General features: G+C 70.0%; 39 protein-coding genes and 1 tRNA gene (1 of these 40 cut by a window edge). 16 read left to right on the top strand and 24 right to left on the bottom strand.

The features are described 5' to 3' along the window. On the bottom strand, window positions 1–633 hold the 5' portion of the coding sequence (locus tag LQ757_RS18550) for a DEAD/DEAH box helicase (protein ID WP_231048772.1). It extends 2,754 nt beyond the left edge of the window; the window shows 633 of its 3,387 coding nt (coding positions 1–633); it begins with the start codon at window positions 631–633; its stop codon lies off the left edge, out of view. 90 nt (window positions 634–723) lie between these two features. Between LQ757_RS18550 and LQ757_RS18555 the strand changes: the two genes are divergently transcribed. Continuing rightward, window positions 724–1,797 carry an ATP-dependent DNA ligase gene (locus LQ757_RS18555; RefSeq protein ID WP_231048773.1) on the top strand — a complete coding sequence of 358 codons (1,074 nt, stop codon included), beginning with the start codon at window positions 724–726 and terminating at the stop codon, window positions 1,795–1,797. Window positions 1,798–1,841: 44 nt separating this feature from the next. On the opposite strand, the gene LQ757_RS18560 is transcribed toward LQ757_RS18555, so the two are convergent. Beyond that, window positions 1,842–2,357, bottom strand: coding sequence for an Lrp/AsnC family transcriptional regulator (locus tag LQ757_RS18560; RefSeq protein ID WP_231048774.1), 516 nt, complete (start codon window positions 2,355–2,357; stop codon window positions 1,842–1,844). A 130-nt stretch (window positions 2,358–2,487) separates the two neighbouring features. On the opposite strand from LQ757_RS18560, the gene ald reads away from it, so the two are divergent. Further along, entirely contained in the window at window positions 2,488–3,588 is a 1,101-nt protein-coding gene (ald, locus tag LQ757_RS18565; protein ID WP_231048775.1) for an alanine dehydrogenase, read from the top strand. 48 nt (window positions 3,589–3,636) lie between these two features. Here the strand turns inward: ald and LQ757_RS18570 are convergent, their stop codons facing one another. The 4 genes from LQ757_RS18570 to LQ757_RS18585 all read right to left on the bottom strand — a co-directional run bounded on the left by LQ757_RS18570 (window position 3,637) and on the right by LQ757_RS18585 (window position 6,782). Continuing rightward, window positions 3,637–4,080 carry a YdeI/OmpD-associated family protein gene (locus tag LQ757_RS18570; RefSeq protein ID WP_231048776.1) on the bottom strand — a complete coding sequence of 148 codons (444 nt, stop codon included), beginning with the start codon at window positions 4,078–4,080 and terminating at the stop codon, window positions 3,637–3,639. A 49-nt stretch (window positions 4,081–4,129) separates the two neighbouring features. Beyond that, complete coding sequence (locus LQ757_RS18575; protein WP_231048777.1) at window positions 4,130–4,819, bottom strand: DUF998 domain-containing protein; 690 nt, start codon at window positions 4,817–4,819, stop codon at window positions 4,130–4,132. An 83-nt stretch (window positions 4,820–4,902) separates the two neighbouring features. Then, window positions 4,903–5,454, bottom strand: coding sequence for a dihydrofolate reductase family protein (locus LQ757_RS18580; protein ID WP_231048778.1), 552 nt, complete (start codon window positions 5,452–5,454; stop codon window positions 4,903–4,905). 11 nt (window positions 5,455–5,465) lie between these two features. Next, window positions 5,466–6,782: an FAD-binding oxidoreductase gene (locus LQ757_RS18585; protein ID WP_231048779.1), complete on the bottom strand. Its 1,317-nt coding sequence runs from the start codon at window positions 6,780–6,782 to the stop codon at window positions 5,466–5,468. A 56-nt stretch (window positions 6,783–6,838) separates the two neighbouring features. Here LQ757_RS18585 and LQ757_RS18590 point away from each other — a divergent pair, with 56 nt between their 5' ends. Then, window positions 6,839–7,057 carry a hypothetical protein gene (locus tag LQ757_RS18590; protein WP_231048780.1) on the top strand — a complete coding sequence of 73 codons (219 nt, stop codon included), beginning with the start codon at window positions 6,839–6,841 and terminating at the stop codon, window positions 7,055–7,057. Beyond that, window positions 7,057–8,472 carry a MocR-like pyridoxine biosynthesis transcription factor PdxR gene (pdxR, locus tag LQ757_RS18595; protein ID WP_231048781.1) on the top strand — a complete coding sequence of 472 codons (1,416 nt, stop codon included), beginning with the start codon at window positions 7,057–7,059 and terminating at the stop codon, window positions 8,470–8,472. The genes LQ757_RS18590 and pdxR overlap by 1 nt, the downstream gene beginning before the upstream one ends. Window positions 8,473–8,489: 17 nt before the next feature. Here pdxR and LQ757_RS18600 read toward each other — a convergent pair whose 3' ends face one another. Then, window positions 8,490–8,801 (bottom strand): rhodanese-like domain-containing protein, encoded by a 312-nt coding sequence (locus tag LQ757_RS18600; RefSeq protein WP_231048782.1) that lies wholly within the window; start codon window positions 8,799–8,801, stop codon window positions 8,490–8,492. Window positions 8,802–9,036: 235 nt separating this feature from the next. Here LQ757_RS18600 and LQ757_RS18605 point away from each other — a divergent pair, with 235 nt between their 5' ends. Continuing rightward, entirely contained in the window at window positions 9,037–12,729 is a 3,693-nt protein-coding gene (locus LQ757_RS18605) for an AAA family ATPase (RefSeq protein WP_231048783.1), read from the top strand. Between the two features lie 347 nt (window positions 12,730–13,076). Here LQ757_RS18605 and LQ757_RS18610 read toward each other — a convergent pair whose 3' ends face one another. From LQ757_RS18610 to LQ757_RS18635, 6 genes are all read right to left on the bottom strand, one after another. Further along, window positions 13,077–13,910 carry an ABC transporter permease gene (locus LQ757_RS18610; RefSeq protein WP_231048784.1) on the bottom strand — a complete coding sequence of 278 codons (834 nt, stop codon included), beginning with the start codon at window positions 13,908–13,910 and terminating at the stop codon, window positions 13,077–13,079. After that, on the bottom strand, window positions 13,907–14,890 hold the full coding sequence (locus LQ757_RS18615) for an ATP-binding cassette domain-containing protein (protein WP_231048785.1): 984 nt from the start codon (window positions 14,888–14,890) through the stop codon (window positions 13,907–13,909). The genes LQ757_RS18610 and LQ757_RS18615 overlap by 4 nt, the downstream gene beginning before the upstream one ends. Before the next feature lie 219 nt (window positions 14,891–15,109). Beyond that, on the bottom strand, window positions 15,110–15,613 hold the full coding sequence (locus LQ757_RS18620; protein WP_231048786.1) for a GbsR/MarR family transcriptional regulator: 504 nt from the start codon (window positions 15,611–15,613) through the stop codon (window positions 15,110–15,112). 58 nt (window positions 15,614–15,671) lie between these two features. Then, entirely contained in the window at window positions 15,672–16,091 is a 420-nt protein-coding gene (gene mscL / locus LQ757_RS18625; protein ID WP_231048787.1) for a large conductance mechanosensitive channel protein MscL, read from the bottom strand. A 42-nt stretch (window positions 16,092–16,133) separates the two neighbouring features. Further along, a complete protein-coding gene (locus tag LQ757_RS18630; RefSeq protein WP_231048788.1) occupies window positions 16,134–16,478 on the bottom strand; it encodes an FmdB family zinc ribbon protein in 345 nt (114 codons plus the stop codon). A 35-nt stretch (window positions 16,479–16,513) separates the two neighbouring features. Then, window positions 16,514–17,092, bottom strand: coding sequence for a 5-formyltetrahydrofolate cyclo-ligase (locus LQ757_RS18635; RefSeq protein ID WP_231048789.1), 579 nt, complete (start codon window positions 17,090–17,092; stop codon window positions 16,514–16,516). A gap of 65 nt (window positions 17,093–17,157) precedes the next feature. Here LQ757_RS18635 and galU point away from each other — a divergent pair, with 65 nt between their 5' ends. The 5 genes from galU to LQ757_RS18660 all read left to right on the top strand — a co-directional run bounded on the left by galU (window position 17,158) and on the right by LQ757_RS18660 (window position 21,677). Beyond that, a complete protein-coding gene (gene galU / locus LQ757_RS18640) occupies window positions 17,158–18,057 on the top strand; it encodes a UTP--glucose-1-phosphate uridylyltransferase GalU (RefSeq protein WP_231048790.1) in 900 nt (299 codons plus the stop codon). Window positions 18,058–18,059: 2 nt separating this feature from the next. Next, the gene (locus tag LQ757_RS18645) at window positions 18,060–18,722 is read left to right on the top strand and encodes a GNAT family N-acetyltransferase (protein WP_231048791.1); all 663 of its coding nucleotides are present in this window, start codon (window positions 18,060–18,062) and stop codon (window positions 18,720–18,722) included. Between the two features lie 52 nt (window positions 18,723–18,774). After that, window positions 18,775–19,830, top strand: a complete 1,056-nt coding sequence (locus LQ757_RS18650) for a hypothetical protein (protein ID WP_231048792.1) — start codon at window positions 18,775–18,777, stop codon at window positions 19,828–19,830. Between the two features lie 155 nt (window positions 19,831–19,985). After that, window positions 19,986–20,058: transfer RNA gene (locus LQ757_RS18655), tRNA-Ala, on the top strand. Window positions 20,059–20,186: 128 nt separating this feature from the next. Next, entirely contained in the window at window positions 20,187–21,677 is a 1,491-nt protein-coding gene (locus tag LQ757_RS18660) for an MFS transporter (protein ID WP_231048793.1), read from the top strand. Between the two features lie 7 nt (window positions 21,678–21,684). Here LQ757_RS18660 and LQ757_RS18665 read toward each other — a convergent pair whose 3' ends face one another. Next, window positions 21,685–22,611, bottom strand: a complete 927-nt coding sequence (locus tag LQ757_RS18665; RefSeq protein ID WP_308195669.1) for an NADPH-dependent F420 reductase — start codon at window positions 22,609–22,611, stop codon at window positions 21,685–21,687. Between LQ757_RS18665 and LQ757_RS18670 the strand changes: the two genes are divergently transcribed. Then, window positions 22,534–23,625: an LLM class flavin-dependent oxidoreductase gene (locus LQ757_RS18670; protein ID WP_231048795.1), complete on the top strand. Its 1,092-nt coding sequence runs from the start codon at window positions 22,534–22,536 to the stop codon at window positions 23,623–23,625. The two genes, LQ757_RS18665 and LQ757_RS18670, sit on opposite strands and share 78 nt — an antisense overlap. Here the strand turns inward: LQ757_RS18670 and LQ757_RS18675 are convergent. From LQ757_RS18675 to LQ757_RS18710, 8 genes are all read right to left on the bottom strand, one after another. Further along, window positions 23,622–24,806, bottom strand: a complete 1,185-nt coding sequence (locus LQ757_RS18675; RefSeq protein ID WP_231048796.1) for a cation:proton antiporter — start codon at window positions 24,804–24,806, stop codon at window positions 23,622–23,624. The two genes, LQ757_RS18670 and LQ757_RS18675, sit on opposite strands and share 4 nt — an antisense overlap. Window positions 24,807–24,818: 12 nt before the next feature. Beyond that, window positions 24,819–25,313, bottom strand: coding sequence for a cation:proton antiporter regulatory subunit (locus tag LQ757_RS18680; protein ID WP_231048797.1), 495 nt, complete (start codon window positions 25,311–25,313; stop codon window positions 24,819–24,821). A 44-nt stretch (window positions 25,314–25,357) separates the two neighbouring features. Next, on the bottom strand, window positions 25,358–26,236 hold the full coding sequence (locus LQ757_RS18685) for an alanyl-tRNA editing protein (protein ID WP_231048798.1): 879 nt from the start codon (window positions 26,234–26,236) through the stop codon (window positions 25,358–25,360). Window positions 26,237–26,243: 7 nt separating this feature from the next. Then, window positions 26,244–26,417: a hypothetical protein gene (locus LQ757_RS18690; RefSeq protein ID WP_231048799.1), complete on the bottom strand. Its 174-nt coding sequence runs from the start codon at window positions 26,415–26,417 to the stop codon at window positions 26,244–26,246. Window positions 26,418–26,505: 88 nt separating this feature from the next. Further along, the gene (locus LQ757_RS18695; RefSeq protein ID WP_231048800.1) at window positions 26,506–27,669 is read right to left on the bottom strand and encodes an acyl-CoA dehydrogenase family protein; all 1,164 of its coding nucleotides are present in this window, start codon (window positions 27,667–27,669) and stop codon (window positions 26,506–26,508) included. A 9-nt stretch (window positions 27,670–27,678) separates the two neighbouring features. Next, complete coding sequence (locus LQ757_RS18700) at window positions 27,679–28,593, bottom strand: DUF4349 domain-containing protein (RefSeq protein ID WP_231048801.1); 915 nt, start codon at window positions 28,591–28,593, stop codon at window positions 27,679–27,681. Between the two features lie 138 nt (window positions 28,594–28,731). Continuing rightward, on the bottom strand, window positions 28,732–29,565 hold the full coding sequence (locus LQ757_RS18705; RefSeq protein WP_231048802.1) for an aldo/keto reductase: 834 nt from the start codon (window positions 29,563–29,565) through the stop codon (window positions 28,732–28,734). 13 nt (window positions 29,566–29,578) lie between these two features. After that, window positions 29,579–30,787 (bottom strand): MFS transporter, encoded by a 1,209-nt coding sequence (locus LQ757_RS18710; protein WP_231048803.1) that lies wholly within the window; start codon window positions 30,785–30,787, stop codon window positions 29,579–29,581. 173 nt (window positions 30,788–30,960) lie between these two features. Here LQ757_RS18710 and LQ757_RS18715 point away from each other — a divergent pair, with 173 nt between their 5' ends. The 3 genes from LQ757_RS18715 to LQ757_RS18725 are packed head-to-tail and all read left to right on the top strand — an operon-like array spanning window position 30,961 to window position 33,668. Further along, complete coding sequence (locus tag LQ757_RS18715) at window positions 30,961–31,857, top strand: ABC transporter substrate-binding protein (RefSeq protein ID WP_231048804.1); 897 nt, start codon at window positions 30,961–30,963, stop codon at window positions 31,855–31,857. A 6-nt stretch (window positions 31,858–31,863) separates the two neighbouring features. Further along, a complete protein-coding gene (locus tag LQ757_RS18720; protein ID WP_231048805.1) occupies window positions 31,864–32,862 on the top strand; it encodes an amino acid ABC transporter permease in 999 nt (332 codons plus the stop codon). Further along, window positions 32,859–33,668 carry an amino acid ABC transporter ATP-binding protein gene (locus tag LQ757_RS18725; protein ID WP_443591852.1) on the top strand — a complete coding sequence of 270 codons (810 nt, stop codon included), beginning with the start codon at window positions 32,859–32,861 and terminating at the stop codon, window positions 33,666–33,668. The genes LQ757_RS18720 and LQ757_RS18725 overlap by 4 nt, the downstream gene beginning before the upstream one ends. 70 nt (window positions 33,669–33,738) lie before the next feature. Here LQ757_RS18725 and hrpA read toward each other — a convergent pair whose 3' ends face one another. Then, window positions 33,739–37,761 carry an ATP-dependent RNA helicase HrpA gene (gene hrpA, locus LQ757_RS18730; RefSeq protein ID WP_231048806.1) on the bottom strand — a complete coding sequence of 1,341 codons (4,023 nt, stop codon included), beginning with the start codon at window positions 37,759–37,761 and terminating at the stop codon, window positions 33,739–33,741. Between the two features lie 54 nt (window positions 37,762–37,815). After that, a complete protein-coding gene (locus tag LQ757_RS18735) occupies window positions 37,816–39,189 on the bottom strand; it encodes an FAD-binding oxidoreductase (RefSeq protein ID WP_231048807.1) in 1,374 nt (457 codons plus the stop codon). A 98-nt stretch (window positions 39,190–39,287) separates the two neighbouring features. Here LQ757_RS18735 and LQ757_RS18740 point away from each other — a divergent pair, with 98 nt between their 5' ends. Continuing rightward, entirely contained in the window at window positions 39,288–39,902 is a 615-nt protein-coding gene (locus LQ757_RS18740; RefSeq protein WP_231048808.1) for a TetR/AcrR family transcriptional regulator, read from the top strand. 180 nt (window positions 39,903–40,082) lie between these two features. Further along, a complete protein-coding gene (locus LQ757_RS18745; RefSeq protein ID WP_231048809.1) occupies window positions 40,083–40,913 on the top strand; it encodes an aldo/keto reductase in 831 nt (276 codons plus the stop codon). Window positions 40,914–41,421: the final 508 nt, after the last annotated feature.

A 41,421-nucleotide genomic window follows, 5' to 3' on the forward strand; every position in this document is an offset into this window, starting at 1 on the left:
GTTCGCGACGCCCTGGAAGCCGACGTTCTGCCAGGTGAGCGAGCCCTTGATCCACCCGCCGCGACTGCCGCGGGTGACGGGTCGCACCGCGAGCCGGTCGACCGATGCTTCGCTCACAGCCGGCGCGTCACGCGGACCCTGCCAGCGGTTCGGCCCGCGCGAGACCCGCTCGCGCAACTCGAACTGCAGTGCGAGCGGTGACGTGGGCGCAGGGGGAGCGGCGTGCCCGCCACCAGCGAGGCGAGCGAGCTCGGCCCGCCAGTCGGCGGGCTCGGGAACCTCGGGCGCGGAGCGCGCGGCATCGGCTTGCTGACGCTGCTCGAGGTGACGCTCGCCGCTCGCCAGCAGTACCGCGGCGACGTGCTTGCAGTTCAGGCTCACCGGGCAGCTGCAGCCGGCGCCGAGGATCGACACCCGGTCGGGTCGGCCGAGGTCGAGGCTGACCTGTACGCGGTAAGGCGAGGGAGCCGTGCCCTGCACGTGGGCGGTGAGCCGGAACCGCGCGGGATCCCAGGTGAGCGAACCGACATCGCCCGCCTTGAGGATCGTTCGCCCGCGGCTGAGCGCGAGCGGCCCGACGAGTCGCGCGACCTGCAATTCCTCGACGAGGGGGAACGCGGAGTCGACAGGCATCCTTCAATGCTCGCACCAACCGGTGACCTCGCGCACATCGGTGATCGCCCGACGGCTGCGCGATCGCCCGCACCGGAGCATGATGGTCGGATGGACCTCCCCGTGATGCCGCCGGTCGCGCCGATGCTCTCGAAAGCCGTGAAGGCGATCCCCGATGTCGGACACGTCGAACCCAAGTGGGACGGCTTCCGCACGATCGTGTTCAAGGACGGCGACGAGGTCGAACTCGGCAGCCGGAACGAGCGCCCGATGACGCGGTACTTCCCCGAGCTCGTCGAGGCGCTGCGACAGAACCTGCCGGCACGGTGCGTCGTCGACGGCGAGATCATCCTCGTCCGCGACGGCCAGCTCGACTTCGATGCCCTGCAGCAACGCATCCATCCGGCTGCGAGCCGCGTCAACATGCTCTCCGAGGCGACGCCTGCGTCATTCGTCGCGTTCGACCTGCTCGCCCTCGACGACGACGACCTCATGCAGCGGCCGTTCGGCGAGCGACGGCGGCGACTCGTGGATGCGCTCACCGAGTCGGGTGCGGCCGACCCCGTGTTCGTCACCCCGGCGACGGCCGATCTCACCGAGGCGAACGACTGGTTCACGAGGTTCGAGGGTGCCGGCCTCGACGGCGTCGTCGCGAAGCCGCTCGACGGCACCTACCAGCCCGACAAGCGCACGATGTTCAAGATCAAGCACGACCGCACCGCCGACTGCGTGGTCGCCGGATTCCGCTGGCACAAGTCGGGCGGCATCGTCGGCTCGCTGCTGCTCGGCCTCTACGGCGACGATGGCCGACTGCATCACGTCGGCGTCGCCGCATCGTTCCCCATGGCACGCCGCGCGAGCCTCGTCGGCGAACTCGAGCCGCTCGTCGAGACCGACTTGTCGCGGCATCCCTGGGGCGAATGGGCCGACCAGGAGGCGCACGCGAACACGCGCATGCCCGGCGTGGTGAGCCGCTGGTCGGCGGGCAAGAACCTCTCGTTCGTGCCGCTGCGCCCCGAGCTCGTCGTCGAGGTCGCCTACGACCAGATGGAGGGCGACCGGTTCCGGCACACGGCGCAGTTCCGTCGCTGGCGCACCGATCGCACTCCCGAGAGCTGCACCTACGACCAGCTCGAGTCGCCGGCCGGCATCGACCTGGCCGAGATCCTGCCGGTACGCCGCTGAGCACTCCGACGCGAGGGCGAGCGGATGCCGCTGCCCGCGCCGGCTCACAGCACGGTGCGCAGCCCTGCCGACAGTGCGGTGTGGTGCTCGAAGACGAGATTGGTCTCGGTGAGCGCGACGGCGGGATTCGCCGAGAGGTTCTTCAGCACGAACTCGCGCACGTGGGCGCTGTCGCGCACGCGCACGTGGATGAGGAAATCTTCACTGCCACCGAGGAAGAAGAGCTGGGCGACCTCGGGCTGGGTGCGCAGCTCGTCGGAGATCTGCTCCATGAGGTGCCGCGCGCCGGGGCGGATGCGCACGCTCACGAGCGCCTGCAGGTGGTAGCCGAGCGCCTCGGGATCGATCTCGGCGGTGTACCGCACGATGACGCCGCGCTCGCGCAGTGAGCGCACCCGGGCGAGGCACGTCGACGGCGAGACTCCCACCTCGCGGGCCAGGTCGACGTTCGGGATGCGGGCGTTCTCATGCAGGCGGGCGATGATCTGCCGGTCGATCGCGTCGAGCGCGTATGCGGTGGGATCGGCGCCGGGTGCGCTGATCTGCGGTGAATCGGTCAACTGAACACCCTCGATTCGCATGACTGCAACGGATTTCGCAATTCTACCGAATTATCAACGGTGACACTTTCGTATCGGCGAACAAGCGGCGAAAATTGTCTACAACCCCCACACAGCATTCGGAGTAATCATGCACATCGGTGTGCCCACTGAGATCAAGAACAACGAATTCCGCGTCGCCATGACGCCCGCGGGCGTGCACGCGCTCGCGACGCGCGGCCACCGCGTCGCCATCCAGGCCGGGGCCGGCGCGGGTGCCGGGTACTCCGACGACGAGTACGCCGTCGCCGGTGCCACCATCGTCGCCACGGCCGAAGAGGCGTGGTCGGCCGAGCTCGTGCTCAAGGTGAAAGAGCCGATCGCTTCCGAGTACGGGTTCCTGCGCGAAGACCTCACGCTCTTCACCTACCTGCACCTCGCCGCAGACCTGCCGCTGACCCGGGCGATCCTCGACTCCGGCGTCACCGCGATCGCCTACGAGACGGTGCAGCTGGCCGACCGGTCGCTGCCGCTGCTCACTCCGATGAGCGAGGTCGCGGGTCGCCTCGCACCGCAGGTCGGCGCTGCCGAGCTGCTCGCCTCACGCGGCGGTCGCGGGGTGCTGATGGCCGGCGTGCCCGGCACCAGCCCGGCGAAGGTCGTCGTCATCGGCGGCGGCGTCGCGGGAGAGCAGGCCGCCGCGACGGCGCTCGGCCTCGGCGCCGACGTCACGGTGTTCGACATCTCACTGCCCAAGCTGCGCGAAATCGACGCCCGGTACGACCACCGCATCCACACCCTCGCCTCGTCGCCGTACGAGATCGCCCGTCAGCTGAAGGATGCCGACCTCGTGATCGGCGCCGTGCTCGTGCCGGGTGCCGCCGCGCCGAAGGTGGTCACCGACGAGATGGTCGCCGGCATGAAGCGAGGCTCGGTGCTCGTCGACATCGCGATCGACCAGGGCGGCTGCTTCGAGGGCTCGCACGCGACGACCCACGCCGACCCGACGTTCCGCGTGCACGACGCGATCTTCTACTGCGTCGCGAACATGCCCGGCGCAGTGCCGGCGACCTCGACCCCGGCGCTCACCAACTCGACGCTTCCGTACACCCTGAAGATCGCCGACCTCGGCTGGCAGGCCGCGCTGGCCGCCGACCCCGCGCTCGCGAAGGGCCTGAACGCGACCGGCGGGCACCTCACCAACGAGGGCGTCGCCGCCGCGCACGGCCTCGAGTACTCCGCCGCCGGCTGAGGGACGCCACCGCCCGGTGCGCCGACCGCGGCGATCTCGTTGGGAGTCTTAGGGTCGCAGTGCCTCGATGACCTTCTGCACTCGCCGCGTTCGGGTGTCGTCAGTCTTGGCGGTCTCAACCGACTGAGCGTGTGCGCGCTGTTTGCTGTACGAAAGCGTCGACCAGGCCTTCGCTGCCGACGGGTCCGTGTCGAGGGCCGCCGCAAGTTCTGTGGGAATGTCGACGGTGCGCGGTGCGTCGTCGACTTCGAGGGTGACCTCGATCTCGTCGCCCGCGCCGCGGCCGGTGGCGGCCCGGGTTTCGGCGTTGAACGAGATCAGAAATCGGCCGCCCATCGATGCGATCGAGTTTCGGTACGTGTAGCCGCCGTCGATGGTGACGACGACGGGCACGCGCTTGCCGCGGCCGAAGCCGAGCACGATGTCATCGGGGACGACGATGCCGACGTTGTTCCCGCCGGTGGCCCACAGCGTTGTTCGGTAGCTGACCATGGTTGCTCCTTCGTGAATATCGATAGTGCTCTCGCGCCGTGTCATCCGTTCAGCGACGGTGCGCGTCAGGATGCGGGACGGTGCGGTAGGCGTAGAGGGATGCGCCGAGCAGCCACGCGAACCCGGCCACGACCGAGATCCACAGGAAGAGCACGCCAAGGGGTGAGGCAGACAATGCCGCGCCGCCGACGAATCCGGCGACGATCGCGACTCCGCTGACGATGGAGAGCAGGAATACGGTGCGGGAGCCGCGGGAGCGCGCCCATGCGGCGACGATGAATGCTGCGATGCCGAGGGTGAGGAATCCGATGGCGCCGAACGCCAAGTGCAGCAATGCGCTGAGCGATCCGTCGCCGCTCGAGCTGCCAGGAGGGAAGCCCGCCATCGGGTCGGGTGGGAAGATGCCGCTGCCGACCAGGCACAGTCCGTAGACTCCGAGCAGTGCGCCCACCCATCCGGCTCGTCGGTTGGGTGTGACCGTTCGAGCGAAACCGACCGCGGCGGCGATGATCATCAGGCCGGTCAGGATCAGGTTGGCCGTCTGGATCCAGCCGGTGTCGGTGAGCATCAACAGGCTGAGCGCATGCTGGCTGAAGTCGAAGCCTGGCTTGAGCGCGGCGTGTACCACGGCGACGATCAGGTAGAACGGTCCGGCGACCACGCCCCAGCCGAGCAGGGAGCGGGTGACGGCTGCGCGGAGGTCGAATCCCTCGGCATTTCGGCCCGTCGTCGTGGTCATGGGGTCCCTTTCCTGGATGTGGGGTGGCTGTTCGATCTCGGTTCTCTCATGATCATTCTTGCGATCTCGTGCTTCTTGTTTCATCACGCGGGCTGGTAGCGCAGGATGACCACGCCCGAGTCGTAGCGGCGCACGTCTGCGAGTTGGAATGGCATCTGGGGTGCGTGGTGCGAGATGAGGTCCGCAGGTTCGGTAGCGCCGACGAAGAGTGGGTGCACCCAGATCTGCAACTCGTCGAGGAGCTGCTCGCGAATGAGGGTGCCAGTGAGCGGACCGAATCCGTACTGCACGATGTCCTGCCCTGGCTGTTCCTTCAGGTCGCAGACCAGACCGGGGAAGTCCTCGACCCGGGTGGCCGTGGTGTTGTTCCAGGCCGGGTCGGTCAGGCTGTCGGAGGCCACGAACTTCGGCAGTGCGTTCATCCGGTCGGCCATGCCGGTCTCGTCCGCGAGATTCGGCCACACCTCGGAGAAGCTCTCGTAGGTTCGGCGTCCCATGATCACGGCGTCGACGCTGAACAGCAGGTCGTGTGCGTACTGTGCGGCGTCGTCGCTGCGGTAGCCGAAGGTCCAGTGTTGAGGGTCCTGGACCACACCGTCGATCGACATGTAGGTCGAGTTGATCATGCGTCGCATTGGTTCTCCTTCTAGGGGGTGGGCGGGATGTTCTGGTTGAGGTGGAAGACGTTGCCGGGATCCCAGCGGTCCTTCAGAGCGGTCAGGCGGGCGAGCTTGGCCGGCGGGTACGCCGCGCGGATGCCGGCCGCACCCTCGTCCGTGAGCACGTTGACGTACGCGCCGCTGGCGAAGGGGGCCAGGCGTGCTGCCGAGGTCCGTGCTCGCTCGATCCGTTCGGCATCCTCGGCGGGATCGGTCCAGCGAGTCGCGGCGACGTACTCGAAGGCCGTGTCGCGATGGCTGAACGCCGTGTCTTCGTCGGGCACATCAGCGATCGCGCCGCCATAGGCCTGCAGACTCGCCGCCACGGACGGGTCGTGCTCGAGCAGCGAATCGAACGCCGCGTCCGGCAGCTCTCGAAAGTAGTGCCCCTTCCAATAGCGGCGCACCGCGTGGCCTTCGACGGTGTCGTCGCGTCGCTGCAGCTCGACGTACGAGAGCTCGGCGATCCGCTCCTCGACCGGACGGCCGAGACTCCGCAGCTCGCGGGCGAGACGCCGGCCGGCCTCCGGGTCACCGACCCACACGAAGCCGACCGTCACGATTCCGTCGATCAGGGTCGCGGCGAAGGTGGCCTGTCGAGGCGCTGCGGCGTTGAGGTCCCGCCATGCGGTCAGGACGCCGGCGGCACCCTCGGCTGGGAAGTCGGCCTCGACGCTGAGGGCACGGGTGCCGACGGGGTGGAGTGTGAACTCGAACTCGGTGACGATCCCGAAGTTCCCGCCGCCGCCGCGCAGCCCCCAGTAGAGCTCGGGATTCTGGTCAGCGGAAGCGTGCACCAGATCGCCATCGGCGGTGACCATCTCGAACGAGACGACATTGTCGCAGGCCAAGCCGTGTTGCCGCGCCAGCCAGCCCATGCCGCCGCCGAGCGTGAGCCCGCCGACGCCGGTGTGCGACACATTGCCGGCCGTGGTGGCGAGGCCGTGCTCCTGTGCCGCAAGGTCTAGGGCGCCGAGAAGCGCGCCGCCTTGCACCCATGCCCGCCGTCGTTCGGGATCCACTCGAACGGCCGCGAGGGGGGTCAGGTCGATCATCATGCCGCGGTCGGGCGCGGACAGGCCGAGAACGCTGTGCCCACCGCATCGGACGCCGACCTCGAGGCCGAGCTCGCGGGCTGCACGCACGGCGACCCGCACGTCGCCGACGCTCGCGCACCGCACGATCAGTTCGGGCCGACGGTCGACCATGGCGTTCCAGACCCGGCGCGCGTGGTCGTAGCCGGGGTCGTCGGGCAGCAGCAGGTGCCCGTCGAGGTCGGCAGAGGACAAGATCGTGGTTGTCATGTTGTGGCTCTCCTCCGCACGCACGGGTTCACGCGAGACGAGCCGGATTCCTTGTCGTGATCGACGAAGTCGAAGTGCCAGCGTTCCATGTGGTTGACAACGCCGTCGACTGTGACGATCGTGGAGTCGATGATTGCTCGCATGGTGGTGTTCCTTCTCGTGATTCGCGTGCCTCCATACTCGGTCGAGCGGTGATCCCGGTGAAGGTCCACCCGGGCGGCTGGATAGTGGACCACTTCGACCTCCCCGAGGCCGTCTCGGGCGTGGTCCGCTGATGGCGGTGCGCTGGTCGGGACCGACACCGGAGTTGCTCATCCCCCTCGAGCGTGGCGGCGGCCCTCTGACTGCCCAACTGCAGCGCGAGCTTCGACGCACCATCCGCGACGGCCGCCTCACCGCAGGAGAGCGGCTCCCGTCGTCTCGCTCGCTCGCTGCTCACCTGGGCGTCTCGCGCGGGCTGGTCGTCGAGTGCTACGAGCAGCTCGTCGCCGAGGGATACCTCGTGACGGCCGCAGGCTCGGGCACCCGGGTTGCTCGGGAAGTCGCGGAAGCGACTCGCGAGCCACCGACGGCCGAGACGGAGGAGCTGCATCCGAGGGTGGATGTCGATTTCGAGTACGGCATCCCCGACCTCGCGTCGTTCCCGACGCACGATTGGCTGTGGGCGATGGCCGAGGCGGCCCGAACCGCGCCGAACGCAGTCATGGGCGACGAGCACGGCGCCGGGTCGGCACGGCTCCGAAGCGTCGTCACCGCCTACCATCGCCGAGTCAGGGCCGGAACCGCGGACACCGGCGACGCGGTCATCGTCGGCGGCTTCCGGCACGGCCTCAACCTCGTGTTCGGCGCCCTCGCGCGGCGCGGTGTCGACCTGGTCGGTCTTGAGAATCCGGGCCCTCGGGAGCACGACGTCATCGCCCGGCGGGCCGGACTCAACCCGGCGCCGGTGCGGGTGGACGCCGACGGTGTCGACGTCGAGGCACTGCGCCGATCCGGTGCCCGCGCCGTGCTTGTGACTCCCGCCCACCAGTGCCCCACCGGTGTGGCGCTCACCCCGCGGCGCCGACGCGACCTCATCGCATGGGCAGAGTCGGTCGACGGATGGATCCTCGAGGACGACTACGACGCGGAGTTCCGTTACGACCGCCAGCCGGTGGGCTCGCTCCAGGGCCTTGCACCCGAGCGCGTGGTCGCCCTCGGGTCGGTGAGCAAGACCCTCGCGCCGGGGATGCGGATCGGCTGGATCCTCGCCCCACCGCGACTCCGCGATGACCTGGTACGGGCGAAGCAGTTGTCGAGTCGCGGCGTGCCGGCCCTCGATCAGCTCGCCCTCGCGGAGCTGATCGAGTCCGGCAGGTTCGACCGGCATCTGCGGCGGATGCGCACCGTGTACGCCGCCCGCCGGGCGGTGCTGGTTGAGACCTTAGCCGAGCGTCGGCCCGATCTCGCCCTGGAGGGGCTCGTTGCGGGATGTCACGCGGTGCTCCGGCTTCCGGATGGCGCGGACGAGGCTGCAGTTGCCGAAGAGGCGCTCACGGCATCGGTGATGGTGAAACCGCTCGGCGCGTATCGTCTGCCGGACCCTCCTGATACCCGGCCGCATCGTCCAGCGCTGGTGATCGGCTTTGGGAACGTCGATGAGACGCGAATCAAGCACGGTGTGGGGGTGCTCGCCGGAATCGTGCCGTAAGGCCTCGGGGGGTTGCCCTACCCCTCGGATCCGGCAAGCGTCCAGGGCAGGCCCGCCTGATGCCAGTCGACGATGCCGCCGTCGATGTTGACGGCGTCGAAGCCCTGGGCTTCGAGGTACTGCACCGCCTGCGCACTGCGTCCGCCGACGTGGCACAGCACGTAGACGGTGGTGTCGCGCGGAAGTTCGTCGACGCGGGCCACGAGCTCGCCGAGTGGGATGTCGATCGTGCCTTCGATGTGCGCCCGCAGGTGCTCGCTCGGCTCTCGTACGTCGAGGATGACGGCGCCGTCGACCGCGTGCACGTCTGCTGGGATCACTGAGCGCATCGGGATTCCTTCTCGTAGGGATGATTCGAGGCTACCTCCCGTCGCGGCCTCCTGGGCCCGATCGCGTCGAATGCCGAAGGGTGGAACCGGGACGGATGCGGCGATGCTTCCGAGGATTTCGCGGGTTTCGACTTAGGGTGTCGGTGTGTGGCGGCTGGATCGAAACGACGACGGGGATGAGTTCCCCGGCGTTCAGACTGACGCCGACGCCGCCGACCAGCCGACCCCGGATCCCATGCCTGACCACACCACGAGCCCCGACGGACTGAGCCTCGGCGACCCCGAACTCGTCGCGGGCAACGTCGCCGAACCGGCGTGGCGGCGCTGGAACGCCGAGCTCGCGACGGTCGGTGGCCGGTCGCCGCTCGTGCGCTTCGTCGACACTCCTCGCACCCGCATCGAGCTGTCCACGACGCATCCGGGCGGTCTGCCGCAGTTCATCACCGGAAGGTCGACCCTGCTGTCGAGCCTGATCCGCGACGAGCTCGCGCTGCGCAACGCCCGCCTCGCGGCAGCCGAGATCACGCAGAAGGGCATCGAGCTGCGCTCGGTGCGCGGCATCGAGTCGGTGCACCTCGCCATCGGCCTCGCGTCGTGGCGCAATTCGGGCGAGGACTTCCTGGCACCAGTGCTGCTTCGGCCCCTCGCGATCCGCCGTTACGGCCGCGACTTCGAGCTCAAGCTCAAGGGCCAGCCGTTCCTGAATCCCGCGCTCGCGCGCGAGCTCCGCGATCAGTTCCAGATCACGCTCGATGCCGAGGCGTTCGTCGCACTGGCCATCACGAACGGCGTGTTCAAGCCGCAGCCGGTCATCGATCGGCTGCGCGGCCTCACGAGCCACCTGCCCTGGTTCAGCGTCGCGCCGAGACTCGTGGTGTCGTCGTTCGCCGAGGTGGGTCCCGCGATGGCGGCGGATGCCTCGAAGCTCGACCATCCCGTCATCGATGCGCTCGCCGGCAACCCGGCCGCCCGCGCGGCGGTCACCGCGGCGCGCGGCGAGCGAGCCCGGCCCGTCGCGCAGGACGACCGGCCGCCGTCGACCGACACGCTGCTGCTCGACGCCGATCCCGAGCAGGAGCAGGTCGTCGCCGAGATCGAGTCCGGGGCATCCGTCGTCGTGAAGACGCTGCCTGGCACGGGCGGCACCCAGACCATCGTGAACGCCATCGGCGCGCTCGTCGCCGGCGACAAGCGCGTGCTCGTCGTCGGTTCGCGGCGGGCGAGCCTAGACGGCATCGCGCACCGCCTCGGGCAGGTCGGGCTCGCCGGGGCGGCGGTCACCACCCCCGGTCTTCGCCGCGACCTCATCCAGTCGATCTCGCGCAACGAGAAGGTCGAACGGCCCCGCGTGGCCGACGTCGACGACGCCCTCGTGCGCTTGCGCAAGGTGCTGCTCGACTACCGCACGGCGCTCACGCGCCGAGACCCCGAGCTGCACGTATCGGTGCTCGACGCCCTCGGCGAGCTCGCACGGCTCGCGCTGGCGCCCGTCCCGCCGTCGACCACAGCGAGGCTCGACCACCGCGCCCTCGTCGCGCTCGCCACGGGCCGCGACCGCGTCGCCCACGACCTCGCCCGCGCCGCCGCGCTCGGCGAGTTCCGCTACGGCCCCGGCGACTCGCCCTGGTACGGTGCCGCGTTCGCCACGTCCGAAGAGGCCACACGGGCGCACGATCTCGCCAGGCGCCTGAGCGAGATCGAGGTGCCCCGACTCCTCGAACGAGGTCGTGCGCTCATCGCGCAGACCCGCCTGCGAGAGTTCGAGTCGATCGCCGAGCTCGGCGTGTTCCTCAGGCTCCTGCTCGACGTGCGCGAGACCCTCGACCGGTTCCATCCGTCGGTCTTCGACCGACCGCTCGGCGAGCTCATCGCCGCGACCGCGCCGCGCCGCGATTCGCCCGGCATGTCGGGCGCCAACCGCCGACGGCTGCGTCGCCACGCGCTCGAGTACGTGCGCCCGGGCGTGCACGTCACCGACCTCAACACCGCACTCCGAGGCATCCAGCAGCAGCGCACCCTGTGGCATCGCTATTCCGAAGCGGGGGCGATCCCGGGTGTGCCGGTGGGCATCGACGACGTCCACGTCGCGTTCCAGCGGGTCGCGACCGACCTCGCGACGCTCGACGTGCCGCTCGGCGTCACCGGTACGCCACGCCAGCTCGCTTCGCGCCCGGTTCGCGAACTCGTCATGACCCTCGCCGGCCTGGCCGCCGAGTCCGAGGTGCTCTCGAACCTGCAGGAGCGCACCGCGATCCTCGGCAGACTGCGTGATCTCGGCCTTGACCCGCTGCTGCTCGACCTCTCGAAGCGGCACGTCCGCGAGCGCGGCGTCGCCGACGAGCTCGAGCTCGCCTGGTGGCAGTCCGTGCTCGAGGCGGTCCTGGCCGGCGAGAAGGCGCTGCTCGGTGCGAACACCACGGTGCTCGACCGGCTCGAGGCCGACTTCCGCCTCGTCGACGAGGCGCACGCATCGGCCGCCGGGCCGCTGCTCGCGTGGCGCCTGGCCGAGAACTGGAAGGTCGCGCTCGTCGACCACCCCGAAGAGGCGTCGGCGTTGAAGCGGATCCTCCGCGGCGACCGGGTGCGCGTCGATGCGCTGCGCGAAGCGTCCCCGCACCTGTTCCGGGTGCTCGCGCCCGTGTGGCTCGCGTCGCCCTACGAGGTCGGGGCGATCGACGACGAACTCCGGTTCGACACGGTGATCCTCGTCGACGCCGGGGCGACGACGATCGCCGAGAACCTCGGGGCCATCCGCCGTGCGAAGCAGGTCGTCGCATTCGGCGACCCCGTGACCCAGACGCCGACGCTCTTCGAGACGGGCATCGACGATGCGGCGAACGCGCCCGAGCGCTCGACCGATCACGGGGTCGACGCACTGCACGCCGACTCGGCGCTCGCCAGGCTCGGCGAGCTCCTGCCGACGCTGACCCTCACCCGAAGTTACCGTGCGGGCGGCGAAGACCTGGCCGAGCTGGTCAACCGCCGCTTCTACGCCGGCCGCATCGTGTCGCTGCCCTGGGCAGGAAGCTTCCTCGGCCACGGCAGCCTCGGCCTCCACTACGTCGAGGGCAACGGCCTGCCGGACGCCGTGACCGGCACGGTCGAGTCGACCGACTCCGAGGTCGCGAAAGTCGTCGAGCTGGTCATGGAGCACGCCGTCAAGCGCCCGCGCGAGTCACTCATGGTGATCACCGCGAGCACGCGGCATGCGGCCCGCGTGCACCAGGCGGTGCTCGCCGCGTTCGCGAAGCGCACCGACCTGTCGGACTTCATCCTGAAGGACCGCGCCGAGCCGTTCACCGTGCTGACGCTCGAGCAGGCGGTCGCGCAGAGTCGTGACCGGGTGATCTTCTCGGTCGGCTACGGCCGCACCCCGCACGGCCGGCTGCTGTCGAACTTCGGCTCGCTCGGCGAACCCGGCGGCGACCGGCTGCTCGCCGTCGGAATGACGCGTGCCCGGCGCTCGATGGACCTGATCTCGGCGTTCCGGCCCGATGACATCGATGAGAGCCGCCAGAGCCACGGGGTGCTCGCGCTCGCGAACATCCTCACCCAGACCGAGGCACGCGCCGCGGAGTCCGGCGCGGGCTCGGCCCCCGAGTCGATGCTGCACGACCTCGGCCGCCGTCTCGAGAAGCGGGGCATCCGCGTCAGTGTCGGCCACCGCGGCCGACTGGCGCTCGCCGCCGCCTACTCGGGCAAGGCCGTGGTCGTCGAGACCGACGACGCGCTCGCCGGGCTCAGCCTGCGGGAGTCGCTGCGACTGCGCCCCGACGTGCTGCGACGTCTCGGATGGCACTACCTGCGCGTGCACAGCTTCGAGCTGTTCGGCAACCCAGATGCGGTTGCAGCGCGAGTGGCGGCACTGCTGGGCAAACCCGATGCACCCGCGCCCACCGACGACGAAGCGGCGATCGCTGGGCGATGACCGACGACGCGACGCCGCCGCGGCAGAGGATCGAGCGTGCTCCCGGTGGGGCCCGGAGAGCGCGACTCACGCCCGCGCCCGGCACCGACCCGTCACCGGAGGCGCCGGTCGCGCCCGAGCCTGCGCCCGACGCCGAGACGCCGGCGGCGACGAAGAAGGGCCGGCCCGGGTCATCCGACGATGATCGCCTGACCCGTGACCGGCCCCCTCACTGGCGGCAGACCTAATCGGAGTGACCCGTGACCGGGCTGCGCCGCCGCTGGCGGCAGACCGAGTCGGAGTGACCCGCGACCGGGCTGCGCCGCCGCTGGCGGCAGACCTGGTCGGACGACATCGGCATCATGCCGTCATGCGCCCGTCGCGCCGGTTGCTGCGGGTGCGGCGTGGCGGCGGTAGAGCCGCAGCGACCAGACAGAGCCGGCGATGGCGATCGCGGCGCACCAGCCGATGGCCCACGCCGCGGCGGCGGGATCGGGCGTGCCGGAGAGGAGGCCGCGGATGGTGTTGATGATGGGGGTGAAGGGCTGGTGTTCGGCGAATCCCTGCAACCAGCCGGGGAGGGATTCGGTGGGAACGAATCCGCCGCTGAGCAGGGGGAGGAGCATCAGCACCAAGGGGAGGTTGCTGGCGGTGTCGGGTCGTCTGGCGAAGAGCCCGAAGGCGACGGCCAACGAGGAGAGCGCGAAGCCGACGAGGAGGACGAGCGCTGCGAACCCGAGCCAGTGCAGCAGGTCGGCCTGGGGTCGGTAGCCGAGCAGGAGTGTGAGCGCCAGGAGCACGGCGATGGCGAGGGCGATCAGGATCGTACCCCCCGCGACGTGGCCGGCGAGGACGGAGCCGCGGGAGATCGCCATGGTGCGGAAGCGCGCGATGATGCCGGTGGTCATGTCCATCGAGACCCAGACGGCGATCATCTGCATCGCCGAGGCTGCGGTCGTCAGGAGAATCGCGGGGGTGATGTAGCCGAGGTACTGGTCGCGGGTACCGCCGGCGGCGATGCCCGCACCGAGGGTTCCGCCGAGGACGTAGACGAACAACAGCAGCATGATCAGCGGAACCGCGATGATCATGAGGGTTCCGCTGGGGGCGCGGAGGTGGTGCAGGATGTTGCGGCGCAGCATCGTCACGGTGTCGCTGAACGGCTGCGGGCGTGCGGGGCCGTGGAGTCGTGCGGTGCTCATCGTGCGGCCTCCTCGGCTCGGGTCGTGGGAGTCTGGATGTTGTCGGTCGTGGCTGTGCCGGTAAGGGTGAAGAAGACGTCGTCGAGGTCCGGTGTGACGATTCGCAGGTTCGCGACAGAGATCCGTGCGGAGTCGAGGCGAACGAGGAGCTCTCGGACCGCATTCGCATCCGTGCCCTCGCTCAAGCGCAGGCTGAGCGCGTCACGATCCACCGTCGCCGCGGGGAAGAGCTGCGCAGCTGCGTCGAACGCTTCCGGGGTGGCGACGTCGACCACGATGTGGCCGTCGCCGACCCGGCTCTTCAACGCGGCTGGGGCGCCGTCGGCGACGATGCGACCCTCGTTGAGGACGGCGACTCGGGAGGCCAGCTGGTCGGCTTCTTCGAGGTACTGGGTGGTGAGGAAGATCGCCGTGCCCTGTGCGGCGAGGCCGCGCACGATGTCCCACATGACGGCACGTCCGCGCGGGTCGACGCCGGTGGTCGGCTCGTCGAGGAACACGATGGCCGGGTCCAGCATGAGGGACATGGCCAGGTCGAGGCGGCGACGCATCCCTCCGGAGTACAGCGCTGCCCCCGTCTTCGCCGACTCGCCGAGGTCGAACTGCTCGATGAGTTCGGCGGTGCGAGCCTTGGCACGCTTGGTGTCGAGGTGCGCGAGGCGGGCCATCATCCGCAGGTTCTCCTCGCCGGTGAGCATCCCGTCGACAGCCGCGAACTGCCCGGTGACACCGATGGACGCCCGCACCGCATCGGAGGCGGTGACCACATCGTGACCGGCGACGTGAACGGTCCCGGCGTCGGGGGCGAGCAGGGTGGTGAGGATGTTGATCGCGGTCGTCTTGCCGGCGCCGTTCGCTCCGAGCAGGGCGAACACGATCCCGGACGGGATGTCAAGATCGATGCCGCGCAGGACGTGCTTGTCCGTGAACGACTTGTGAAGTCCGGCGATCTGGATCGCCGGGGTTCGGCTCTGGGGCATGGAGGTTCCCTTCTCGTGATTGAGGAATGGAGGTGGAGGGCGCGCCCGTGAGACCGCGCGGTGCGTTTCGGGCGTGCGGCATCGCATCGACGTCACCAGGACGGGTTCGGGGCGTGCTCGACCCAGGGCATCGTGCACTGTGCGGGTGCGCGTGTGAACGTGGCGCTCGTGTCCCGCAGGGTTATCGGGCGGGGAAGGCGCTTCGGGTGCTCAGCGGAATCAGGTGCCCGGCACCTCCTCTGAGGAGGAACCGTGCAGGGTCGCGCGGTGGGCCAGCCACTCCTCCTTCAGCCTCGGCATTCTCTCGGCGAGGAAGTCGTACAGCGACGCGAACTCCTCCAGTGCCTCGCGGCGTCCGGAGCCGTCGTCGTCGGCCAACAGGGCGACGCCGCGGCGAAGGAGTGCCGCTGTCTCGATGTAGCTCGTCGGGTCGTAGTCCTGCCCTGCGATCAGGCGATCCAGCCGGGCAGAGACCCGATCGACGCGATCACCCCGCGCACGGGAACGTTCGACCAGACCGCGGCCCTCCAGGAGCACGACGGCCTGAGTGATCGCACTGCGACTGGCCAGCAGCGCGTCCGCCAACTCGTTCACCGACTGAGCGGCCGGCTGGCACACCCCCAGATAGCCGAGCAGGCGACCGGCGACCGGCGGGGCATTCGTCTCCCGCACGTAGAAGCGCCCCACATGATCGGCGAAGGTCATCTGCTCATCGGTCGGCATATCCCCAAGTTAGCACATTCAACTGTGATGACACAAAAAAGTGTCATCTAAGCAAGGCCTAGTCGGAGTGACGCCCCGACGGGGCACCGCGCTGTTCGGCGAGCAGGTCGCGGATCTGCTCGAGCAGCTGGGTCTCGGTCGGCGGCTCATCGGCGGGCTCGCCCGCCGCGATCTTGGCCTGCTGGCGCTCGCGATACGTGTTCATGGGCAGCACGAACACGAGGTACACGACAAGTGCGACCGCGAGGAACGAGATGATCGCCCCGAGCACGGCGCCGAACGTGAACTTCGCGTCGCCGACCTGCAGGATCAACGCCCCGTCGAGGCTGTCGGCCCTGAACAGCAGGCCGAGCAGCGGAGTGATGAGGCCGTTGACGATCGAGTTGACCACGGCAGTGAATGCGGCGCCGATGACGACCGCGACCGCGAGGTCGATGACGTTGCCGCGCGTGATGAATTCCTTGAAGCCCTGCAGCATGTTCCCTCCAATCGGCCGGGACGCGGCGGGTGCGACCCGTGCCTACGACACGGTAGTTGAGGACGCGCCCTTCGACGGGGAGGAACTCGCGGATGTCGAGCCCGATGAGGCGCCACTCGAGCCCGAGCCCGCGGATCCGCCGGCAGCGCCACCGCCGCCGCCGCCGGACTCCGACTTCGACGAGCTGCCGCCGCTGCCGTCGCCGCTCCCGCTGCGCGAGTCGGTGCGATAGAACCCCGACCCGTTGAACGTGACGCCGATGGTGTTGAAGAGCTTGCGGAGCCTGCCCCCGCACACGTCGCACACCGTGAGCGAATCGTCGGTGAACGCCTGGTGGATGTCGAAGGCGTTGTCGCACTCGGTGCAACGGTAGGAATACGTGGGCATGGGGATCACTCCGATCGGCGACCGGCGGATTCCGGTCAGAACGCGATGATGCGCGTCGGCGTCACGACGCCGTTCACGGGCTGGTCGTGGACTTCGCGCGGCACGTGCTCGACGAACTCGCTGTCGTAGACCACGGCATACACCGGAGGACATTTTCCCATCGAACCGAGGGTCTTGTCGAAATAGCCGCGTCCCCAGCCGAGGCGCATGCCGCTCGCGTCAATCGCGGCGGCGGGCACGATGATGAGATCGACGTCGTTGATGGCCATCGGGCCGAGCAGCTCGCCGGCGGCCTCGGGGGTTCCGTGCAGTCCCAGGGTCTCGACCTCGTCCTCGCCGACGGTCCAGTCGAGCAGGCCGTCTTCGCGGGTCACCGGGAAGAGCACGCGGATGCCCCGTGCCTCGGCCCAGTTCACGAACGGGCGGGTGTTCGGCTCGGACGGCATCGAGAGGTAGCACGAGATCGACTGCGCCTCGGTCGAGCCGATGAGCTCCTGCAGCCGCGACGTGATGCCCTCGGTGGCCAGCTCGCGCTCACGGGTCGACTGGTTCTGGCGGCGCTCGCGGAGCTCGGCGCGCAGGATGCGCTTCTGGACGTCGAGATCCTCGGGCATGGCTCACATCCTAGGCCGCGCCTCGTGGCGCACGCCGTGCGGGGACATCCGGATACGCTGTGTGAATGACGAAACGCATCGTGAAGGCTGTCATTCCGGCGGCCGGGCTCGGCACTCGCTTCCTTCCCGCGACGAAGGCGATGCCCAAAGAGATGCTTCCCGTCGTCGACAAGCCGGCCATCCAGTACGTCGTCGAAGAGGCCGTGAACGCGGGCCTCACCGACGTGCTCATGATCACGGGCCGCAACAAGAACGCGCTCGAGAACCACTTCGACCGTGTCGCCGAGCTCGAGGCCACCCTCGAGAAGAAGGGCGACACCGCCAAGCTCGAGAAGGTCAACGAGTCGACCGAGCTCGCCGACATGCACTACGTGCGCCAGGGCGACCCGAAGGGGCTCGGTCACGCGGTGCACCGCGCGCACATGCATGTCGGCGACGAGCCGTTCGCCGTGCTGCTCGGCGACGACATCATCGACGCGCGCGACGAACTGCTCACCCGCATGCTCGACGAGCAGGTCAAGCGCGACGCGTCGATCGTCGCGCTGCTCGAGGTCGACCCCGACTCCATCCACCTCTACGGCGCCGCAGCGGTCGAGACCACCGACGACCCCGACGTCGTGCGCATCACGGGTCTCGTCGAGAAGCCCGCCAAAGAGGTCGCTCCGTCGAATTATGCGGTCATCGGGCGCTATGTGCTCAAGCCCGAGGTGTTCGACGTGCTCGCGCACACGGCACCCGGCAAGGGCGGCGAGATCCAGCTCACCGATGCGCTCATGACCATGGCCGGCGATGTGAACGGCACCGGTGGCGTTTACGGCGTGGTCTTCCGCGGGCGTCGCTACGACACCGGCGACAAGCTCGACTACATCAAGGCGGTCGTACAGCTCGCGAGCGACCGCGACGACCTCGGCCCCGAGCTGCGTCCGTGGCTCATCGAGTACGCCGCCGGACTCCAGAAGGACTGACGATGCCCGCTGCCGCCGTGCCGACGCTGCGCGACGGCGATGTGACGCTCCGCCCCATCCGGGCGCGCGACGCGAAGGCCCTCGAGAAGGTGCTCGTCGCCAATCGCAACTGGCTGCGCCAATGGGAGGCCACGTACCCCGGCGGCGGGACGTTCATCGACACGCGCGCGAGCATCCGCAACCTGCTCGCGCACGCGCGTTCGGGGCACGCCCTGCCGTTCATCATCGAGGTCGACGGCGAGCTGGTGGGGCAGCTGAATGTCTCGTCGATCACGTACGGCTCGCTCTCGTCGGCGACGATCGGGTACTGGGTGGCTCAGGATGTCGCGGGGCGAGGCATCACCCCCACCGCGGTGGCGCTCGCCACCGACTACTGCTTCAGCGTGCTGCGGCTGCACCGCATGGAGATCTGCATCCGCCCCGAGAACGGCCCGTCGCTGCGCGTCGTCGAGAAGCTCGGGTTCCGCTACGAGGGGTTCCGGCGCCGCTACATCCACATCAACGGCGACTGGCGCGACCACTTCGCCTTCGGGCTCGTGGCCGAAGAGGTGCCGCGCGGCGTGCTGCGCCGGTGGCGCGAGGGCAGGGTCCAGCCCGACGTCGCGCGCGTCCCCGATGGCGATCGGGCCGCGTCGGGGTACCCGCTTCCCCTCGCCGATCGCTGAACACGCCCGCGCCTGCGAGGGCCTGCGGACTCCCGTGTCCTAGCGTTGTCGCATGGATGTGATCGGCGGGGGGATCCTGGTCGCGGTGGCGGCCGCGCTGTGGATCGCGTACCTCCTGCCGAGCTGGCTCGGGCGCCGGCAGTATCTCGCCACCGAGCGCAACGCGGTGCGCCTGCAGCAGACCCTGCGCATCCTCGCCGAGACCGCCGAGACCCCCGAGCCGGTACGAATCGAGGCCACGGCTCGCGAGGTCGTGTCGCAGCAGCGCATCCTGCACGAGCACCAGGAGGCCGCACGGCTCGCCGCCGAGGCGGCCGAGCAGCTCGCGATCGCCGAGCGGCGTGAGGCCGAAGATGCGGCCGATGCGGCGCGCTCGCGTGCGGCGGCGGCACTGGCTGCGCACGCCCCGGTGACCGAGCCGATCGCGGTGGTGGCCGATGCGGGGTCCGGTGCGGGCCACGACTCGGCACTCAACGCCGCCTCTGCGCTCGACGCCGCTCCTTCCTTCGAAGCCGTTCGCGCGGCGAGGCGTTCGCTTCGGCGCAAGCGTGCGGCGTGCTCGCTGACATTCCTGCTCGCGCTGCTCACCGCCGTGGGTGGCCTCATCGCCGCAGCCTTCGGCGCGACCCTGGTGATCGCCGCGATCGCCGGGGGAGTAGCGGTCGCGGCGTTCGCCGGTATCGTCGCGCTCGCGCGGGTGCGCATGCCGAGTGCACCCGCGGTCGAGCCCGTCGAAGTGGCGCCAGAGTCGTTCGAACCGATCGAGCTGTCCGACGACGAGAGCGCCGAAGGATGGACCCCGCAGCCGCTGCCGCGGCCCCTGCATCTCTCGCGCGGCACGATCGCGGCGACGGCGATGGCGTCGATCGAGGCGGCCGCCGAGCTCAAGCGGGCCGAGGCCGCGGCCACGGTCGCCCGGCGCGCCGAGCGGCTCGCGCCCGACGTGCCGAAGCTCCGCCCCGCGGCATCCGCACCGGCGCCTTCGGCGGCCGAACCCGCCGCGAGCGAGCCGGCCAACCCGTATGCGCGCATGGGCATCGTCGACGACGCCCGGCCGGCGCTCGACGACCTCGACGCCGTGCTGCGCCGCCGCCGCGCGGTCGGCTGAGCGGCGCATCTCCCGTTCCGGGGGTGCGATCGCGCCAGATTCGGGCCGGCAACGGCTCGAGATGGCGCCGAAGCACCCTCGGAACGTTCGCGCCCGGGGAGCGCACGCCGGTGGTCCGAACCACCCCGCGCGGGATGATAGGCTCGTTCTCGCTCGGGCCCATGGCGCAGTTGGTAGCGCGTCTCGTTCGCAATGAGAAGGTCGGGGGTTCGAATCCCCCTGGGTCCACAGATTCCGAGGCCGGTACTCACTCGAGTGCCGGCCTTCGTGGTTCCCGACGTGGTCCCGCCGCGACGATCCATGCGCCGAACCGTGTCGGCGGGCACCGGCGCGGGCCCGGCGTAGGCTGAATCCCGATGACTGAATCAACCGCCACCCGGTCGATCCCGATCTCCGAACAGCACCGCTGGCGTGCGTACTGGGTATGCGTGGCGGTCGCGGCCCTCACGATCATGGACCTGTCGAAGGTCAACGTCGGCCTGCCCGCCATCGAAGACGCGTTCAACGCGGGGTCGACCGAGCTGCAGCTCATCGTCGCGGGCTACGTGCTCACGTTCGGACTCACGCTCGTGCCGGCGGGTCGCATCGGCGACCAGCGCTCACGCAAGACCCTCTTCGTCGTCGGGCTGAGCCTGTTCACCCTCACGAGCCTCGTCGCCGCGCTCGCGCCGAACGCGACCGTGCTGCTCATCGCGCGGCTGCTGCAGGGCGTCGCGGCGGGAATCCAGATGCCGCAGGTGCTCGGCCTCATCCAAGAGCTCTTCCGGGGCAAGGAGCGCGGCAAGGCGTTCGGCCTGTTCGGTGCCACCATCGGCCTCGCGACGGCGTTCGGGCCCACCCTCGGCGGACTCATGATCGCCATCGGCGGGCCCGAAGACGGCTGGCGCGGCATCTTCTGGATCAACGTGCCCCTCGCCCTCGCCGCCATCGCCCTCGCGATCTGGTTCCTGCCGCTGACGCGGCATCCTTCCGACAAGCCGCTCTCCCTCGATCCCGTCGGCCTCGTGCTCTTCGGGATCAGCGTGTTCTCGCTCATGTGGCCGTTCCTGTTCACGACCGGGTCGCCTGACGACGACCCGAGCAGGTGGTGGGTGCTGGTGGTATTCGTGCTGGCATTCACCGCGTTCCTCGCCTGGGAGCGACGCTACGCGGGTACAGGCAAGCATCCGCTCGTGCCGCTCAACCTGTTCGGCATCACCTCGTACCGCAACGGCACGATGCTCTCGGCGGTGTACTTCGCGGCCGTCCCGCCGATGTTCCTGCTCACGACGCTCTACCTGCAGCACGGCCTCGGGCTCGCGGCGGTCTACGCCGGCATGGTCACCATCGGCTTCGCACTCATCAGCGCGGTCACGTCGTGGGTCGGTGGCAACCTCGTCAACCGGCTGGGCCGTCCGCTCGTGGTCTGGGGCCTCGTCCTGCTGCTCGTCGGCGTCGGCCTGTCAGTGCTCGTCGTCTTCGTCACGCCGCCCGAGATCACGCCATGGGCGATCGCCGCGGCGATGATCTTCAGCGGGGCCGGCGGCGGATTCGTCATCTCGCCGAACCAGACGCTCGCGCTCGCCGACGTGCCCGTGAAGCAGGGTGGCCTCGCCGGCTCGGTCGGCCAGCTCGGCCAGCGCGTCGGCACGGCCATCGGCACTGCGGTGACGCTGTCGTTGTTCTACTCGACCATCTATCGCGAGTCGAGCGGCTCACCCGACCTCGCGGTCTACCGCGACGCCTACGGGTTCGGCATGCTCGCGGTCGCCGTGCTCGTGGCGGTCGCCTTCGCGATCGGCGTGCTCGACCTGGGCGCGCGCGGGCGCCAGCGGACCGCGCTGGGCGAGCCCGCGCCCGAAGACTGACCAGCGCTCAGGCGGCGAGGTTCGCGGCAGGGGTGAGCAGGGCCGCGAGTTCGGCCGCCGAGAGCTCACGACCGAAGGCCGGATGACCCGGCTGCAGCGCTTCGCCGTGCTCGAGCGCACCGCCGTCGACCGGGTCGAACCCGATCGCGTCGATGAGCGCGGCCACCTCGGCGCGCGCGTCGGGATCGTCGCCGACGACGGCCAGAGCGCGGCGCAGGGGCGAGCCGGCGGGCATGCTGTCGTCCTCCATCTCGTGGTAGCCGAGGTGGTTGAGCGACTTCACGACCCGGGCGCGGGGATTGCGGGCGGCGTTCTGCTCGCTCGTCGTGCGGGGGTCGGCGTCGACCTCGGCGATGTTGCCGTCGACGGGCGGCCAGTAGTTCATGGCGTCGACGACAACGCGATCGTCGAACAGGTGCCAGGGCACGGTGGTGGCCTTGCCGAACGGCACCGCGACGACGACGATGTGCGCGCGGTCGGCGAGTTCTTCGGGCTGCACGACGTGGGCGCCGGGCGCGACGACCCCGACGAGCAGGTCGAGCGCGGTCTGCCGCGGCGAGCCGGCGATCAGCACTTCATGACCGGATGCCACGAGCAGGCGCGCGAGCGCGGTGCCCACTTTGCCAGCTCCGAAGATTCCGATCACCGGTCGATCCGTCACAGTTCCATGCTCCCACTTCGTGTGCAGACCTCGATATCGGATGCCCCGACGCGCGGTCGATGCGTTGTCATGGGTTGGAACGCCGGGAGTGTTCGAGTCATTCCCGGGCGCGGCCGCAGGGAATAGTCTCGGCTCGTCGGGGGTTGGCCGCACATGGATGCGAACGCATCGAAGACGTGGAAATGGGGACTGCACATGACCGAGCGCTACGAATTCGGACTCGACACGTTCGGCGATGTCACCGTCGGCGCCGACGGCTCCCCGCTGTCGCACGCGCAGACCCTGCGCAACGTGGTCGAGGAGGCGGAGCTGGCCGATCGGCTCGGGCTCGACTTCTTCGGCATCGGCGAGCACCATCGGCACGAGTTCGCCGTCTCGGCGCCCGAGGTCGTGCTCGCGGCCATCGCGAGCCGCACCGAGCGCATCCACCTCGGCTCGGCCGTCACGGTGCTGAGCTCCGATGACCCAGTGCGTGTGTTCCAGCGCTTCTCGACGCTCGACGCGATCTCGAACGGTCGCGCCGAGGTCATCCTCGGGCGCGGCTCGTTCATCGAGTCGTTCCCCCTGTTCGGTTTCGAGCTGGGCCAGTACCAGGAGCTCTTCGAAGAGAAGCTCAACCTGTTCACGGCGTTGCTGCCGCAGGAACCGGTGACGTGGACCGGTGAGCTGCGCGCGCCGCTGACCGACCAGCTCGTCTTCCCGCCCGTCGAGCACGGGCGGCTGAAGACCTGGGTCGGCGTGGGCGGAAGCCCGGAGTCGGTCGTGCGCGCCGCGCACTACGGCCTGCCCCTCGTGCTCGCGATCATCGGCGGCAGCCCCGCTCGGTTCGCTCCGCTTGCCGACCTGTACCGCAAGGCACTCGAGCAGTTCGGGCAGCCGTCGCAGCCCATCGCGATCCATTCGCCGGGCTACATCGGCGAGTCCGACGAGCAGGCCCGCGACACCCTCTGGCCGTACTACAAGGGATACATCGACCGCATCGGCCGCGAGCGCGGATGGGCACCGGCGACGCGCGAGCACTTCGAGGGCGAGGCTTCGGCCAACGGATCGCTCTACGTCGGCTCGCCGGAGTCCGTCGCGCAGAAGATCGCCGGCGCCATGCGCACCCTCGGCGCGACCCGCTTCGATATGAAGTACTCGAACGGCCCGCTGCCGCACGACGAGCTCATGTTGAGCATCGAGCGCTACGCGACCCAGGTGGTGCCGCGCGTTCGCGAGCTGCTCGCGCTCTCCGACGCGGAAGACGCGGAGGACGCGGCGATCGACGCCGCCGCAGCGAGCAGCTAGGCCGCCGCGCCCGTACGGCGCTTGCGCAGCACCGCCGCGCGGAACCACGAGACATCGGGGAGCCGAGCGAGGAACGTGCCCGCGAGGATCGTGATGAGCACGTACGCCGTGGCGAGCGGCGCGAGTTCAGGCGCGACTCCCGCACCGACGGCGAGGCCCGCGATGACGATCGAGAACTCGCCGCGGGGCGCGAGCGAGAGGCCGGCACGCCACTGGCCGAGCGTCCCGACCCCTGCACGCCGGGCGGCGTACGCCCCCGTGACGAGCTTCGTGATGATGGTGACGATCGCGAGGGCGAGCGCGGGCAGCAGCACCGAGACGAGCGCCGTCGAATCGGTCGTGAGGCCGAAGAACACGAAGAAGATCGCCGCGAACAGGTCGCGCAGCGGCGTCAGCACGGTGCTCGCGTTCTCGGCGACGCGGCCCGAGAGGGCGATGCCCACGAGGAACGCGCCGACCGCGGCCGACACGCCGACTTCGGCGGCGACGCCCGCGACGAGCATCGTGAGTCCGAGCACGCCGAGCAGCAGCGGCTCGTACTGGTCGGCGGGGAACAGCCGCGACACGACGTGCCCGTGCCGCAGCGCGACGTAGAGGATCACGGCCACGACGCCCACGGCGACGGCGACGGCGATCGCGCCCTGCAGCAGGCTGACGCCGATCACGATCGCCGACAGCACGGGCAGGTAGAAGGCCATCGCGAGGTCTTCGATCACGAGCACCGCGAGGATCGCCGGCGTCTCGCGGTTCGAGAGTCGCCCGAGGTCGCGCAGCAGCTTCGCGATGACGCCCGACGACGAGACCCACGTGACCCCGGCGAGGGCGACCGCCGCGACCGGGCCCCATCCGAGCAGCAGCGCCATCGCGGCGCCGGGCAGCGCGTTGAACAGTGCGTCGACGATGCCCGCCGTGCGCGCCGACTTCAGGCTGCCGAACAGCTCTGCCGCGGTGTACTCGAGCCCGAGCAGTGCGAGCAGCAGGATGACGCCGATCTCGGCACCGGCCTGGAAGAACTCGGCGCTCGCGTCGAGTTCGACGAGTCCGCCTTCGCCGAACGCGAGGCCGAGGACGAGGTAGAACGGGATCGGCGAGATGCCGAGGAGGAGCGCGAGGCGCCCGAGCAGGCTCATGGCGAGAAGCAGCGCGCCGACTTCGATGAGGAGCAGCGTGGTCTCGTGCATGCCGGCTCCCGTTCAGTCGGGGCCGTTGGCGAGCAGCCGTGCTACTCCATCGAGTCCTTCACGTGTTCCGACGACGACGATGACGTCGCCCGCGCGCAGCGGTTCGGCCGGCGTGGGTGAGGGGATGATGGCGCCGTCGCGCACGATCGCGACGATCGACGCGTGCGTGCGCGTGCGTGCCTTCGTGGCACCGAGAGTGCGATTGAGGTAGGGCGAGTCGGTCGGCAGTGCGATCTGCTCGGTGTAGAGCCCCGCGGTCTCGTCGCTGAGGCTCGTGAGCCGGCTGAGCATCACCGAGGCGCCGAGCACGTCGGCGAGCGCCGCGGCCTCGTCGTCGTTCAGCGGAATGCTGTAGCGGCACGCATCGGGGTCGTCGAGGTCGAAGAGGCCGAGGTCGCGCTCGCCGTCGCGGTGCGAGACCACGCTGATGCGTCGACCGCCTTCGGTGACGAGGTCGTGTCTGATGCCGATGCCGGGCAGATCGACTTTCTCGATATGAACACCCACGCACGTATCGTAACCCCGTGCGGGGGTCTCATCGCCCGCACCGCTCAGCGATCGGCCGCGACCCGGGTGCGCATGCTGAGGATCGGTGTTCCCTGGTCGTCGTCGAGCTCGAACGAGACCCGGGCCCCGGCGACGTCCGCGAGCGATGCGACGTGCGTTCCGCCGCAGTCGATGCGCGCCACGCCGGCCGGGAGTTCGGCGACCCAGCGGCGGCGGTCGGTGAGCAGGTCGCCGTCGCGTTCGACGTGCACGGATGCCCCGGCCGCGGCCCACTCGGCCATCGTCAGGGTGACGGCGTCGGCGAGCGCCTCGAGTCCATCGGCGAGGCCCGTGACATCGAAGCCGGCCCGACGCAGCGACTTGTTGAGTCGATAGCGGTCGATCGAGCCGTTCGGCTCGATGCGGCTCGAGGCGATCGCGATGCCGTCGAAGTCGGGATTGCCGAGCGCGTCGGTGCGCGCCTGCTTCGACCATCGACCTGCGAGCGCCTGATTGAGCGCGAGGGATGCCGCGTGGCACGCCGTGTGGCCGAGCGAGAGGGATCGGCGGGTCGCGGCATCCGCTCGAATGACGACCTCGTCGCCCTCGGTGATCGCGGCGCCGTCGCCGACGAGGTGCGCGACGAGGAACGCCCAGCCCTCGGTGCCCTTGCGCACCGGGATGTCGGCGCCGAGCGCGAGCACCTCGCCGTCGGTCGCCGCGACGACCGCGTCGCGCACGGCGAGTTCGGCGCCGCCCGCGCGGATCGTGCCGGTGTCGGCGGGCTGGTCGGGCCAGGCCGCGTCGACGGGGTGGAAGCTCGTGACGTCGCTGATGATCGCGAGCCGCCCGTCGCCGGTGGGGGCGATGTGCACGACGCGTGCGGTCGTCTCGAGTTCGCCGGCGGGGTAGGTGACGCGGGTGTCTGCAGTGGGCAGGGTCACGCGCGGCTCAGCTCTCGGAGTGCCCGAGAATGCTGGTCGGGATCGCGACCGCGAGCGCGACGCTCAGGATTCCCCCGAAGAACACCGCAGCCTGGAAGTCCGCCAGCTCGGGCGCGGTGCCCATGAGCCACATGCCGAAGACGAAGAATCCCATGGCGATGATGGTGGCGACGACGTTCACAACGACCTCCAGTGTGCGCTGGCGGCCGATCGCCGCCCACGACAGTCTAGCCGTGGCCCGCCGCTCGGCGCGGCGACGTCGGGCGGGCTCAGTCCTCGATCGGCCCGAGCCAGGCGTTCGCGACGGTCGAGTGCGCCGACTCGTCGTCGGAGGGGTGGAAGATGCCGGCGAGCACGTCGCGGTAGAGGCGCCCGAGCTCGGACCCGGCGAAGTACGTCGAGCCGCCGCCGACCCGCACGGACTGGTCGACCACGTGCTTCGCGGTCTCGGTGGCGCGCACCTTCATGCTGCTGAGCTTCGCGTACCAGAGCGGTCCGTGGTCGACCTGCTCGTCGACGTCGCGGGCCAGCGAGACGAGCTGCGGCAGGAGCGCGTCCTGTGCGATCGCCGCGTCGGCGATGCGCCACCTGATGTCGGGGTCCTGCGAAAGCGGCCGGCCGTCGTACTTCATCGAGGTTCGTCGCCGGGCGGCCGCGACGGCGAGGTCGAGCGCCCGAGCGCCGATGCCCGCGTAGACGCCGGCGAGCAGCAGTTCGAAGCTCGCGAAGATGCCGAAGATGAAGGGGTCGGCATTCGGCCCGGGCTCGAGGCGGCGAACGATTCGATCGGATGCCGCGTACGCGCCGTCGAGCACGGTGGTGCGGCTCTGCGTCGCCCGCATGCCCATGGTGTCCCAGTCGTCGAGCACCTTCACATCGGGGTCTTCGCGGTCGATGAAGCCGTAGACGATCTTCGGGGAGTCGCCGGATGCCGTGTCGAGTCCCATCGTGCCCAGGCGGGTCCACGCGGGTGAGAGCGAGGTGAAGATCTTGCGACCCGTGTACCGGTAGCCGCCGTCGGGCTGCGGTTCGGCGATCGAGCGCGAGCCGAACAGCATGAGGTCGTTGCCGGCCTCACTGATGCCGAAACCGAACACCTCGCCCTCGCCGGCCTCGCGCATGAGGAACTCGAGCGAGTCGTCGCCGCGATCGCGCAGCACCTTCGCGACCCCCGTCCAGACCAGGTGCATGTTCACCGCGAGCGCCGTGGCGGGGGCGGCGCCCGCGAGTCGCAACTGCGCACGCACGGCATCAGCGAGGCTCCAGCCGAGACCGCCGAGGTCTTCCGGCACGAGCGCTCGCAGGTATCCGGCATCGGCGAGCTCGGCGAAGTCGTCGGTGAAGAACGCGTTGTCGCGGTCGTATCCGCTCGCGCGGGTGCGGATGCGTTCGAGCAGGTCGTCGTGCAGCAGGGTCTCTGGCGTCTCGCTCACGCCGCCAGACTACGCCCGGGGCTCCTGCTGCGGCAGCGTCGGCGTGCGCCGCCTGCTGCGTGTCGCCAACCCGATGATGAGTGCGGCGATCGCCGCGACGGCGAGCAGCGCGACGAGCCAGGGAAGCATGACGCCGAACGCCACGCCGAGCCACGAGGCGAACGCGGTGAGGGCGGCCCACCCGGCGAGCACGCCGCTCCAGAAGTCGTCGGGGCGAGGTTCGGGCGCGACCTCCTCGGTGACGAGGTCGACCGTGACGGTCGAGAAGTCGACCTGGTCGACCAGGTAGTCGCGCTGCTGGGTGAGGCTGTCGAGTTCCGCCTGCCTGGTCGTCAGCTCGGACTCGATCGCGATCAGGTCGGTGATGCTCGTCGCGGTCGAGAGCAGCTGCTGCAGGCGATCAACCGAGGCCGTGAGCGCTTCGATGCGCGCGTCGAGGTCTTGACGCTGCTGCGTGACATCCGACGCGTTCATCGACACCGAGGTCACGCTGCCGAGCTCGCGCAGGCTGTCGACGACCCCGTCGAGTTCGTCGCCCGGGATGCGGAGCACGAGTTGCGCGCTCGGCTGCTGCGTGTCGGTTCCCGGTGTCTCGGTGCGGCTCTCGACACGGCCGCCCGCCCGGTCGGCGAGGCCGGCGACGTCTTCGGCGGATGCGATCGGGTCGTCGACCGTGATCGAGATGACTCCCGTCGTGATGACGCTCCGGTCGGGCACGAGCGGCTCGGGCTGCGCGGCGCCGCCCGAGGCGTCTTCGACGGCCTGGTCCCGGGCCTCGCCGGGTGCGGGCGCGACCTCGGCGGGTGTGCCGACGCTCGGGGCGGTCGACTCCCCGGCGCCCATCGAACAGCCGGCGAGGAGCAGGGCGATGAGGGCTACGACCGCTGCCGCGGGTGCGAGTCGTCGCGGGTGCACGGGGTTCATGTGCACAGGGTATTGCCGGGTCGGAACCCGATGTCTGGACTCCGGCTGGGAGTCCCGTCACGATCGGATTGCGCTTTGCTGGGAGTCGGCGAACGGCCCCAACGTTCGGACGCAACCGTGCGTTCAGGTCGGTGCGACTCAGTCGAAGTCGGGGTCGCGGCCCGTGCGCTCGCCGCTCTCGAGCGTCGCGATCGCGGCGAGGTCGTCGGCGCCCAGTTCGAAGTCGAAGACATCGAGGTTCTCGCGGATGCGCGCGGGCGATGACGCCTTGGGAATGACGATGTTGCCGAGTTGCACATGCCAGCGCAGCACGATCTGCGCGGGCGTGAGCCCGTGCGCCGCGGCGAGCCGGTCGAGCACCGGGTCGCCGAGGATGCGACCGCGTGCGAGCGGGGACCACGCCTCGGTGCGGATGCCCCGTGCCGCGTCGAATTCGCGGAGCGCGGCCTGCGGCAGCCAGGGATGCAACTCCACCTGGTTGACCACGGGCGTCACCCCGGTCTCGGCGACGATGCGCTCGATGTGGTGCTCGTGGAAGTTCGCGACGCCGATCGATCGCACCCGTCCCTCGCGTTGCAGGCGCACGAGCGCGCGCCACGTGTCGACGTAGCGGTCGGTCGAGGGCACCGGCCAGTGGATCAGGTAGAGCTCGAGCGACTCGAGCGCGAATCGCGCCATCGTCTCGTCGAACGCGCGCAGCGTCTCGTCGTAGCCGTTGTCGTCCTTCCACACCTTGCTCGTGACGAACAGTTCGTCGCGCGGCACGGGCGCGGAGCGAACCGCCTCGCCGACCTCGCGTTCGTTGCCGTAGAGCGCTGCCGTGTCGAGGTGGCGGTACCCCGCGTCGATCGCCTCGAGGCACAGCCGAACGGCATCGCCCGTCGGCACCTTGTACAGGCCGAAGCCCAGCTGCGGGATCGCGGCGCCGTCGGCGAGCGGCAGGAGCGGGACGGGGGTGGTGGGCTGCGACATCCGTGGGCCTTTCTCAACTGGGCTGCAGGGGCACCGGCTCGGTATCGGGAATGGGGCTCGCGTCGCGTCCGCGCAGGTCGGGATGCCACGGGCGCCCCACGACCGCGGCGAGCATGCCGAGCAGTGCGAGGCCTGCGGCCGCCCAGAACGCGCCCTGCGCGCTGTAGGCGTCGATGAGGAACCCGGCCACGGCCGACCCGAGCGCGGCGCCGATGAGCTGACCGGTGCCGACCCAGCCGTACGCCTCGGCGGTGTCGCTGAACTTCACGCTCGCCGACACGATCGCGAAGAGCACTGCGAGCGCGGGCGCGATGCCGATGCCCGCGACGAAGAGCGTGACCGACAGCCACCAGAAGTCCATGAGGAAGGCGGCGAGCGCCATGCCCGCGAAGACGATGAGCAGGCGTCGGGCGGTCGACCACGGCCCGATCGGCACGTGCCCGAGGAACAGGCCGCCCGCGAGCGATCCGACCGAGAAGATCGCGAGCACGATGCCCGCCTCGGCGCCGTCGTGGCCGAAGACCGCGACGACGCCGGCCTCGAGCGCCGCGCATGCGCCGATCAGCAGGAAGCCCACGATGGTCGCGAGCATGACGGCCGGACGCGTGAGCACGACGCCGAACCGGCGCTTGGATCGTGGGATGCGCACACGGCCGAGTTCGGGCGAAGAGATGAACCAGATGCCGCCGCCGACCATCATCGCCGCCGCGAGGAGGATCGCCTGGAGCGTGCCGATCTGCGTCGCGACGAACGTCGTGACGACGGGGCCGACGACCCAGATGATCTCCTGTGCCGAGGCGTCGAGCGAGAACAGCGGGGTGAGCTGGCGCGAGTTCACCATCTTCGGGTAGATGGTGCGCACGGCGGGCTGCACGGGCGGGGTCGCGAGGCCGGCGACCAGCCCGACGGCCATGTAGAGGGGAACGGTGAGCGGCAGCACGCCGATCGCGACCACGGCGGACGCGCAGATGACGAGTGTGAAGACCAGCACCGGGCGCATGCCGAAGCGGCCCATGAGTCGGCTCGTCAGCGGACCCGCGACCGCCTGCCCGATCGAGGTGGCGGCGAGCACCAGGCCTGCGGCGCCGTACGAGCCGGTCTGCTGCTCGACATGCAGCAGAAAGGCGAGCGAGAGCATTCCCGAGGGGAATCGTGCCGTGAGCTGCGCGGCGATGATGCGAGCGACGCCCGAGGTCTTGAGGAGTTCGGAGTAGCTTCCCACGGTCCGTCCACTCTAGCGACCGCGGCAGATCGGGGCGCATTCGCCGCACGGGCGAATCCGACGCCGCGCAGGCGCCGCGACGGCCCGCCGGTTGCGGGTAGGCTCGGGGTCGGCGACGCGGCCGGATAGAGGCCTGCAGTCGACCGTCTCACCGCAACGACAGAGGTAATCCAATGCAATCCCGACGCCTGCTCATCCCCGCTGCGTTCGCCGCCGCGGCCGCCCTCCTGTTCACCGGCTGTGTCGACAACACCAGCGGCGGCAGCCCTACCGCAGAACCGACGACGGCGCCCGACGTGGCCATCGACGAAGCGGCCGCCGCCCTGCTGCCCGACGCCATCGCCGAGGCCGGCGTGCTCATCGTCGGCACCGACGCCGCCTACCCGCCGAACGAGTTCAAGGACGCGTCGGGCCAGCCCGTCGGCTGGGAGATCGAACTCACCGACGCGATCGCCGCCAAGCTCGGCGTGGGCGCCGAGTACCAGATCGCCACGTTCGACAACATCATCCCGTCGATCACGGGCGGCAAGGCCGACATGGGCATGTCCTCGTTCACCGACAACGCCGAGCGGCAGCAGCAGGTCGACTTCGTCGACTACTTCACGGCGGGCATCCAGTGGGCGCAGCCCACCGGAGGCGACGTGAACCCCGACGACGCGTGCGGCCTGAAGGTCGCCGTGCAGGCCACGACGTACGAGCACACCGACGAGCTGCCCGCGAAGAACCAGGCCTGCCTCGACGCCGGCAAGCCCGCCATCGAGATCCTGCCCTTCGACTCCCAGGACGCCGCCGCCAACGCCGTCGTGCTCGGTCAGGCCGACGCGATGAGCGCCGACTCGCCCGTCACCCTGTACGCGATCGAGCAGACCGACGGCAAGCTCGAGCCCGCGGGCGACACGTTCGACTCGGCGCCGTACGGCATCCCGGTCGCGAAGGGCTCCGAGCTCGCCGCGGCCTTGCAGGCGGCGCTCCAGTCGCTCATCGACGACGGCACCTATGAAGAGATCCTCACCGCGTGGGGCGTCCAGTCCGGCGGTGTCGACACCATCGAGATCAACGCGGGCGCGTAGGCGATCGTGACCATCGACAACTCCAGCCGGGCGGTGGGGACGACCCCGCCGCCCGGCGGGTCGCCCGAGCGGGCGCCGGCGAAGGTCGTCAGGCTGCGGCATCCGTGGCGCGCGGTCTTCGCGGTCGTGCTGCTCGTGCTCGTCGCGCTGTTCGTGATCGATGCCTCGCAGCGAACGGCCTACGATTGGCCCGCGGTCGGCAAGTACCTGTTCGACCGGCGCATCTCCGAGGCCGCGGTGTTCACCCTGCTGCTCACGGTGATCTCCATGATCATCGCGATCGTGCTCGGCATCGTGCTCGCCGTCATGCGGCAGTCGCAGAACCCGGTCGTGAAATCGGTCGCGTGGGTGTACCTCTGGATCTTCCGCGGCACCCCGGTCTACGTGCAGCTCGTGTTCTGGGGGCTCATCGCGATCATCTACCAGACGATCGACATCGGCATCCCCTTCACCGAACCATGGGTCTCGATCCCGACGACGGCGGCGCTGAACGCGTTCTGGATCGCCGTCATCGGCCTCTCGCTCAACGAGGCGGCCTACATGGCCGAGATCGTGCGGGCGGGCCTGCTCTCGGTCGACCCCGGGCAGAACGAGGCCGCCACGGCACTCGGCATGAGCTGGGGCAAGACCATGCGCCGGGTCATCCTGCCGCAGGCGATGCGGGTCATCATCCCGCCGACGGGCAACGAGGTCATCTCGATGCTGAAGACGACCTCGCTCGTCTCGGCCGTGCCGTTCACGCTCGAGCTCTACGCCAGGTCGCGCGACATCTCGGTCGAGATCTTCAACCCCATCCCGCTGCTCATCGTGGCGTCGCTCTGGTACCTCGCGGTCACCTCGGTGCTCATGGTCGGGCAGTACTTCCTCGAGAAGCGATACGCACGCGGCGTCGGAGCCCGGCCCGACACCCCCGCGGGCACGGTGCCCACCGGAGCGATGCCGGCCGTCGAGCTCGACGCCGAGGCCGATCCCGGTTCCCTGCGACACGGAGGTGACGCACGATGAGCGACGAGATGACAGCCGCCGCACGGCCGCAGTCCAGCGCAGACACGACGCCCATGGTGCTCGCCGAGTCGGTCTCGAAGAGCTTCGGCTCGAACGAGGTGCTGAAGGACATCTCGCTCGAGGTCAAGCGCGGCGAGGTGCTGTGCCTCGTCGGACCGTCGGGCTCGGGCAAGTCGACGTTCTTGCGCTGCATCAACCACCTCGAGCGGGTCTCGTCGGGCCGTCTGTCGGTCGACGGGCAGCTCGTCGGCTACCGCGACGGTGGCGAGAAGATCTACGAGATGCACCCGAAGGACGCTGCGAAGCAGCGTCGCGACATCGGCATGGTGTTCCAGCGGTTCAACCTGTTCCCGCACATGACCGCGCTCGAGAACGTCATGGAGGCGCCCGTGCAGGTCAAGGGCGTGTCGAAGGCGCAGGCGAAGGCCCGCGCCCACGAGCTCCTCGCCAGGGTGGGGCTCGCCGAACGCGCCGACTACTACCCGGCGCACCTCTCGGGCGGGCAGCAGCAGCGTGTGGCGATCGCCCGCGCGCTCGCCATGGATCCGAAGCTCATGCTGTTCGACGAGCCGACCTCGGCGCTCGACCCCGAACTCGTGGGCGAGGTGCTCGACGTCATGAAGAACCTCGCCGCGTCGGGCATGACGATGGTCGTCGTGACGCACGAGATGGGCTTCGCCCGAGAGGTCGCCGACACGCTCGTGTTCATGGACGGCGGCGTCGTCGTCGAGTCCGGCGACCCGCGGGAGGTGCTCGCGAATCCCCAGCGGGAGCGCACGAAGGCGTTCCTCTCGAAGGTGCTCTGACCCCGTCGGTCGAGTAGGCGCGCAGCGCCGTATCGAGACCCCGCATGAAGGACTCGATACGCGCTTCGCGCTACTCGACCGGCGCCGCGAGCGCCTTCGCGATGCGTTGCGGCGAGATCGTCTCGGCGGTGCGCAGCTCCTGTGCGAACAGGCCGATGCGCAGCTCCTCGAGCATCCAGCGCACGCGGACGAGTCGTTCGGGCGCCTCGCCGTCGATCGGGATCCGGCCGCCGGCCGCCTCGAACGCGCCGATCGAACCCTCGAGCTGGTTCATCGACTGCCGGTCGCGACCGGGGTTCTCGACGAGCTTGCGCACGCGCAGGCTGATGCCCTCGAGGTAGCGGGGCAGGTGTCGCAACCGCTCGAGCCCCGTCGTCGAGACGAATCCGGCCGGCACGAGGCCGTCGAGTTGGGCGCGCGCATCGCCGAGCGCTGCCATGAGGTGCATGCTCGACGCCTTGGCGATCGCACGGTCGGCCTCGCGCGACGCCTTCACGATGCGGGCGACGAGCGAGACCGTCTCGAACATGCGTTCCATGATGTTCACGGCGATCGCGTCGCGCACGGCCTCGAACTCGGCGCGCGACCGCAGCAGCCCGTCGGGATGCCGGCCGCGCAGTTCGGCGTCGACGCACGCCGCGAGGCAGTCGTCGAGCAGCGCGCGCGTGCCCGCATAGTTGCTCGCCGCGAGCTGCAGCTTCTCGTCGTTCGAGAGATGCTCCTGCACGTAGGGGACGGGCGACGGCGTCACGAGCACGAGCAGGCGACGGATGCCTCGCCGCGAGGCCCGATCGCGTTCCTCGGCCGTGGCGACGAGGCGCAGGGCCACCGACGACCCCTCGTCGACGAGCGCGGGGTACGCACGGATGACGTTGCCCGCCTGTCGTGTGTCGAGGTGGGAGGGAAGCTCGTCCCACTCCCAGGTGGTGATACCCGCGCGCTCGGCGATAGCGCTGTTCGCTGGTTGAGGAGCCCGCGAAGCGGGCGTCTCGAAACCGGGCGTCGCGGCGCCCGGCCGCGAGGCCGCCTGGCCACGAGGCATCCGCTCATCGCGCCTGCCGTCGTCGCGGCCGGCGGCGAACGTCGACGCGACCGCGCTCGCGGCCTTGTCGGCCAGCCGGGTCTGAAGCTCGGCGAGGTCCTTCGAGGAGCCGAGCGTGCGTCCGCGTTCGTCGACCGCGCGGAACGTCACCCTCAGATGGGGCGGCACGCGCTCGACGTCGAAGTCGCTCGGGTCGACGGGGGCGAACGTGAGCCGCCGGATCGTCAGCCCGAGGGTCGCCGCGAAGGCCTCGCGCTCGGCGCCGCGCTCGGGCCCGTCGGGCAGCTCGGCCGAGATCTTCGCGGCCCACTCGGCTGCGGGCACGACCTGCCGGCGCAGCACCTTCGGCAGGGTGCGCAGCATCGCGGTGATGAGCTCGTCGCGAAGGCCCGGCACCTGCCAGTCGAACCCGGTCGACGCGAGCCGGGGGAGCAGCACGAGCGGCACCTGCACGGTCACGCCGTCGTCGTCGGCGCCCGGCTCGAACCGGTAGCGCAATGCGAGCGTCTGGTCGCCCTGGCGCCAGCGGTCGGGGAACCCGGCGTCCCTCACCTGCTCCTCATCGTCGCCGACGAGGTCGGCCGCGCGCATCGAGAGCAACTCGGGGGTCGTGCGGTGCGCGCCGCGCCACCAGCGTTCGAACGAGCGCGTGTCCGAGACATCCGCCAGCACTCGCGTCTCGTAGAACGCGACGACCGCTTCGTCGCCCGCGAGGATGTCGCGCCGGCGGGTGCGCTCCTCGACCTCGCCCAACTGTCGGCGCAGCGCCCGGTTCGCACGCACGAACGCGAAGAGCCGCTTGTCGAGGCGGCTCGTGTCCCAGTCCTCGTCGACGAGGGCGTGCCGGATGAAGAGTTCGCGCGCGAGCGGCAGGTCGACCCGGGCGAGCTGGATGCGACGCTTCGCGACGATCGGCACGCCGAACAGCGTGACCTTCTCGTCGGCGACCGCGGAACCCTGTCGGCGTTCCCACCGCGGTTCGCTGAAGCTGCGCTTGGCGAGCGGGCCGGCGAGATGCTCGGCCCAGGCGGGGTCGATCGCCGCGTTCATCCGGGCGAAGAGCCGGCTGGTCTCGACGAGCTCGGTGCTCATGAGTGCCGACGGCGGCTTCTTCGCGAGCGCCGAGCCCGGGAACACGACGAACCGCGCGTTGCGGGCGCCGACGAACTCGGCCTGCGGTCGGCGACCCTTGCGCTCGCTCTCGCGCGCGGCGCCCGCGCCGCCCCGACCGCTCGACGTCTTCGCGTCGTCGCGCAGGCCGAGCTGCGAGAGCAGCCCGGCCAGCAGGGCACGGTGGATGCCGTCGGCGTTCGGCTCGCCCGCCTGCTGGGCCACGTGCAGGCCGAGCGGCTTCGCGAGCCGCACGAGCTGGCGGTAGAGGTCCTGCCATTCGCGCACGCGCAGGTAGTTCAGGTACTCGGCGCGGCACATACGGCGGAAGGCGCTGCCCGAGAGCTCGCGCTGCCGCGCCTCGAGGTGGTTCCAGAGGTTCAGCAGGGTGATGAAGTCGCTCGTCGGGTCGACGAATCGGGCATGGAACCCGTCGGCCTGCTCGCGCCGCTCGAGCGGGCGTTCGCGGGGATCCTGGATGGTGAGCCCCGCGACGATCGCGAGCACCTCGCGCGAGACCCCCTGCGCCTTCGACTCGAGCACCATGCGAGCGAATCGCGGCTCGATCGGCAGCCGTGACAGCTGCCGGCCGACCCGGGTGAGCTGCGGGCCATCGCCGTGAGCGCCGTCGTCGAGCGCCCCGAGCTCCCGCAGCAGCTCGAGGCCGTCGCGGATGCCGCGGACGTCGGGCGGCGTGAGGAACGGGAACTCCTCGATCGCACCGAGTCCGAGCGACGCCATCTGCAGGATGACGGCGGCGAGGTTCGTGCGCAGGATCTCGGGGTCGGTGAATTCGGGTCGGCGCTCGAAGTCGTCCTCGGCGTAGAGGCGGATGGCGATGCCGTCGCTCGTGCGCCCGGAACGCCCGGATCGCTGGTTGGCCGAGGCCTGCGAGATCGGCTCGATCGGCAGGCGCTGCACCTTCGACCGCACCGAGTACCTGCTGATTCGCGCGGTGCCCGCGTCGACGACGTAGCGGATGCCCGGCACCGTGAGGCTCGTCTCGGCAACGTTCGTCGCGAGCACGACACGGCGCTTCAGGCCGGCGACCTTCGACGGCTCAAACACCCTGTGCTGGTCGGCCGACGAGAGTCGGCCGTAGAGCGGCAGCACCTCGGTCTCGCCAGCCCCGCCGCGCCGGGTCGCGTGCGCTCGCACCGCGGCCTCGGCGTCGCGGATCTCGCTCTCGCCCGAGAGGAACACGAGCACGTCGCCGGATGACTCGCGCTCCAGTTCGTCGAGTGCGTCGAGGATGCCCTGCTGCACGTCCTTGTCGTCGGCGGCCGCGCCCTCGTCGTCACTGTCCTCGCCGGTTCCGCCGGCGGCCTCCGCGACGAGCGGCCGGTAGCGGACCTCGACCGGATAGGTGCGCCCCGAGACCTCGATCACGGGCGCCGGCCGTCCCGCGGCATCCGTGAAGTGCTTCGCGAAGCTCTCGGGGTCGATCGTCGCGCTCGTGATGAGCACCTTGAGGTCGGGGCGCCGGGGGAGCAGTCGCTTCAGGTAGCCCAGCAGGAAGTCGATGTTGAGGCTTCGCTCGTGCGCCTCGTCGATGATGATCGTGTCGTAGCGGCGGAGCTCGCGGTCGCGATGGATCTCATTGAGCAGGATCCCGTCGGTCATCACCTTGATGCGCGTGTCGTCGCTGACGCGGTCGGTGAACCGCACCTGGTAGCCGACGAGCCCGCCGAGCTCGACGCCGAGCTCGTCGGAGATGCGCTCGGCGATCGTGCGGGCGGCGATGCGCCTCGGCTGCGTGTGCGCGATCGACTCCCGGCCGAGCTCGAGGCAGATCTTCGGCAACTGCGTGGTCTTGCCCGAGCCGGTCGCACCGGCGACGATCACGACCTGGTGGTCGCGCAGGGCGCGCGCGATCTCCTCGCGCTGCCCCGAGACGGGCAGCTCGGCGGGGTAGGCGATCGCGGGAATGGGCGCAGGCATAGCCCTCAATCCTACTGACGCTCGTCCTCATTCCAGCAGGCCCCAGGCGCCAGCTCACGCCGCGAGGGATGTGCCCCCGGCCGGAACATGGTGGTTGCCGCGTATCAGGTCGCCGGGGTCGTACGCGTCCTTGATCGCGCGCAGCCGCGCCCAGGTCGCGTCGTCGAAGAACCGGCCGGCGTCGACGGGTCGCTCGACGAAGTTGGGGTATTCGCCGACCTTCAGCGGGGCGAGGACGGCGTCGAGCGCGCCGAGCGGTCCGGTGACGTCCGCGTCGGGACCGTCGGGGACGGCGAGACCGAAGACGAGGATCTCGCCCGGCAGCGTGGCCCGTGCGCCCGCGCCATCCGGCCGCCGCGAGAACCCCGCGCCGGTGTGGCGGAACTGGATCAGCACCAGCGGAGACCCGGGGGCGGTGAGCGGCGCGATCGCGTCGATCGCGTCGCCGGGGAGCTCGTCGACGAGCGCGGTTGTGGAGCGGTACGGAAGCGGATCCTCGGGATCCATTGCGAGCGTGCCGAGGGCGATCGGCGACTGCGCTCCGAGGGTGTCCATGATGGGCCCCAGTTCCTCGAGCGGCTTCAGCAGCCGCCGTGCCTCGCGCTCGGGCCCCAGGTGGGCGGCCATGAGGATGACGAACGACTGCGCGCGCACCTCGGCGGGCACCTCGTCCGCGGGCGGGAAATGCAGCACGGTGACCCAGGTGGTGAGCTCTTCCGGCAGTGTGGGCAGCAGCGCGGTCCACGTGTGCAGCACCTCGCGGGCGCGTTCGACGGGGAAGAAGTACGAGCCCGACGTGAGTTCGGGCACCGGGACGACATCGAATTCGATGGCCGTCACCACGCCGAAGTTGCCGCCGCCGCCGCGCAGCGCCCAGAACAGGTCGGCGTGGTGGTCGGCGTCGACGCGCAGGTGCTCGCCCGCGGCGGTCACGAGCTCGATCGCCCGCACGGCGTTGGTCTGCAGCCCGTGCTTGCGCGTGAGCCACCCGATGCCGCCGCCCATCGAGTAGCCGGCGAGGCCGACGTCGAGTGACGAGCCGTGCAGGCCGGCGAGCCCGAGCTCCGACAGGCGGGGCGCGACGTGCTCCCACTTCGCGGCCGCGCCGACGCGCACGCGTCGGCGCTCCGCGTCGATCGCGACTTCAGTCATGCGCGACGTGTTCAGCAGCATCGTGCCGTCGAGCGGACCGCGAGCGGATGCTCCGTGGCCGGTGCCCTGCGCGGCGACCCGGAGCCCGGCGCGCCGGGCGAGCGCGATGGCTGCGGCGACATCGTCGCGGTTCTCGGGGAGCGCGACGAGATCCGGGCGCTGGTCGTCGAGCAGGTTGAACGTGGCGCGGGCCTCGTTCCATCCGGGGTCGCCCGGCGCGAGCACGCGGAGGTCGGTGCCGGGCGACGTGGTGCCCGGGCGGTCGGTGGGGGTCATGGTGCATCCTTTCAGTGAACGGGGATGTTCGACGAAAGAGTAGGCCGATTGGAATGCGACGTCAATTGATCGAACAGATATGTGCGTAGAATTAAGGGGTGGCACGGAGATACGAGCAGAAGGTGCGGGCCGAGCAGCAGGAGCAGACCCGCCGGCGCATCGTCGGTGCGGCGCTCGAGCTGCACCGCACCGTCGGGCCCGCAGCGAGCTCCTTCAGTGCGGTCGCCGACCGCGCCGGCGTTCAGCGCAGCACGTTGTACCGGCACTTCCCCGATGACCGTGCGCTGTTCCTCGCCTGCTCCGGACAGCACCTCGACGAGCACCCGTTCCCCGACCCTGCGTCCGTGGTATCCGAGACGGGCCCCGAGGCACGCGCCGCGCTCGGCCTCGGCAGCCTCTACCGGTACTGGGAGGAGCACGAGACCCTGGTCGCCAATGTGCTGCGCGACGGCGAGACCGACCCGGTGCTGCATGAGGTGAACGAGCTCCGCATGGGGGCGCCGATCGCCGCGATGCGCGACCTCCTCGTCGATGCGTGGCCGGTTGCGGCGCGGACCCCACGGCTCAGGGCGATGGTCGCGCTCGCCCTCGACTTCCGCACATGGCAGACGCTCGTGCGCCGCAGCGGAATGGCGACCGGTGATGCGGCCGCGCTCATGTCTGCAACGCTCGCGCGCACGGCCATCGATGCCGAGGCCGACGCGGCGGCCTGAGCCGCGGCATCCCGCCTGCCGCTGAGACCATGCCGCTGGATCGTCGCGCCGGTCGTGATCTTCGGCCTGTAGCACGTGTCTTCCTGCCCGATGATGCGGCATCCACCGGCTGACGCGCTGGCATTCGCGTGCAGCGAACCACCTGTCGGATGCCGCTCCTCGCGTGGTGGGATGAATCCCATGACTTCAGTTCCCCGCATCCAACTCAACGACGGCAACTCGATCCCGCAGCTCGGCTTCGGCGTGTTCAAGGTCGACCCGGGCGAGACCGAGCGCCTGGTCGCCGAGGCGCTGGAGGTCGGGTACCGCCACATCGACACCGCCCGCATCTACGGGAACGAAGCAGGGGTTGGGCGGGCGATCGCGAGTTCCGGGGTCTCGCGTGAAGAGCTCTTCATCACGACCAAGATCTGGAACGACGACCACGGCACGCAGTCGGCCTTCGACGCGTTCGACGCGAGCCTCGAGCGACTCGGGCTCGACTACGTCGACCTCTACCTGATCCACTGGCCGACGCCCGCGCAGGACCGCTACGTCGAGACCTGGCGGGCGCTCGAGGCGATCCGGGAGTCGGGCCGTGCTCGCTCGATCGGCGTGTCGAACTTCCTCGTGCCGCACCTCGAGCGCCTGCTCGACGAGACGGCCGTCGTGCCGGCGGTCGACCAGATCGAGCTGCACCCGGCGCACCAGCAGCCCGAGACCGCGGCCTTCGCGGCAGACCACGGCATCGCGGTCGAGGCGTGGGGACCGCTCGGGCAGGGCAAGTACCCGCTCCTCGAGCTGCCCGAGATCGTCGGCCCGGCGGAGGCGCATGGGAAGTCCCCTGCGCAGGTCGTGATCCGCTGGCACCTGCAGCGCGGATACGTCGTGTTCCCCAAGACGACGAGTCGTGCCCGCATGGAGCAGAACTTCGACGTGTTCGACTTCGAACTCGGCGACGACGAGATGCAGGCGATCACGGCGCTCGAGCGCGAGGGTCGCGGCGGGTCTCACCCCGATGCGGTGAATTGAGCCCTCGGTACTCGAATGGCGTGCGGGTGGCGCGGCGATTTCGCACGCGATCAGGCGTCGGATGTCCCGGGCGTGATGCGGCACTCGCTGCGACACGCCCGGGATGCACGCCGGATTTGGCGCTCTCGCGCTGTTCCACGTAGATTTTCTCTTGTCGCCACGGCGGTGCGGAAGGGCCGAGAGCCAGCCGGCCGCGAAGACGAAGATCTTAGCCAAATAGCCTCGAAGTCGCATTGCGACTCGGTGATTTCAAGCCTAAGATAGAACCTCCACCAAGCACGGGCCATGACTTTCGAGTCGTGGCTTGGTCGTGAGATGCGGCCTGCGGAGTTCGGACTGGTATCCGAAACCGTTCGTGAAGTGGTACATTAGATAGGTTGCCCTGAGGGCAGGCCGTGAGGCTGAAACTCGGGTGCGTCCGTTCCTTGAGAACTCAACAGCGTGCACTATGTTCAATGCCAATTTTTTGAACCCCGACCTGCTTTTCGGAGTGGGTGGGATTCCTTTG

Source organism: Agromyces cavernae (genome assembly GCF_021044935.1).
Taxonomy (GTDB): domain Bacteria; phylum Actinomycetota; class Actinomycetes; order Actinomycetales; family Microbacteriaceae; genus Agromyces; species Agromyces cavernae.

Coding starts and splice junctions, on each gene's coding strand:
- LQ757_RS18555 (WP_231048773.1), top strand. CDS start 724: ATGGACCTCCCCGTGATGCCGCCGGTCGCGCCGATGCTCTCGAAAGCC.
- ald (WP_231048775.1), top strand. CDS start 2,488: ATGCACATCGGTGTGCCCACTGAGATCAAGAACAACGAATTCCGCGTC.
- LQ757_RS18570 (WP_231048776.1), bottom strand. CDS start 4,080: ATGGTCAGCTACCGAACAACGCTGTGGGCCACCGGCGGGAACAACGTC.
- LQ757_RS18575 (WP_231048777.1), bottom strand. CDS start 4,819: ATGACCACGACGACGGGCCGAAATGCCGAGGGATTCGACCTCCGCGCA.
- LQ757_RS18580 (WP_231048778.1), bottom strand. CDS start 5,454: ATGCGACGCATGATCAACTCGACCTACATGTCGATCGACGGTGTGGTC.
- LQ757_RS18585 (WP_231048779.1), bottom strand. CDS start 6,782: ATGACAACCACGATCTTGTCCTCTGCCGACCTCGACGGGCACCTGCTG.
- pdxR (WP_231048781.1), top strand. CDS start 7,057: ATGGCGGTGCGCTGGTCGGGACCGACACCGGAGTTGCTCATCCCCCTC.
- LQ757_RS18600 (WP_231048782.1), bottom strand. CDS start 8,801: ATGCGCTCAGTGATCCCAGCAGACGTGCACGCGGTCGACGGCGCCGTC.
- LQ757_RS18605 (WP_231048783.1), top strand. CDS start 9,037: ATGCCTGACCACACCACGAGCCCCGACGGACTGAGCCTCGGCGACCCC.
- LQ757_RS18610 (WP_231048784.1), bottom strand. CDS start 13,910: ATGAGCACCGCACGACTCCACGGCCCCGCACGCCCGCAGCCGTTCAGC.
- LQ757_RS18615 (WP_231048785.1), bottom strand. CDS start 14,890: ATGCCCCAGAGCCGAACCCCGGCGATCCAGATCGCCGGACTTCACAAG.
- LQ757_RS18620 (WP_231048786.1), bottom strand. CDS start 15,613: ATGCCGACCGATGAGCAGATGACCTTCGCCGATCATGTGGGGCGCTTC.
- mscL (WP_231048787.1), bottom strand. CDS start 16,091: ATGCTGCAGGGCTTCAAGGAATTCATCACGCGCGGCAACGTCATCGAC.
- LQ757_RS18630 (WP_231048788.1), bottom strand. CDS start 16,478: ATGCCCACGTATTCCTACCGTTGCACCGAGTGCGACAACGCCTTCGAC.
- LQ757_RS18635 (WP_231048789.1), bottom strand. CDS start 17,092: ATGCCCGAGGATCTCGACGTCCAGAAGCGCATCCTGCGCGCCGAGCTC.
- galU (WP_231048790.1), top strand. CDS start 17,158: ATGACGAAACGCATCGTGAAGGCTGTCATTCCGGCGGCCGGGCTCGGC.
- LQ757_RS18645 (WP_231048791.1), top strand. CDS start 18,060: ATGCCCGCTGCCGCCGTGCCGACGCTGCGCGACGGCGATGTGACGCTC.
- LQ757_RS18650 (WP_231048792.1), top strand. CDS start 18,775: ATGGATGTGATCGGCGGGGGGATCCTGGTCGCGGTGGCGGCCGCGCTG.
- LQ757_RS18660 (WP_231048793.1), top strand. CDS start 20,187: ATGACTGAATCAACCGCCACCCGGTCGATCCCGATCTCCGAACAGCAC.
- LQ757_RS18670 (WP_231048795.1), top strand. CDS start 22,534: ATGACCGAGCGCTACGAATTCGGACTCGACACGTTCGGCGATGTCACC.
- LQ757_RS18675 (WP_231048796.1), bottom strand. CDS start 24,806: ATGCACGAGACCACGCTGCTCCTCATCGAAGTCGGCGCGCTGCTTCTC.
- LQ757_RS18700 (WP_231048801.1), bottom strand. CDS start 28,593: ATGAACCCCGTGCACCCGCGACGACTCGCACCCGCGGCAGCGGTCGTA.
- LQ757_RS18705 (WP_231048802.1), bottom strand. CDS start 29,565: ATGTCGCAGCCCACCACCCCCGTCCCGCTCCTGCCGCTCGCCGACGGC.
- LQ757_RS18715 (WP_231048804.1), top strand. CDS start 30,961: ATGCAATCCCGACGCCTGCTCATCCCCGCTGCGTTCGCCGCCGCGGCC.
- LQ757_RS18725 (WP_443591852.1), top strand. CDS start 32,859: ATGAGCGACGAGATGACAGCCGCCGCACGGCCGCAGTCCAGCGCAGAC.
- hrpA (WP_231048806.1), bottom strand. CDS start 37,761: ATGCCTGCGCCCATTCCCGCGATCGCCTACCCCGCCGAGCTGCCCGTC.
- LQ757_RS18735 (WP_231048807.1), bottom strand. CDS start 39,189: ATGACCCCCACCGACCGCCCGGGCACCACGTCGCCCGGCACCGACCTC.
- LQ757_RS18745 (WP_231048809.1), top strand. CDS start 40,083: ATGACTTCAGTTCCCCGCATCCAACTCAACGACGGCAACTCGATCCCG.